The sequence below is a fragment of the Streptomyces sp. NBC_00388 genome (assembly GCF_036061255.1).
Classification (GTDB): domain Bacteria; phylum Actinomycetota; class Actinomycetes; order Streptomycetales; family Streptomycetaceae; genus Streptomyces.
The window spans coordinates 625,456-681,772 of record NZ_CP107948.1 but is presented as its reverse complement, the minus strand read 5'-3'; the positions used below and the strand labels follow the sequence as shown (position 1 = coordinate 681,772).

At 71.8% G+C, this 56,317-nt stretch carries 51 protein-coding genes and 2 pseudogenes (2 of these 53 running past the window's edge); 24 read left to right on the top strand and 29 right to left on the bottom strand.

All coding sequences use genetic code 11. From position 1 onward, the window contains the following. Positions 1–730, bottom strand: the 5' end (the start) of a protein-coding gene (locus tag OG917_RS03135; RefSeq protein ID WP_328315954.1) for a serine hydrolase. It extends 1,112 nt beyond the left edge of the window; the window shows 730 of its 1,842 coding nt (coding positions 1–730); the start codon lies at positions 728–730; its stop codon lies off the left edge, out of view. Between the two features lie 181 nt (positions 731–911). Here OG917_RS03135 and OG917_RS03130 point away from each other — a divergent pair, with 181 nt between their 5' ends. The 4 genes from OG917_RS03130 (at position 912) to OG917_RS03115 (ending at position 6,373) form a co-directional block, all read left to right on the top strand. Further along, positions 912–2,018 (top strand): NAD(P)H-dependent flavin oxidoreductase, encoded by a 1,107-nt coding sequence (locus tag OG917_RS03130; RefSeq protein ID WP_328315953.1) that lies wholly within the window; start codon positions 912–914, stop codon positions 2,016–2,018. Beyond that, a complete protein-coding gene (locus OG917_RS03125; protein WP_328315952.1) occupies positions 2,018–3,580 on the top strand; it encodes an acyl-CoA synthetase in 1,563 nt (520 codons plus the stop codon). Before OG917_RS03130 ends, OG917_RS03125 begins: the two co-directional genes overlap by 1 nt. A gap of 81 nt (positions 3,581–3,661) precedes the next feature. After that, entirely contained in the window at positions 3,662–4,759 is a 1,098-nt protein-coding gene (locus tag OG917_RS03120; protein WP_328315951.1) for a calcium:proton antiporter, read from the top strand. Between the two features lie 84 nt (positions 4,760–4,843). After that, positions 4,844–6,373, top strand: coding sequence for a fatty acyl-CoA synthetase (locus OG917_RS03115; protein ID WP_328315950.1), 1,530 nt, complete (start codon positions 4,844–4,846; stop codon positions 6,371–6,373). Here the strand turns inward: OG917_RS03115 and paaK are convergent. Next, positions 6,327–7,628 carry a phenylacetate--CoA ligase PaaK gene (gene paaK, locus OG917_RS03110; RefSeq protein WP_328315949.1) on the bottom strand — a complete coding sequence of 434 codons (1,302 nt, stop codon included), beginning with the start codon at positions 7,626–7,628 and terminating at the stop codon, positions 6,327–6,329. The genes OG917_RS03115 and paaK overlap by 47 nt on opposite strands. 184 nt (positions 7,629–7,812) lie before the next feature. Next, on the bottom strand, positions 7,813–8,466 hold the full coding sequence (locus tag OG917_RS03105; RefSeq protein ID WP_328315948.1) for a TetR/AcrR family transcriptional regulator: 654 nt from the start codon (positions 8,464–8,466) through the stop codon (positions 7,813–7,815). 224 nt (positions 8,467–8,690) lie between these two features. On the opposite strand from OG917_RS03105, the gene OG917_RS03100 reads away from it, so the two are divergent. Continuing rightward, positions 8,691–9,902, top strand: coding sequence for an NAD(P)/FAD-dependent oxidoreductase (locus tag OG917_RS03100; protein ID WP_328315947.1), 1,212 nt, complete (start codon positions 8,691–8,693; stop codon positions 9,900–9,902). 62 nt (positions 9,903–9,964) lie between these two features. Here the strand turns inward: OG917_RS03100 and OG917_RS03095 are convergent, their stop codons facing one another. After that, on the bottom strand, positions 9,965–11,269 hold the full coding sequence (locus OG917_RS03095; protein WP_328315946.1) for an MFS transporter: 1,305 nt from the start codon (positions 11,267–11,269) through the stop codon (positions 9,965–9,967). Positions 11,270–11,339: 70 nt separating this feature from the next. On the opposite strand from OG917_RS03095, the gene OG917_RS03090 reads away from it, so the two are divergent. Next, positions 11,340–12,380, top strand: coding sequence for a GlxA family transcriptional regulator (locus OG917_RS03090; RefSeq protein ID WP_328315945.1), 1,041 nt, complete (start codon positions 11,340–11,342; stop codon positions 12,378–12,380). Here OG917_RS03090 and OG917_RS03085 read toward each other — a convergent pair. Then, complete coding sequence (locus OG917_RS03085) at positions 12,341–13,963, bottom strand: acyl-CoA synthetase (RefSeq protein ID WP_328315944.1); 1,623 nt, start codon at positions 13,961–13,963, stop codon at positions 12,341–12,343. The two genes, OG917_RS03090 and OG917_RS03085, sit on opposite strands and share 40 nt — an antisense overlap. 206 nt (positions 13,964–14,169) lie before the next feature. Here OG917_RS03085 and OG917_RS03080 point away from each other — a divergent pair, with 206 nt between their 5' ends. From OG917_RS03080 to OG917_RS03055, 6 genes are all read left to right on the top strand, one after another. After that, positions 14,170–14,970, top strand: a complete 801-nt coding sequence (locus OG917_RS03080) for a crotonase/enoyl-CoA hydratase family protein (RefSeq protein ID WP_328315943.1) — start codon at positions 14,170–14,172, stop codon at positions 14,968–14,970. A gap of 109 nt (positions 14,971–15,079) precedes the next feature. Continuing rightward, entirely contained in the window at positions 15,080–16,048 is a 969-nt protein-coding gene (locus tag OG917_RS03075) for a Zn-ribbon domain-containing OB-fold protein (RefSeq protein ID WP_328315942.1), read from the top strand. Further along, the gene (locus tag OG917_RS03070; RefSeq protein ID WP_328315941.1) at positions 16,048–17,094 is read left to right on the top strand and encodes a thiolase domain-containing protein; all 1,047 of its coding nucleotides are present in this window, start codon (positions 16,048–16,050) and stop codon (positions 17,092–17,094) included. Before OG917_RS03075 ends, OG917_RS03070 begins: the two co-directional genes overlap by 1 nt. Next, positions 17,091–18,290: a thiolase domain-containing protein gene (locus tag OG917_RS03065; RefSeq protein WP_328315940.1), complete on the top strand. Its 1,200-nt coding sequence runs from the start codon at positions 17,091–17,093 to the stop codon at positions 18,288–18,290. The genes OG917_RS03070 and OG917_RS03065 overlap by 4 nt, the downstream gene beginning before the upstream one ends. 293 nt (positions 18,291–18,583) lie before the next feature. Further along, the gene (locus OG917_RS03060) at positions 18,584–19,084 is read left to right on the top strand and encodes a hypothetical protein (protein ID WP_328315939.1); all 501 of its coding nucleotides are present in this window, start codon (positions 18,584–18,586) and stop codon (positions 19,082–19,084) included. A 246-nt stretch (positions 19,085–19,330) separates the two neighbouring features. Then, positions 19,331–20,662 (top strand): N-acetylmuramoyl-L-alanine amidase, encoded by a 1,332-nt coding sequence (locus OG917_RS03055; protein ID WP_328315938.1) that lies wholly within the window; start codon positions 19,331–19,333, stop codon positions 20,660–20,662. Positions 20,663–20,764: 102 nt separating this feature from the next. Here OG917_RS03055 and OG917_RS03050 read toward each other — a convergent pair whose 3' ends face one another. Next, complete coding sequence (locus tag OG917_RS03050) at positions 20,765–21,904, bottom strand: aminoglycoside phosphotransferase family protein (protein ID WP_328315937.1); 1,140 nt, start codon at positions 21,902–21,904, stop codon at positions 20,765–20,767. 233 nt (positions 21,905–22,137) lie between these two features. On the opposite strand from OG917_RS03050, the gene OG917_RS03045 reads away from it, so the two are divergent. Further along, positions 22,138–23,646, top strand: coding sequence for a DNA-binding protein NsdB (locus OG917_RS03045; protein ID WP_328315936.1), 1,509 nt, complete (start codon positions 22,138–22,140; stop codon positions 23,644–23,646). Positions 23,647–23,707: 61 nt separating this feature from the next. Here the strand turns inward: OG917_RS03045 and OG917_RS03040 are convergent, their stop codons facing one another. Continuing rightward, a complete protein-coding gene (locus OG917_RS03040) occupies positions 23,708–25,159 on the bottom strand; it encodes a PP2C family protein-serine/threonine phosphatase (RefSeq protein WP_328315935.1) in 1,452 nt (483 codons plus the stop codon). A 542-nt stretch (positions 25,160–25,701) separates the two neighbouring features. Here OG917_RS03040 and OG917_RS03035 point away from each other — a divergent pair. Continuing rightward, positions 25,702–26,094: pseudogene (locus OG917_RS03035) on the top strand (hypothetical protein); the annotation flags it as partial. A 154-nt stretch (positions 26,095–26,248) separates the two neighbouring features. On the opposite strand, the gene OG917_RS03030 reads toward OG917_RS03035, so the two are convergent. From OG917_RS03030 to OG917_RS02980, 11 genes are all read right to left on the bottom strand, one after another. Further along, positions 26,249–27,289 carry an NAD(P)-dependent alcohol dehydrogenase gene (locus OG917_RS03030; protein ID WP_328315934.1) on the bottom strand — a complete coding sequence of 347 codons (1,041 nt, stop codon included), beginning with the start codon at positions 27,287–27,289 and terminating at the stop codon, positions 26,249–26,251. 57 nt (positions 27,290–27,346) lie between these two features. Further along, complete coding sequence (locus OG917_RS03025) at positions 27,347–28,114, bottom strand: SDR family NAD(P)-dependent oxidoreductase (protein ID WP_328315933.1); 768 nt, start codon at positions 28,112–28,114, stop codon at positions 27,347–27,349. Positions 28,115–28,153: 39 nt separating this feature from the next. Beyond that, on the bottom strand, positions 28,154–28,774 hold the full coding sequence (locus tag OG917_RS03020) for a TetR family transcriptional regulator (protein ID WP_328315932.1): 621 nt from the start codon (positions 28,772–28,774) through the stop codon (positions 28,154–28,156). 175 nt (positions 28,775–28,949) lie between these two features. Further along, positions 28,950–30,185: a chitinase gene (locus OG917_RS03015; protein ID WP_328315931.1), complete on the bottom strand. Its 1,236-nt coding sequence runs from the start codon at positions 30,183–30,185 to the stop codon at positions 28,950–28,952. A gap of 173 nt (positions 30,186–30,358) precedes the next feature. Beyond that, on the bottom strand, positions 30,359–31,444 hold the full coding sequence (locus OG917_RS03010) for a phosphatidylinositol-specific phospholipase C domain-containing protein (protein ID WP_328315930.1): 1,086 nt from the start codon (positions 31,442–31,444) through the stop codon (positions 30,359–30,361). 202 nt (positions 31,445–31,646) lie between these two features. Beyond that, complete coding sequence (locus OG917_RS03005) at positions 31,647–32,138, bottom strand: hypothetical protein (protein ID WP_328315929.1); 492 nt, start codon at positions 32,136–32,138, stop codon at positions 31,647–31,649. Positions 32,139–32,210: 72 nt separating this feature from the next. Then, positions 32,211–32,612, bottom strand: coding sequence for a nitroreductase family deazaflavin-dependent oxidoreductase (locus tag OG917_RS03000; RefSeq protein WP_328315928.1), 402 nt, complete (start codon positions 32,610–32,612; stop codon positions 32,211–32,213). Positions 32,613–32,682: 70 nt separating this feature from the next. Beyond that, positions 32,683–33,009 carry a hypothetical protein gene (locus OG917_RS02995; protein WP_328315927.1) on the bottom strand — a complete coding sequence of 109 codons (327 nt, stop codon included), beginning with the start codon at positions 33,007–33,009 and terminating at the stop codon, positions 32,683–32,685. Positions 33,010–33,107: 98 nt separating this feature from the next. Next, on the bottom strand, positions 33,108–34,163 hold the full coding sequence (locus OG917_RS02990; protein ID WP_328315926.1) for a glutathione S-transferase family protein: 1,056 nt from the start codon (positions 34,161–34,163) through the stop codon (positions 33,108–33,110). Between the two features lie 274 nt (positions 34,164–34,437). Then, positions 34,438–36,162, bottom strand: coding sequence for an adenine deaminase (locus OG917_RS02985; RefSeq protein WP_328315925.1), 1,725 nt, complete (start codon positions 36,160–36,162; stop codon positions 34,438–34,440). A gap of 68 nt (positions 36,163–36,230) precedes the next feature. Continuing rightward, positions 36,231–37,598 (bottom strand): NCS2 family permease, encoded by a 1,368-nt coding sequence (locus tag OG917_RS02980; RefSeq protein WP_328315924.1) that lies wholly within the window; start codon positions 37,596–37,598, stop codon positions 36,231–36,233. 253 nt (positions 37,599–37,851) lie between these two features. Here OG917_RS02980 and OG917_RS02975 point away from each other — a divergent pair, with 253 nt between their 5' ends. Beyond that, positions 37,852–38,850, top strand: a complete 999-nt coding sequence (locus OG917_RS02975; protein WP_328315923.1) for a LacI family DNA-binding transcriptional regulator — start codon at positions 37,852–37,854, stop codon at positions 38,848–38,850. On the opposite strand, the pseudogene OG917_RS02970 reads toward OG917_RS02975, so the two are convergent. Then, positions 38,851–39,438, bottom strand: a pseudogene (locus OG917_RS02970) (MFS transporter); the annotation flags it as partial. 274 nt (positions 39,439–39,712) lie between these two features. On the opposite strand from OG917_RS02970, the gene OG917_RS02965 reads away from it, so the two are divergent. The 4 genes from OG917_RS02965 to OG917_RS02950 all read left to right on the top strand — a co-directional run bounded on the left by OG917_RS02965 (position 39,713) and on the right by OG917_RS02950 (position 44,668). Beyond that, a complete protein-coding gene (locus OG917_RS02965) occupies positions 39,713–40,822 on the top strand; it encodes an LLM class flavin-dependent oxidoreductase (protein WP_328321627.1) in 1,110 nt (369 codons plus the stop codon). Continuing rightward, complete coding sequence (locus OG917_RS02960) at positions 40,819–41,541, top strand: FMN reductase (RefSeq protein ID WP_328315922.1); 723 nt, start codon at positions 40,819–40,821, stop codon at positions 41,539–41,541. The genes OG917_RS02965 and OG917_RS02960 overlap by 4 nt, the downstream gene beginning before the upstream one ends. Before the next feature lie 110 nt (positions 41,542–41,651). Further along, positions 41,652–42,530: an LLM class F420-dependent oxidoreductase gene (locus OG917_RS02955; protein WP_328315921.1), complete on the top strand. Its 879-nt coding sequence runs from the start codon at positions 41,652–41,654 to the stop codon at positions 42,528–42,530. Between the two features lie 296 nt (positions 42,531–42,826). Then, entirely contained in the window at positions 42,827–44,668 is a 1,842-nt protein-coding gene (locus OG917_RS02950) for a sialidase family protein (protein ID WP_328315920.1), read from the top strand. A gap of 69 nt (positions 44,669–44,737) precedes the next feature. Here the strand turns inward: OG917_RS02950 and OG917_RS02945 are convergent, their stop codons facing one another. After that, positions 44,738–45,484, bottom strand: coding sequence for a FadR/GntR family transcriptional regulator (locus tag OG917_RS02945; RefSeq protein ID WP_443058901.1), 747 nt, complete (start codon positions 45,482–45,484; stop codon positions 44,738–44,740). Positions 45,485–45,723: 239 nt separating this feature from the next. Between OG917_RS02945 and OG917_RS02940 the strand changes: the two genes are divergently transcribed. Continuing rightward, positions 45,724–46,194, top strand: a complete 471-nt coding sequence (locus tag OG917_RS02940) for a DUF5954 family protein (RefSeq protein ID WP_328315919.1) — start codon at positions 45,724–45,726, stop codon at positions 46,192–46,194. 16 nt (positions 46,195–46,210) lie between these two features. On the opposite strand, the gene OG917_RS02935 is transcribed toward OG917_RS02940, so the two are convergent. Further along, complete coding sequence (locus OG917_RS02935) at positions 46,211–46,876, bottom strand: transcriptional regulator (protein ID WP_328315918.1); 666 nt, start codon at positions 46,874–46,876, stop codon at positions 46,211–46,213. A 134-nt stretch (positions 46,877–47,010) separates the two neighbouring features. Between OG917_RS02935 and OG917_RS02930 the strand changes: the two genes are divergently transcribed. After that, on the top strand, positions 47,011–47,316 hold the full coding sequence (locus OG917_RS02930) for a hypothetical protein (protein ID WP_328315917.1): 306 nt from the start codon (positions 47,011–47,013) through the stop codon (positions 47,314–47,316). Positions 47,317–47,477: 161 nt separating this feature from the next. Here OG917_RS02930 and OG917_RS02925 read toward each other — a convergent pair whose 3' ends face one another. Both OG917_RS02925 and OG917_RS02920 read right to left on the bottom strand, forming a co-directional pair. Continuing rightward, positions 47,478–48,698 (bottom strand): cation:proton antiporter, encoded by a 1,221-nt coding sequence (locus tag OG917_RS02925; protein ID WP_443059053.1) that lies wholly within the window; start codon positions 48,696–48,698, stop codon positions 47,478–47,480. 15 nt (positions 48,699–48,713) lie between these two features. Continuing rightward, on the bottom strand, positions 48,714–49,196 hold the full coding sequence (locus tag OG917_RS02920; protein ID WP_328315915.1) for a cation:proton antiporter regulatory subunit: 483 nt from the start codon (positions 49,194–49,196) through the stop codon (positions 48,714–48,716). Between the two features lie 421 nt (positions 49,197–49,617). Between OG917_RS02920 and OG917_RS02915 the strand changes: the two genes are divergently transcribed. Next, positions 49,618–50,346, top strand: a complete 729-nt coding sequence (locus tag OG917_RS02915; RefSeq protein WP_328315914.1) for a ribonuclease H family protein — start codon at positions 49,618–49,620, stop codon at positions 50,344–50,346. 58 nt (positions 50,347–50,404) lie between these two features. On the opposite strand, the gene OG917_RS02910 is transcribed toward OG917_RS02915, so the two are convergent. Both OG917_RS02910 and OG917_RS02905 read right to left on the bottom strand, forming a co-directional pair. Continuing rightward, positions 50,405–51,238, bottom strand: coding sequence for a hypothetical protein (locus OG917_RS02910; RefSeq protein ID WP_443058900.1), 834 nt, complete (start codon positions 51,236–51,238; stop codon positions 50,405–50,407). A 113-nt stretch (positions 51,239–51,351) separates the two neighbouring features. Continuing rightward, positions 51,352–51,804, bottom strand: a complete 453-nt coding sequence (locus tag OG917_RS02905; protein WP_328315913.1) for a DUF5990 family protein — start codon at positions 51,802–51,804, stop codon at positions 51,352–51,354. Positions 51,805–51,959: 155 nt separating this feature from the next. On the opposite strand from OG917_RS02905, the gene OG917_RS02900 reads away from it, so the two are divergent. Beyond that, positions 51,960–52,772, top strand: a complete 813-nt coding sequence (locus OG917_RS02900) for an endonuclease I family protein (RefSeq protein ID WP_328315912.1) — start codon at positions 51,960–51,962, stop codon at positions 52,770–52,772. A 54-nt stretch (positions 52,773–52,826) separates the two neighbouring features. On the opposite strand, the gene OG917_RS02895 is transcribed toward OG917_RS02900, so the two are convergent. The 3 genes from OG917_RS02895 to OG917_RS02885 form a co-directional block, all read right to left on the bottom strand. Then, the gene (locus OG917_RS02895) at positions 52,827–53,075 is read right to left on the bottom strand and encodes a DUF6213 family protein (RefSeq protein WP_328315911.1); all 249 of its coding nucleotides are present in this window, start codon (positions 53,073–53,075) and stop codon (positions 52,827–52,829) included. A 199-nt stretch (positions 53,076–53,274) separates the two neighbouring features. Further along, positions 53,275–53,604, bottom strand: coding sequence for a hypothetical protein (locus tag OG917_RS02890; RefSeq protein WP_328315910.1), 330 nt, complete (start codon positions 53,602–53,604; stop codon positions 53,275–53,277). Between the two features lie 153 nt (positions 53,605–53,757). Continuing rightward, positions 53,758–54,543 carry an SAM-dependent methyltransferase gene (locus tag OG917_RS02885; RefSeq protein ID WP_328315909.1) on the bottom strand — a complete coding sequence of 262 codons (786 nt, stop codon included), beginning with the start codon at positions 54,541–54,543 and terminating at the stop codon, positions 53,758–53,760. Between the two features lie 362 nt (positions 54,544–54,905). Between OG917_RS02885 and OG917_RS02880 the strand changes: the two genes are divergently transcribed. Further along, on the top strand, positions 54,906–55,403 hold the full coding sequence (locus OG917_RS02880) for a peptidylprolyl isomerase (protein WP_328315908.1): 498 nt from the start codon (positions 54,906–54,908) through the stop codon (positions 55,401–55,403). Between the two features lie 114 nt (positions 55,404–55,517). Here OG917_RS02880 and OG917_RS02875 read toward each other — a convergent pair whose 3' ends face one another. Continuing rightward, positions 55,518–56,317, bottom strand: partial view of an acyl-CoA dehydrogenase family protein gene (locus tag OG917_RS02875; RefSeq protein ID WP_328315907.1) — the 3' portion only. The gene runs 235 nt beyond the window's last position; the window shows 800 of its 1,035 coding nt (coding positions 236–1,035); its start codon lies beyond the right edge, outside the window; the stop codon is at positions 55,518–55,520.

The following is a 56,317-nucleotide window of genomic DNA, read 5'->3' as shown; positions in this document are numbered from 1 at the left end:
AGAGATAAGCGGTGCCGGGGGCGTTGATGGGCGCCTCGTTCCACAGCATCCGCAGTCTCCCCTCCCGCGTCGGCTCCTTGTACAGCGCCAGCGTCGCGCGGAACCCGGAGGTGTGGGTGAGCAGTTGACGTACGGTCATGCCGGCCTTGCCGGCCGCGCCGAACTCGGGGAGGTACGAGGCGACCGTCGCTGTCAGCTCCAGCGCGCCCCGTTCGATCTGCTGCACCGCGACGAGGGACGTGAAGAGCTTGGAGACGGACGCCAGGTCGTAGAGGGTGTCAGGGGCCGCCGCGATCTGCTGGTCAGGGGGGAACTCCACACCGGTGTCCGACTTCTCGTCGTACGCCGAATAGCGCACCGCCTGGCCGATCGGCTCGTGCAGGGCCACCGTGCCGCCGCGCCCGGCGAGCAGGACGGCCCCCGCGTACCAGGGGTGGGTGGGGGAGGGGCCGAGGAACGCGCCGGCGTCGCGCACGAGCTGCCGCAGCGGTCCGGGGAGCAGCCCGGCCTGCTCGGCGGTGCCACGCCGGAGCGTCGTCCTCCTGGAGCCGGTGCCGGAGCCGGAGCCGGAGCCGGAGCGCGAGTCCGGGCGCGCCGTCGGTCCCGCGGCAGCGGCAGCGGCGGAGGCTCCCAGGGGGAGCGAGGCGAGGGCGAGTGCCCCTCCCAGGGCCAGCACTCCGCCGCCCAGCCGGCGCCTGCTGATGTCCCCGCCCGCAGCGTTGCCGCTCATCCAGCACTCCTTGAAAGTATCTTTCGGCACCTCGATCGACTGCGGAAACTTTCTGCCATCGGTGCGGGGGTGTCAACCCTCGTGCGGGCGGGCGTCGCGTGTCCTCCCGCCCGCCAAGGAATCTGACACTGCATCAGAAAATCTCTTCCCTCGGCCGCCCCGCTGGGGCATCCTGCGCCCCATGGAGACGGAGCTGAGCAAGAAACTGGGGATCGAGCACGCAATCTTCGGCTTCACGCCCTTTCCCGCCGTGGCCGCCGCCATCACCCGGGCCGGCGGACTCGGGGTACTCGGAGCGGTCCGCTACACCGCCCCCGGCGAACTGGCGCGTGACCTCGACTGGATGCAGGAGCACACCGGCGGACTGCCGTACGGCCTCGATGTCGTCATGCCCGCGAAGAGAGTGGAGGGGGTGACCGAGGCCGAGGTCGAGGCGATGATCCCGGAGGGGCACCGCCGTTTCGTGGCGGAGACCCTCGCGAAGCACGGCGTCCCCGGACTCCCCGAGGGCGAGGCCTCCGGCTGGCGGATCACCGGCTGGATGGAACAGGTCGCCCGCAACCAGCTCGATGTCGCGTTCGACTACCCGATCAAGCTGCTCGCCAACGCCCTCGGCTCCCCGCCCGCCGACGTCGTCGCCCGGGCCCACCGGCACGGCGTCCTGGTCGCCGCACTCGCGGGCAGCGCCAAGCACGCCCGGCACCACGCCGAGGCAGGCATCGACATCGTCGTCGCCCAGGGCTACGAGGCGGGCGGCCACACCGGGGACATCGCCTCCATGGTGCTCACCCCCGACGTCGTCGACGCCGTCTCCCCGTTGCCGGTGCTGGCCGCAGGGGGGATCGGCAGCGGCGAACAGATCGCCGCGGGATTCGCCCTCGGCGCCCAGGGGGTCTGGCTCGGCTCGCTCTGGCTCACCACCACCGAGGCCGAGATGCACTCCCGCGCACTGACCCGCAAGCTCATCGAAGCCGGCTCCGGCGACACCGTGCGCTCCCGTGCGCTGACCGGCAAGCCCGCCCGGCAGCTGCGTACCGAATGGACCGACGCCTGGGAGGACCCCGCGGGTCCCGGCACGCTCCCGATGCCGCTCCAGGGGCTGCTCGTCGCCGACGCCGTATCGCGGATCCAGAAGTACGAGGTCGGGCCGCTGCTCGGCACCCCGGTGGGCCAGATCGTCGGCCGGATGAACTCCGAACGCGGTGTGCGGGAGGTCTTCGACGAGCTGACCGGCGGCTTCGAGCGGGCCGTCGACCGGATCAACCGCATCGCAGGACGGAGCCACTGATGACAGCGACGGACAGCAAGCCCCCCAACGGCTTCTGGGCCCAGGCGGCCGCCGACCCCGGCCGCACGGTCGTGATCGCACCCGACGGAGAGGAGTGGACCGCGGGGCGGCTGCACACGGCCGTCAATCAGCTGGTGCACGGGCTGCGCGCCGCCGGTCTGGAGCGCGGGGACGCCTTCGCGGTCGTCCTGCCGAACGGAGTCGAGTTCCTCACCGCGTACCTCGCAGCATCGCAGGCCGGTCTCTATCTGGTCCCCGTCAACCACCACCTCGTCGGTCCGGAGATCGCCTGGATCGTCGCCGACTCGGGGGCCAGGGTCCTCGTCGCACACGAGCGGTTCGCCGAAGCGGCCACGGCGGCGGCGGACGAGGCCGGGCTCCCCGCCACCCACCGGTACGCCGTGGGCGCGATACCCGGCTTCCGTCCGTACGCCCAACTCCCCGGCGGACAGCCCGGATCCGTCCCGCGGGACCGCACCCTCGGCTGGGTCATGAACTACACCTCGGGCACCACAGGAAGGCCGCGTGGCATCCGCCGCCCGCTGCCGGGCAAGCTGCCGGAGGAGACCTACCTCGGCGGGTTCCTCGGGATCTTCGGGATCAGGCCCTTCGACGGCAACGTCCATCTCGTCTGCTCGCCGCTCTACCACACCGCCGTGCTCCAGTTCGCGGGTGCGGCCCTGCACATCGGCCACCCCCTGGTGCTGATGGACAAGTGGACACCCGAGGAGATGCTGCGCAGCATCGACGCGCACGGGTGCACGCACACCCATATGGTCCCCACCCAGTTCCACCGCCTCCTCGCCCTGCCCGACGCGGTCAAGGAGCGGTACGACGTGACATCGATGCGCCATGCCATCCACGGCGCCGCGCCCTGCCCCGACCACGTCAAGCGGGCGATGATCGAGTGGTGGGGGCAGTGCGTCGAGGAGTACTACGCGGCCAGCGAGGGCGGCGGCGCCTTCGCCACGGCGGAGGAGTGGCTGAAGAAGCCGGGCACCGTCGGCAGGGCCTGGCCCATCAGTGAGCTCGCGATCCACGACGACGAAGGCAACCGGCTGCCGCCCGGCGAACTCGGCACCGTCTACATGAAGATGTCCACCGGCGGCTTCAGCTACCACAAGGACGATGCCAAGACGGCGAAGAACCGCATCGGCGACTTCTTCACCGTCGGTGACCTGGGCCTGCTCGACGAGGACGGCTACCTCTTCCTCCGCGACCGCAAGATCGACATGATCATCTCCGGCGGGGTGAACGTCTATCCGGCCGAGATCGAGTCCGCGCTGCTCACCCACCCCGCGGTCGCCGACGCCGCCGTCTTCGGCATCCCGCACGCCGACTGGGGCGAAGAGGTCAAGGCCGTCGTCGAACCGGCCGGGGACGCCGATCCCGGTGACGCGCTCGCCGCCGGGATCCTCGCCCACTGCGCGACCCTGCTCGCCGGGTACAAACGCCCCCGGAGCGTCGACTTCATCGAGACGATGCCCCGCGACCCCAACGGCAAGCTCTACAAGAGGCGACTGCGCGAACCGTACTGGGAGGGGCGTGAGCGCGCCGTCTGACCCCCTGCCAGGGCCCGCCGGCAGGCCGGAGACGAGCGGGTTCACCGGGCAGCCGCTGATCATCTCTGTCAGCGTGGCCCCATGAGAGCGCCGAGCCGGGCCCTGGCGGCACAGTGGACCACCGCGGTCCCCGTGGTCGCCGTCGTGGCCCTGATCTTCAGCTGGGGCCGCGATCTGCCGGCGTTCGCAGTCGCCCTGGTGGCGCTCTGCCTGGCCGGAGCGGTACTGGCCGCCGTCCACCACGCCGAGGTGATCGCCCACCGGGTGGGGGAACCCTTCGGCTCGCTGGTGCTGGCGGTCGCCGTCACGGTCATCGAGGTGGCGCTCATCGTCACCCTGATGGCCGACGGCGGCACTAAGTACTCCTCGCTGGCCCGGGACACCGTCTTCGCGGCCGTGATGATCACCTGCAACGGGATCGTGGGACTCTCGCTGCTGGTCGGCGCGGTGCGCCGGGGCGTCGCCGTCTTCAACGCCGAGGGTTCGGGCACCGCCCTGTCCGCCGTGGCCGCGCTGGCGACCCTCACTCTGGTGCTGCCGACCTTCACCAGAGCGCCGGGGCCCGAGTTCAGCGGACCGCAGCTCGCCTTCGCCGCCATCGCCTCACTCTGTCTGTACGGCCTCTTCGTCGCCGTACAGACAGTGCGTCACCGGGACTACTTCCTGCCCGTCACGCAGGAGGGCGAGATCCAGGACGAGGAGGGCCACGCGCCGCCGCCCGGCAGACGGGCCGCCCTGCTGAGCCTGGGGCTGCTTCTCGTCGCCCTGATCGCGGTGGTGGGCAACGCCAAGGCCATCTCGCCGACCCTGGAGTCGGGGGTCGAGTCGGCAGGGCTGCCACACGCGGTCGTCGGGGTGGTGATCGCGCTGCTCGTGCTGCTGCCCGAGACGCTCGCCGCGGTGCGGGCCGCGCGCCGCGACCGCGTCCAGACGAGCCTCAACCTGGGACTCGGCTCGGCCATGGCGAGCATCGGACTGACGATCCCCGCCATCGCGCTGGCCTCCGTCTGGCTCACCGGGCCGCTGCTGCTCGGGCTCGGCGCCACCCATATGGTGCTGCTCGCGCTGACGCTGGTGGTCGGCGCCCTGACCATCGTCCCCGGCCGGGCGACGCTGATGCAGGGCGGTATCCACCTGGCGATCTTCGCCGCCTTCGTCTTCCTGGCCGTCAGCCCCTGAGGCCCGGCCGCCGGGCGTCCCGCCCGTGCCACCCGCCCGGCCGCCGCCCTTGACCAGGTCCCCGGTGCACCGCAGGATCGCGCCATGACACAGGATCACGCCCTCACAGGTGTACGCGACGGCACGGTCGACGGAGTCGTGCGCCGCAGCGCACGGCGGGTGCCTGAGCGCACCGCGGTCCGGTACGGCGACCGCGCCTGGAGCTACGCCGCGCTCGACGAAGCGGTCACCACCGCCGCCGCCGTCCTGATGGAGCACGGGCTGCGGCCCGGCGACCGGGTCGCCTCCTACGGCCACAACTCGGACGTCTACCTCATCGGCTTCCTCGCCTGTGCCAGGGCGGGGCTGATCCACGTCCCGGTGAACCAGAACCTCGCGGGTGACGAACTGGCCTATATCCTCGGCCAGTCGGGCAGCGCCCTGGTGCTCGCGGACCCCGGGCTCGCCGGCGCCGTCCCCGGCGGGTTCCCGGTGCGCCTGCTGCGCGGCGGTGACGACTCGCTGCTGACGGCGCTCGCCACCCCACGCCCCTTCGCCCCCGAGCGCCCGCCGGGCCCCGGCGACCTGGTCCAGCTGCTGTACACCTCGGGCACCACCGCGCTCGCCAAGGGCGCGATGATGACCCACCGGGCCCTGGTCCACGAGTACGTCAGTGCCATCACCGCGCTCGGCCTCCAGGAGACGGACCGGCCCCTGCACGCACTGCCGCTGTACCACTCGGCCCAGCTGCATGTCTTTCTGCTGCCGTACCTGGCGGTGGGCGCGGAGAACACCGTCCTGGACGCCCCGGACGCGGCCGAGGTGTTCGGGCTGGTCGAGTCGGGGCGCGCGGACACCCTCTTCGCGCCGCCCACCGTATGGATCGGCTTCGCGCGTCATCCCGGCTTCGCCACCCGTGACCTCAGTGGGCTCCGGAAGGCGTTCTACGGTGCGTCGATCATGCCGGTGCCCGTTCTCGAACGGCTCCGGGAGCGGCTGCCCGGCCTGGCGTTCCACAACTGCTTCGGCCAGAGCGAGATCGGCCCGCTCGCCATGGTCCTGGGGCCCGGCGAGCACGAGGGGCGGATGGACTCCTGCGGCAGGCCCGTCCGGTACGTGGAGGCCGCCGTGGTCGACGAGGCCGGCCAGGAGGTCCCCGACGGCACGGCGGGCGAGGTGGTCTACCGGTCGCCGCAGCTCTGCGAGGGCTACTGGGGCAAGCCGCAGGAGACGGCGGAAGCGTTCCGTGACGGCTGGTTCCACTCCGGCGACCTCGCGGTGCGTGACGCGCAGGGGTACTACACGGTGGTCGACCGGGTGAAGGACGTCATCAACTCGGGAGGGGTCCTGATCGCTTCCCGCCAGGTCGAGGACGCGCTCTACACCCATCCCGGGGTCGTGGAGGCGGCCGTCGTCGGGCTGCCCGACGACCGGTGGATCGAGGCGGTCACGGCGGTCGTCGTGGCGGGCGCGGAGGTGACCGAGGCCGGACTCCTCGCCCATGCCCGCGAACACCTTCCGGGCTTCAAGGTGCCGAAGCGGGTGCTGTTCGTGGAGTCGCTGCCACGCAACGCCAGCGGGAAGATCCTCAAGCGCGAGCTGCGGGACCGCTTCGCAGATCCACGATCCGCTTGAACTTGCCGACCGACCTCTCCAGCGTCCCGGGGTCGACGACCTCGACCCCGACCGAGATCCCGATGGAGTCCTTGACGCCCGCGGCGACCGTGCGGGCGGCGGCCTCCCGTACCCCGTGCGCGGCGTCCGGCCTTGCCTCCACCCGTACGGTCAGTGCGTCCATCCGGCCCTCCCGGGTGAGGTGCAGCTGGAAGTGCGGGGCGAGCCCGGGGACCCGCAGCACGATCTCCTCGACCTGGGTGGGGAAGAGGTTCACGCCGCGCACGATCAGCAGATCGTCGCTGCGACCTGTGATCCGCTCCATCCGCCGGAACACCCGGGCGGTGCCCGGCAGCAGCCGTGTCAGATCCCTGGTCCGGTAGCGGATCACCGGCATGGCCTCCTTGGTCAGCGAGGTGAAGACCAGCTCTCCCTCCTCGCCGTCCGGCAGGACCTCGCCGGTGAGCGGGTCGACCACTTCCGGGTAGAAGTGGTCCTCCCAGATGTGGAGGCCGTCCTTGGTCTCCACGCACTCCTGGGCGACGCCCGGGCCCATCACCTCGGAGAGCCCGTAGATGTCGACGGCGTCGATCGCGAAGCGCTCCTCGATCTCGCGCCGCATCTCCTCGGTCCACGGTTCGGCTCCGAACACACCGACCCGCAGTGACGTGGTCCTGGGGTCGACACCCCGGCGCTCGAACTCGTCGAGCAGGGTGAGCATGTAGGTCGGTGTCACCATGATGACGTCCGGGCGGAAGTCCTGGATCAGCTGCACCTGCCTGGCCGTCATCCCGCCGGACGCCGGGATCACCGTGCACCCGAGGCGCTCGGCCCCGTAATGAGCACCGAGGCCGCCGGTGAACAGCCCGTACCCGTAGGCCACATGAACCTTGTCGCCCGGCCTGCCGCCCGCCGCGCGCAGCGAACGCGCCACCACGTCGGCCCAGGTGGACAGGTCGCGATCGGTGTACCCGACGACCGTGGGGCGGCCCGTCGTACCACTGGACGCGTGGATGCGCCGTACGTCGGACTGCGGCACGGCGAACATCCCGAACGGGTACTGGTCGCGCAGGTCGGCTTTGCCCGTGAACGGGAAGCGGGCCAGGTCCGCAAGGGTGCGACAGTCCTCGGGGCGGAGCCCGGCCCGGTCGAAGGAGTCGCGGTAGAACGCCACGTTCTCGTACGCGTGCCGGAGCGTCGCGCGCAGCCGGTCGGTCTGCAGGGCTTCCAGCTCGTCGCGGCTGAGCCGTTCCGCCGCGTCCAGCAGAGCTGTCATGAGGTCACTCCCGTCCCGGCCGGCTGCCCGACCGATCATTCGGTCGACCTGTGTGCGCTCAGTAATTCAGGAGCGGGCCGGACCGTCAAGAGCCGTGCGCCGCGCAGCGGCAGCGGAACACGCCTCCGGGCCGGGTGCTGTGCGGTCGCCGTGAGGCGTGAGGGGGGAGGCCGAGCGCTCCCGGCTAGCCGTCCTGGGCCCCCGGCGCCGTGAGCGAGCGGGTGAGGTCCTCGATGAAGGCGTGGACATCGCCCAGTTGCCAGATCCCCCCGGCAGGCCGGTCGAGCAGCAGTCTGCCGTGCACCGACGACCACACCGAGACCGCGGCGGCCCCCGGGGACTGCGCCAGCCGCACCCCGGCGTCCGCCAGCCGTCCGACCGCCTTGCGCCAGCGGGCCGCGACCTCGGCCGGCCCTGCGTCCTGCGGGCCCGCGCCGTTGAACATCACCCGGAAGCTCGTCGGGTTCGCCTCGGCGAACCGGGCGTACGCGTGCGCGAGCGCGGCAAGCCGGGCCGCCGGGGGGTGCGCGGCAGCCGCGCAGTCCGCGTGGTCCAGATCCGCCAGCAGCACTCCGAAGAGATGGTCGAGCGCGGCCCTCACGAGCTCGTCCTTGCCCGTGAAGTGCCGGTAGATCGCGGGTGCGGTGATACCCGCCTCGCGTGCCACTTCCCGCAGCGACAGCGGCACAGGCCGCATCCGCTCCTGGTCGGCGATGAGCCGCAGCGTCGCCTCGATGATCTCCATGCGCAGCCGCTCGCCCTCGCCGCGTGCGTTGCGCGGCCGCTGTCCGGAGCTCGCCTGCGCCGCCGCCGGCCGCGGTTCGGGATGTCTGGACATGCGCCAAGCCTGACACAGCGGACGTCTCCGTACGGTGTCCCAACTCCCCCCACAGGTGTGCGGGGTGGGATTGGCCGGGTAGGTAAACGGGTGTAAATTCTCGGACGATCACTTCACCGTGGTGCCTGGCGGAACGCGGGCACCGTCACGATCGGAGCGGCCATGCGCACCACCACCGAAGAGGGCGGGCGCCACGGCGCCGCCGGGCACCCCGGGACCCTCGTATGAGCGGTCCGCGCCGGGTCGTGATAGTCGGCGCATCGGCCGCGGGTCTCGCCGCGGCGGAGGGGCTGCGCCGCTCCGGCTACGACGGGGGCCTCGTCCTCGTGGGCGAGGAGGAGCATCTCCCGTACGACCGCCCGCCGCTCTCCAAGCAGGTGCTCTCCGGCGAGTGGGCCGCCGACCGGGTCCTGCTGCGCAGCGCCGGGGCGCTGGCCGACCTGGAGATCGAGCTGCGCCCCGCCACCCGGGCGCGCGGCCTCGACGCCGCAGCCCGGCAGGTGCACACCGCGGGGGGCGGCGCCATCGGCTACGACGCGCTCGTCGTCGCCACCGGAGTCCGCCCCCGGGTGCTGCCGGGCACGGACGGCGTCGCGGGTGTCCATGTCCTGCGCACCCTGGAGGACGCGAGCGCCCTGCGCCAGTCGCTCGCCGCCCGCCCGCACCTGGTGATCGTCGGCGGCGGCTTCATCGGCGCCGAGGCGGCGGCCGTCGCCCGGTCGGCGGGCTGCGAGGTCACGCTGGTGACCGACCGTGCCGTGCCGCTCGCCGACGCGGTCGGGCACGCCATCGGGACGATGCTGACGGACCTGCACCGCGAGCACGGCGTACGGACCGTGACCGGGGCTCTCGTGGAGCGCATCGTCACCGACGGCGGGCGGGCGGCGGGCGTACGCCTCTCCGACGGCCGCACCCTCCCCGCCGACGCCGTACTCGTCGGGATCGGGGCGCGCCCCAACACCGAATGGCTCGCGGGGAGCGGGCTACGGCTCGGCGACGGTGTCGAGTGCGACGCCACGCTGCGTGCGGCCGAGCACATCTGGGCCGCCGGTGACGTGGCGTCCTGGCCCGACCCGGCGACCGGCGAGCGACTGCGGATCGAGCACCGCACCAACGCGTCCGAGCAGGGCCTCGCCGTCGCTCGCAACATCCTCGCCGGAGAGGCGGCCACCGCCTTCACCACCGTGCCCTATGTCTGGTCGGACCAGTACGACCTCAAGGTCCAGATCCATGGCGGGACCCGTGGAGCCGACCAGGTCCACATCGTCGAAGGCAGCCTCGCCGAGCGGAAGTTCACCGCTCTGCTCGCGCGCGGAGGGCAAGTCTGCGGTGCGGTCGGGGTCAACATGATCCGCCCCTTGCGCGCCCTGCGGCCCCTGGTCGCGGCCCGCACGCCATGGGCGGACGCGCTCGTTGCGCAGGGGGCCGGGGCCTGAGGGGCGTCCAGGGCTGCCCTTCGCGGCGCCGCAGTGACCTGCCGGCGGGACCCGCCGGCAGGTCACCGCAGCCCCGGCCCCGCCGCCGCGCCGCACCGGACGGCGGGCCGCGCGATGACCAGGGCGAGCAGGGAGCCCGCCCCGCAGACCGCGCCGGCGGCGGCCCACAGCGGGTCGTACGAGCCGAAGGTGTCCCTGGCCACTCCGCCGAGGAACGCGGCGGCGCCCGCACCCAGTTGGTGAGCTGCGGCCACCCAGCCGAAGACGATCGCACTGTCCGCGCCGTACAGCGCCCTGCAGAGGGCGAGTGTCGGCGGCACGGTGGCGACGTCGAGCAGCCCGAAGACGACGACGAAACCGACCATCGACGGCCGGACCGTGGCCGACATCAGCACCGGCAGGCAGAAGAGCGCGGCGCCGCGCAGTGCGTAGCAACAGGCGAGCAGTCTGCGCGGATCGAGGCGGTCCGTCAGCCAGCCGGAGAAGACGGTGCCGGCGACATTGAAGACCCCGACCAGGGCGAGCAGTGAGGAGGCGGCTGTCGCGGGCATCCCGTGGTCGTGGGCGGCCGGGGTGAAGTGGGTCCACATCACGCCGTTCGTCGAGGCACCGCAGATCGCGAAGGTGGCGGCGAGCAGCCAGAACGGCGCACCGCGCGCCGCCCTGCCCAGGACCCGCACCGTACGGGTGGCCGCGCCCGGCACGGGGCGCGGCCGCGGCGTGGGCCGCAGGGCGCCGTAAGCCCCTGCGCCCGCGTCGGCGGGGTGGTCGCGCAGCAGCAGTACCAGGGGCAGCGCGGCGAGCGCGGCAAGGGCCGGCAGGGCCGCTGCCGTCCGCCACCCGTGGCCGGCCACCACCCACGACTGGCCCGGGAGGAAGGCGAACTGCCCGAAGACCCCGGCTGCGGTCAGCACCCCGCTGACCAGCCCGCGGCGCCGGACGAACCACCGCTGGGTGACGGTCGCCGCGAAGGTCAGCGCCATCGCACCCGAGCCGAGTCCGATCAGCACGCCCCAGGTCAGTACGTACTGCCAGAGCGTGCTCATCATGGTGCTGAGCAGTGCGCCCGCTGCGACGGCGACCAGCGCCGTGCCCACGACGCGGCGCATCCCGAACCGGTCCATCAGTGCGGCCGAGAACGGGGCGACGATCCCGTACACGACCATGTTCACCGAGGCCGCGAGGCCGATCGACCCGTGCGACCAGCCGAACTCCCGGTGCAGTGGGCCGGTGAACAGCCCCGTCATTGTGGCGAACGCCCCCGCGGCCACGATCGCCAGGGCCGACACGGCCGCCACCGGCCAGGCGGGGTGGATCCGCCTGCGCCGCGGCGGGCCGTCCGTGTGCTGCGTCGCGATATCAGTCATGCACCGACTCTGTGCCGTCGGCAGGACCGCTGCCAGTGGCTGGAAAGACATGATGTGCAAGGATCTCGCCATGACTCTCTTCGGTGAAGCGGCAGGCCGCGGAGGGCGCCACCGGGTGGCCGTCCTCGTGCGCCACGGGCTCCTGCCCATGGAACTCGGCATCGTCCACCGGCTGTTCGGAGGCGCTCTCTCGGCGTCGGGCGAGCCGTTGTACACCGTCCTGACCTGCACGGTCGAGCCCGGTGAGATCCGGACCGAGGCCGATGTGAGCGTCAACGTCACCCTCGGCCCGGAGTTGCTCACCGAGGCGGACACCGTGGTCATCCCGGCGTCGGACGAGGACTACGCGCCGCGCGCCGCCCCGTATCTGCCGCCCGCACTCGCCGACGCCTTCGCGCGGGTCCGTCCCGGAGCCCGTCTCGCCTCCATCTGTACCGGTTCCTTCGTGCTGGCCGCTGCCGGCTTCCTGGACGGCAGGCGTGCCACCACCCACTGGCGCTCGGCCGCCGACCTCCAGCGGCTCCATCCCGCGGTGGACGTCGATCCCGGTGTCCTCTACACGGAAGACCGGGGTGTCCTCACCTCGGCCGGTGTGGCCTCCGGCATCGACCTGTGTCTGCACATGATCCGCAGCGACCACGGCGCCGCCGTCGCCAACGCGGTGGCGCGTGCCACGGTGGTCCCGCCCCACCGTGAGGGCGGGCAGGCGCAGTTCGTCCCGTGTCCGGTGCCGGATCCGGCGCCGCTCCCCACGGGCGCGGCCCGCGCCTGGGCGCTGGAGCACCTGGGGGAGCACATCACCCTGGATGCGCTGGCGGCGCGTGCCTCGATGAGCACCCGCACCTTCTCACGCCGCTTCTGCGCGGAGTCGGGCCTCACCCCCGTCCAGTGGCTCATCCAGCAACGCCTGCACCTGGCAAGGCAGTTGCTGGAGGAGACCGACCTGCCCGTCGACCGGGTGGCGGCGGATGCCGGATTCGGGACCGCAGCCTCCTTCCGCAGCCATCTGCACGAGGCGCTCGGGGTGTCCCCGAGCGCCTACCGTGCCACCTTCCGCGGGCCCGGCCGGGGTCAGCCGTCGGCGACCGCCACCCCGCGGGCCCAGCGGTAGTCGGCCTTGCCGCTCGGGGAGCGCTGGATCTCCGGCGCTATCACCAGCTGCCTGGGGACCTTGTACCCGGCGATCCTGCTGCGGCAGTGCGCCTGGATGTCGTCGAGGCTCGGTTCGCGCGCTCCCGCGCGTATCTGCACCACCGCCGCCACATGGTTGCCCCACCGGGCGTCCGGCACCCCGGCGACCAGGGCGTCGTACACATCGGGGTGGGACTTGAGCGCCTGCTCGACCTCTTCCGGATAGACCTTCTCACCGCCGGTGTTGATGCACTGCGAGCCGCGCCCGAGCACCGTGACGATGCCCTCCTCGTCGACGGTCGCCATGTCGCCGAGCAGCACCCACCGTTCCCCGCCGGCGCTGAAGAAGGTCTCGGCCGTCTTCTCCCGGTCGTTGTAGTAGCCGAGCGGGACATGTCCGCGCTGGGCGAGGCGGCCCACCTCGCCCACGGCCACCTGCCGGCAGGTGGCCGGATCGACCACGGCCGTACGGGAGTTCATCCGCAGCCTGAATCCCTTGTCGGGACCCGAGTCGGCGGTCGCCGTGCCGTTGAACCCGGACTCCGACGAGCCGAAGTTGTTCAGCAGCATCGCGGTCGGCACCAGTTCCTGGAACTGGGCACGGACCGTGTCCGACATGATGGCGCCCGAGCTGGAGACGCTGAACAGCGACGAGCAGTCCGTGCCGGCGAGCGGCCCGCCGAGCGCGTCGATCAGTGGTCGCAGCATCGCGTCGCCGACCAGCGAGACACTGGTGACCTTCTCCTTCTCGATCGTGCGCAGCACCTCTTCCGGCACGAACTTCCGGTGGATGACCACGCGCTGGCCGAAGTTGAAGGCGATGAACGCGGTCAGGGTGGACGTGCCGTGCATCAGCGGGGGAGTGGGGAAGAAGGTGATGCCGTCGCCGCCTGCCGCCACCCGCTCCGCCAGCTCCTCCGGTGCTCCGACCGGCTCGCCCGTCGGGGCGCCCCCGCCGAGGCCTGAGAAGAACAGGTCCTCCGCGCGCCACATCACTCCCTTGGGCATCCCCGTGGTGCCCCCGGTGTAGATGATGAACTGGTCGTCGCCGGACCGCGGTCCGAAGCCCCGCTCCGGTGACCCGGCCGCCTCCGCGCCGGTGTACGGGACCGGAGGGATCCCGGGCTCCGGTGCGCCGGCGGGTGGCTCCCCGACCCGTACCAGGTGGCGCAGTCTCCCGGCTTTCGGCAGCGCCGCCGCGACCCGCTCGGTGAACTCACCGTCGAAGACCAGCGCCGCCAGATCCGCGTCCCGGTAGAGGTAAGCCAACTCGTCTTCCACATAGCGGTAGTTGACATTGACCGGAACGATGCGAGCCTTGAGGCAGGCGAGCACGGTCTGCAGATACTCCACCCCGTTGTAGAGGTGCAGTCCCAGGTGCTCACCGGGGAGGATCCCGCTGTCGATCAGATGGTGGGCGATGCGGTTGGCCGCGGTGTCCAGCCCGGCGTACGTGAGCCTGCGCTCCGCGCCCGTTCCCGGGTGGTCGACGAACACGAGCGCTTCGCGGTCCGGAACCGCGTCGACCACGGACTCGAACAGGTCGGCAAGGTTGTACTCCACCACTACTCCTGACGCCGGCGTCCAGTGATCCGGCGTCATTACAGCGCCGCGCACGCGAAGTGGGAAGGGCGTCCGCGAATAAATCTGACTGCCTGTCAGAAAACTATTGAACTGCGACCCCGCCTCCTGCAACCTGTCTACGCGCCGCTCGCCGATCCGGCTCGAATCCTCAGAGGGCGCCCAGGTCTTGGTACGGGAGGACGGTCATGGGCGGTACGGAACACCTCACCGTGCGGCGCGAGGGCGCCACACTGATACTCACCCTGAACAGGCCGGAGGCGAAGAACGCGCTCTCGCTGCCGATGCTGGTCGGGCTCCACGACGGCTGGCTGGAGGCGGACGAGGACGACACGGTCCGCTCGGTGGTGCTCACCGGAGCAGGCGGTGCTTTCTGCGCCGGGATGGACCTCAAGGCTCTTGCGGGCAAGGGGATGGAGGGCGACCGGTACCGCGACCGGCTCAAGGCCGACCCCGACCTGCACTGGAAGGCGATGCTGCGCCACCACCGGCCCCGCAAGCCGGTGATCGCCGCGGTCGAGGGCTACTGCGTCGCCGGAGGCACCGAGATCCTTCAGGGCACCGACATCCGCGTCGGGGCCGAGAGTGCCACCTTCGGGCTCTTCGAGGTCAGACGCGGCCTGTTCCCGATCGGTGGCTCCACGGTGCGCCTTCAGCGCCAGATCCCCCGCACCCACGCACTGGAGATGCTGCTCACCGGACGCCCGTACACCGCGGCCGAAGCGGCGGCCGTCGGCCTCATCGGTCATGTGGTGCCCGACGGCACCGCGCTGGAGAAGGCGCTGGAGATCGCCGGGCAGATCAACGCCTGCGGGCCGCTCGCCGTCGAAGCCGTCAAGGCCTCGGTCTACGAGACGGCCGAGCTGACCGAGGCCGCGGGCCTTGAATCCGAACTGGCCCGCGGCTGGCCCGTCTTCGATACCGCGGACGCGAAGGAGGGCTCACGGGCCTTCGCCGAGAAGCGGCCGCCCGTCTACCGCAGGGCCTGACCGTGTGCCGAACGACCGGCCCGGCCCACGACACGCACCGCTCCCCCTTCCGACGTTCCGGCACCCGCCGGACGAGCCCCGCCCGCAGCGGAGAATCTGGAGCCCACCCATGACAGCCGCTCCCTCACCGGAGGTGCTCCGCGCCCCCCTCGTCGTCGAATTCCCCTTCACCCGCTCGCTCGGGCCCGTGCAGAGCGCATTCCTCACCGGACTGCGCGAGCGCACCGTACTGGGGGTGCGGACCGGCGACGGCACCGTTCTCGTCCCACCGGTCGAGTACGACCCGGTCACCGCCGATGAGATACGGGATCTGGTCGAGGTCGCCCCGGCCGGCACGGTGACCACCTGGGCCTGGAACCCGTCCCCGCGCCGCGGCCAGCCACTGGACACCCCGTTCGCCTGGGTGCTGGTGAAGCTCGACGGCGCCGACACCGCCCTGCTGCACGTCCTGGACGCCCCGGGGCCCGGCGCCGTGCACTCGGGGCAGCGCGTACGCATCCGCTGGGCCGCCGAGCGCGCCGGGGCCATCACGGACATCGCCTGCTTCGAACCGTACGAGAGCGAGGCCGCCGACGCGCGCGCCGCGGCGCCCGCGCACAGCGGACTCTTCGACGACGCCGTCACCGGCATCACCGCCCCCGCACGCCTCGACTACGTCTACAGCCCGGGCCGCGCGCAGAGCGACTACATCGCCGCGCTCGCCGACCGCAGGACCGTCGGCGAACGCTGCCCCTCCTGCGCCAAGGTGTACGTGCCTCCGCGCGGCGCCTGCCCCACGTGCGGGGTCGCGACGACCGACCGGGTCGAGGTCGGGCCGGCCGGCACCCTCACCACGTACTGCATCGTCAACATCAAGGCCCGCGGCCTCGACATCGAAGTGCCCTATGTCTACGGGCACATCGCCCTGGACGGGGCCGGCCTCGCGCTGCACGGCCGGATCGGCGGCATCCCGTACGACCAGGTGCGGATGGGGCTGCGCGTCGAACCGGTGTGGACCGAGGGCGCCCGTTTCCCCGACCACTACCGGCCCACCGGCGAGCCCGACGCCGACTACGACACCTACAAGGAGCTGATCTGATGCGGGACGTCGCCATCGTCGCCTTCGCGCAGAGCGACCACCTGCGGCGCACAGACGAGTTCTCCGAGGTCGAGATCGTGATGCCCGTCCTGCACCGAGTGCTCGCGCAGACCGGGCTCAGGACCAGCGACATCGGCTTCACCTGCTCCGGGTCGAGCGACTACCTCGCGGGCCGGGCCTTCTCCTTCACGATGACCCTGGACGGCGTCGGTGCCTGGCCCCCGATCTCCGAGTCCCATGTGGAGATGGACGGCGCCTGGGCGCTGTACGAGGCCTGGGTGAAGCTGCTGACCGGCGAGGCGGACACCGCCCTCGTCTACTCCTACGGCAAGTCCTCGCCGGGCTCCGTCAGGGACGTCCTGACCCGGCAGCTCGACCCCTACTACGTGGCTCCCCTCTGGCCCGACTCCGTCGCGCTCGCCGCACTCCAGGCGCAGGCACTGATCGACGCGGGCGAGACCGACGAGGCCGCGCTCGCCGGCGTCGCCGCCCGCAGCCGCGGGGACGCCGCGGACAACCCGCACGCCCAGCTGCCCGGTGTCAGGCCGCAGGGCGACTACCTGGTGCGACCGCTGCGCACCGGCGACTGCCCGCCCGTCGGGGACGGCGCCGCGGCCGTCGTCCTCGCGGCGGGCGACCGGGCCCGGGAGCTGTGCGAGCGCCCCGCCTGGATCCGTGGAATCGACCACCGCATCGAGGCGCACAGCCTCGGCGTGCGCGACCTCACCGACTCGCCGTCCGCACGGCTTGCCGCCGAGCGGGCCGGGGCCTTCGAGCGTCCGGTCGACACCGCCGAGCTGCACGCACCCTTCACCTCCCAGGAGGTTGTCCTGCGCAAGGCGCTCCGCCTCGGTGACGGCGTACGCATCAACCCGTCGGGCGGCGCGCTCGCCGCCAACCCCGTGATGGCGGCCGGGCTCATCCGGCTGGGCGAGGCCGCGGCGCGCATCCACCGAGGCGAGTCCGACCGTGCTCTCGCCCACGCGACCTCAGGCCCCTGCCTGCAACAGAACCTGGTCGCCGTCCTCGAAGGAGAGGCCCAGTGAGTACCCAGCCCGCGCGCAGCCGAGCCACGGCCGGCAAGGAACCCGTGGCCGTCGTCGGCGTCGGCCAGACCCACCACGTCGCCGCCCGGCACGACGTGTCCATCGCCGGGCTCGTGCGGGAGGCGGCCCAACGCGCCCTGAAGGACGCCGAACTGGCCTGGGCGGACATCGACGCCGTCGTCATCGGCAAGGCCCCGGACTTCTTCGAGGGGGTGATGATGCCGGAGCTCTACCTCGCCGACGCGCTGGGCGCCGTCGGCAAGCCCATGATGCGGGTGCACACCGCCGGTTCGGTGGGCGGATCGACCGCACTGGTCGCCGCCGGCCTGGTGGCCTCACGGGTGCACAGGACCGTGCTCACCCTCGCCTTCGAGAAGCAGTCCGAGTCGAATGCCATGTGGGGGCTCTCCCTGCCCGTGCCGTTCCAGCAGCCCCTGCTCGCCGGGGCGGGCGGGTTCTTCGCCCCGCATGTGCGCGCCTACATGCGCCGGGCAGGCGCGCCCGACACCGTCGGCTCGCTCGTCGCCTACAAGGACCGCCGCAACGCGCTGAAGAACCCCTACGCGCATCTGCACGAGAAGGACATCACGCTGGAGAAGGTCCAGGCGTCCCCCATGCTCTGGGACCCCATCCGCTACTCCGAGACGTGCCCTTCGTCGGACGGGGCGTGCGCGATGATCCTCACCGACCGTGCGGGGGCGGCCCGTTCACCCCGGCCGCCCGCCTGGATGCACGGCGGCGCGATGCGCAGCGAGCCCACCCTCTTCGCGGGGAAGGACTTCGTCTCCCCGCAGGCGGGCAAGGACTGCGCGGCCGACGTCTACCGGCAGGCGGGGATCACCGACCCGCGCCGGGAGATCGACGCCGTCGAGATGTACGTACCGTTCTCCTGGTACGAGCCGATGTGGCTGGAGAACCTGGGCTTCGCGGCCGAGGGCGAGGGCTGGAAGCTCACCGAGTCCGGCGCCACCGAGCTCGACGGCGACCTTCCGGTGAACCCCTCGGGCGGAGTGCTCTCCACCAACCCCATCGGCGCTTCCGGCATGATCCGTTTCGCCGAGGCGGCACTCCAGGTGCGCGGCGCGGCCGGGGAACACCAGGTGGACGGGGCCCGCAGAGCGCTCGGGCACGCCTACGGCGGCGGTTCGCAGTTCTTCTCCATGTGGCTGGTGGGTGCCGAACCGCCCACCGGCTGACCGCCCCGGACGGACCGGTGCGGGGGCAGCTTCGGCCCGTCCGTGGCCGCCCCGGTCGCGACGCCGGCCACGCACGGCGAACCGGAGGAGCGGGGACGTGGCCGGAGCACCCCCTCAGCAGCTCTGCGCGACGCCCCGCCGGCAATCGCCGCCCGCACGCCGGCTCGTACCGTGCCGTCCGACAGCATGTGTCACGCACGGTGCCCAACTGGCTACGCTACGCTGCCGGATGGCGGTCGCCGGTGCCCCGGGCCCGGCGTCGGAGGACCCCCGGGGGCACGTACCATGGCTGCATGTCCTTCCTCCGCCGCCGCAGCGCCGCCACTCCCGCGGGTCCGGACTTCGACGTCCTGGCCATGGACCCGGGTGACTGGCCCGGCAACCTCGGAGCCGGACTCCTCCCCGCGCCCGACGGCACCTGTCAGGGTGTGTTCCTGCGGTACGACCTCTTCGGCGGCCGCGGTCCAGCGATGGTCATCGGAAACCTCCCGGAGGGCTCGCCCGCCCGTGACGTCTCCGAGGGGCAGGTCCCCTTCGAGGTGGCCCAGCTGCTGGCTGCCCTGGAGAACGATGAGCCCGTCGAGGTCCTCGACGCCGAGGACATGCCCGTGATGCAGGGCGACAACCTCCTGATCGTGCGGCGCCTGAAGCTCTCGGAGAGCCGGATCTCCTGCGTGCAGTTCGACCGCAGCGACAAGGTCCTGGTCACCATCGCCAGCTGGGACCGCCCGATCACGGACGACCTGTACGCCTTGCTGAAGCCGCTGCCCGCCGAGATGTTCCAGCAGGGCTGAGGCCCGCGGCCCGGCCGGCCCGCCCCGTGCCACGGACCCCGTACGTAAAAGTCGGGTAACACGGCTCCGCCAGAGTCTGGTTGCCGCACCCCTTCGCGCAGGTCACCGGCCATGCCAGTGGTCTGGACAACTGTTTCAACAGCCGCCCTGTGCGGCGGTCTTGACGTGCCATCACCTCAGGTCAGAGAGTGCGCCCATACCGTTCGAGAGATCAACACGGCGCAACTCCCGGCAAGAAGGGCCGTCATGACGTCCAAGCAGAGGATCAGACTCGCGCTCGCGCTGACCACCGCGAGCACCTTCGGCCTCGCCCTGCTCAGTCCGGCGGCGCAGGCGTCCCCGCAGAACCTCCGGCCCGAGTGCCCCCGCACCCTCGACTGCGCGTGGGCCCCCGCCGCCTACCAGCAGACCGGTGATCCCGCCGACAAGGAGACGTACGGCAGCTACGACACCGCCGACCGCCCGCACACCACGAAGATCAAGTACATCGTCCTGCACGACACCGAGGAAACCTTCGACAAGACGCTGCAGATCTTCCAGGACCCGCACAACCAGACATCCGCGCACTATGTGGTCCGCTCCAGCGACGGCCATGTCGCACAGATGGTCAAGGACAAGGACATCGCCTGGCAGGCGGGCAACTGGTACATCAACCAGCAGTCCATCGGGATCGAACAGGAAGGCGTCGCGACCGAGGGCTCCCGGTGGTTCACGCCGGAGATGTACCGCTCGACGGCCGCGCTCGTGCGGTATCTCGCGGCCAAGTACGACATCCCGCTCGACCGTCAGCACATCATCGGCCACGACAACGTCCCGCCCACCAGCGCGTCGGGCACGGCGGCCATGCACTGGGACCCCGGGACGTACTGGGACTGGGACTACTTCATGAAGCTGGTGGGGCGTCCCACCGTGCCGACCGCCTCGTCGCACAGCCAACTCGTCACCGTCAGCCCGGTGTTCAAGCAGAACATCCAGTCGTTCCGTGACTGCGAGAAGAACACCGACCTCCCGGCGCAGGCATCGAGCGCGGTGCCGCTCCACACCGGTCCCTCAGCCGACTCGCCGCTCTTCTCGGACCCGGGACTGCACACCGACGGCAAGCCCGGCACCAACTGCGTCGCCGACTGGGGCAGCAAGATCAGCGCGTCGCAGCAGGCCGTGGTCGCCGGGCGCGCACCGGGCTGGACCGCGATCTGGTGGTACGGACAGAAGGCCTGGTTCCGGAGCCCGGCGCACACCAGGACCACCGTACCGACGTCCGGTTACGTGGTGAGGCCGAAGGACGGCAGGACGGACGTACCGGTCTACGGGGTGGCCTACCCGGAGAAGGGCGAGTACCCGGCGGACTTCACCGCTGCCCACCTGGGCACGCCCCTCCCGTACACGATCGGGCAGGGGCAGGCCTATCCCGGCGGCGGTGAGGCGCCCACGGGCTACTACTACTCCCCGACCATCGACGCGTCCTACCCCTACGACCACACGTACTTCCCCGGCGCCACCAAGTACGTGACCGTGCAGATCGGCCACCGGGTGGCCTTCGTCAAGGCGTCCGACGTCGATATCGTCCGTACGCACTGACCGCGACGGCAGCCGGAGGACAGCACGGCGCGCGCCCTGTGTGCCGACACCGGGCGCGCACCGTGCTCTCCCCTCCGGGACTCCGTCCTCAGGCCCCGCGGTTCAGCGGGTGCCCACAGCGGCGCGGACGGCGCGCCGGGCCAGGGCGCAGTCGTCGTGCAGCCGCCTGAGCAGCAGCCGCTGCTCCTCGCCGTGGGACAGCACCCCCGGCTGCGGCTGCTGGCCCGCACCGGTCGGCGCTGCCTCGCGGATGGTCCGCTGGACAGCCGTCTCGTAGGTGCGGATCTCGCGGGTCAGCACCAGCATGAGGTTGACCAGGAAGGCGTCCCTTGCGGCAGGGCCCGCCGCCTGCGCGAGCTGGCTGATCTGGCGCCGCGCCACCGGCGCCTCACCCAGTACGGACCAGAGCGTCGCGAGGTCGTACCCCGGCAGATACCAGCCTGCGTGCTCCCAGTCCACCAGTACCGGACCCGCCGGTGACAGCAGGATGTTGGAGAGCAGGGCGTCGCCGTGGCAGAACTGGCCCATGCCCTGCCGGCCACCGGAGTGCGCGAGGCCGTGCAGCAGCTTCTGGAGGTCGCCGAGATCCCGGTCGGTGAAGAGACCGAGCTCGTGGTACCTGGCGATCCGTGACGCGTAGTCGAGGGGCTGGCCGAACAGGCCGCCCGGCGGGCGCCAGGCGTTGACCCGGGTGACCGCACCGAGAACAGCCCGCAGATCGGCGCGCGGCGGGGTCTCCACGGGGTGGCGCTGAAGTGCCGCTGCCCGTCCGGCCATCCGTTCGATCACCAGGGTGCAGTTCTCCGGATCCGCGGCGATAAGACGCGGGACCCGGACCGGCGGGCGGTGCCGCACAAACGTGCGGTACGTCGCTATTTCGTGGCGGAAACTCTCCGCCCACGCGGGCGACTGGTCGATCAGGCACTTGGCAACTGCCGTCGCCCGCCCCGTCGTTCCCACGAGCAGGACCGAGCGGCCGCTCCGTCGCAGTAACTGCACCGGGTTGAACTCCGGGCAGATGCGGTGCACCGAGGCGATCGCCATCCGCAGCTGGGCACCCTGGGGACCGGACAAATCGATTCTCCCGCTGAGCGGTTGAGCGCCAGGCGCCGCCGCCCGCCGGACCCGCCCGGCGCCGAGCGCCGCAGCGGCGTGGGAGGGATCGAGGTACGGTCCGCCGCCGGCAGGGAGGGAACGGTGCGGCCGGGATGGGGCGGACACGGAGGACGATGCTGTGTACATGGGGGATACAGATCCCTTCGTGTGCCGACAGGTTGCCTGCGCTGCCCGCTCCGGTGACCGGTGCATACCCTGGGGAGTACGGCCCGGCCACCGGGTCGGGGTGGCGCGTTCCTACCTCACAACGGCGCGCGGGTGGCACACCATCTGGCGGACCCTGGCGAACCCTGGCGAATAGTCGCAAGGCATCTGACACGGGGTTACTGTCGAACCAGCCGAGAACCTGGGGGCTTGACGTGACCGGAGAACCCAACACCCGCCTGGCAGACCTGTTCGGCCTGGCCGGCTGGTCCAAGGGCGAACTCGCGAGACTCGTGAACCGGCAGGCGGCCGTCATGGGCCACCAGCAGCTGGCGACCGACACCTCGCGGGTGAGGCGCTGGATCGACATGGGTGAGAGCCCGCGCGACCCCGTGCCCAAAGTGCTGGCAGCTCTGTTCACCGAGCGGCTCGGCCGTGTCGTGACCATCGAGGACCTCGGGTTCGTACGCCCTGGGCGCGCTGGAAAACGGCAGGCCACCGGGAACGCGGAAGAGACAGCGAACCCGGACGGCCTCCCGTGGGCGCCAGAACGGACGGCAGCGGTCCTCACCGAATTCACGGGAATGGACCTCATGCTCAACCGACGCGGCTTGGTGGGCGCAGGCGCTGCGCTTGCCGCAGGCTCCGCACTCAGCAGCGCCATGCACGACTGGCTCCACACCGATCCGGCCCTCGCGTCGGACGCCCCGGACTCCGGGCGCCCCCTGCAGGCGGAGCCCGCCGCATTCGACCGCTACGAGGCGGCCCCCATCGGGTCGCAGGAGATCGAGGCGCTGGAGCACTCCGTCGAGATCTTCCGCGCCTGGGACGCCTCACGCGGGGGTGGGCTCCAACGCAAGGCAGTGGTAGGCCAGTTGAACGAGGTGGGAGGGATGCTCTCCTACCGCCATCCCGACACTCTCCAGCGCCGCCTGTGGGGTGTCGCCGCCAATCTCGCCGTACTCGCGGGCTGGATGTCCCACGACGTCGGCCTCGAACCCACGGCCCAGAAGTACTTCGTCATCGCCGCCCACGCGGCGCGCGAGGGCGGCGACCGTCCGCGCGCCGGCGAGGCGCTGTCGCGGGCCGCACGCCAGATGGTCCACCTGGGCCGCCCGGACGAGGCGCTGGACCTGATGAAGCTCGCGCAGACAGGGTCCGGGGACCGGAACCTGCCGCGCACCCGCGCCATGCTGCACACCATCGAGGCCTGGGCGCAGGCATCGCTGGGCCACGGCCAGGCCATGCGGCGCACGCTCGGCGAGGCCGAGGAGCTGTTCGTGTCGGACCGCAGCGACGGGCCGGCGCCGAGCTGGATGCAGATGTTCGACGAAGCGGATCTGCACGGGATGCAGGCGCTGGCCTACCGCACACTCGCGGACCATGAGCCGTCCGCGGCCATCACCGCCCAGCGCCACGCCAGGCGCGCGCTCGAACTGCGGATCAACGGGCGCCAGCGGTCGAAGATCTTCGACTACATCTCTCTGGCCTCCGCCTGCTTCATCGCGGACGACCCCGAACAGGCCGACCGTTACGCGCGGCTCGCGCTGGTGTCGATGGGGGAGACCTCGTCCCACCGCACCTGGGACCGGTTGCGTGAGATGTACCGGCTCACGGGGCAGTACGCACGCCACGGCAGCATCCAGCAGCTGCGGGAGGAGATCCAGCTCGCCATGCCCAAGCAGAAGACGCGGCACAACCCCAGCAGGAACGCCCAGGCGTAACGGCCGGGCAAGGAGGGGGCGGGAGCGGAGCGGCTGCCGGGCGGGGCGGCGGGCGGTGGCGCTAGCGTGACCCGACGCGGGCGATGAGCACACAGGCGTCTTCCTGACGCTCCGTGTGGCCGTACTGCTCGACGACCAGCCGCATGCAGTCCTGTGCGGTACCGGCTTCGCCGAATCGCGATGCCAGGGCGAGCAGCCCGTCCTCGCCGGATGCATCCGCCGCACCGTGCGCGGTCAGTCCACCGGTGTGGAGGACCAGTACGTCTCCGGTCTGCAGCTGCACCCGGGCCTGTCCGTACGCGGCACCCGGCATGGCCCCGAGCAGCACTCCGTCCGGCGGCGTGAGGCCGCGCCCCGTTCCCCCGCGGAAGAGCAGGGGGGCGGGGTGGCCCGACTGTGCCCAGGTCAGTGTCCCGGCGACCGGGTCGTAACGGCAGCACACCGCGCTGCCCAGGGCGGGCTGCGCGGAGGTCTCCAGAAGTTCGTTGAGGTGTCCCATGAGAGCGCCCGGGGCGATCCCGGCCACGGCCATCCCGCGCAGCGCGCCCAGCAGCATCGCCATCGAGGAGGTGGCACCCACGCCGTGACCTGTGAGGTCTCCCACCGTGAGAAGCGACTGGCCGTCGGGGAGCGCCATCGCGTCGTACCAGTCGCCGCCGATGCGGGACGGTGCGGCGGACGGCAGATAGTGCGCCGCCAGGTCGAGAGAGGCGGGGCCGCCCTGCGGAAGCCGTACCGGACCGCGCCAGGGCGGCAGTACGGCCTCTTGTAACTCCACGGCGACCTGCCGCTCCGTCCGGGCGATCTGCTCCTGCCGCTGGAGCGAGTCCTGCGACTCGCGGACCGTGCGCTCGCTGCGCCGCAGATCGCTCACGTCGCGCAGTACGGCCCACATGGAGGCCGTGCAGCCGTCGCTGTCGAGGACGGGCTCACCCATCATGTGCAGGGCGCGCACGGTCGCGTCCGGCCGCCGGATCCGGAACTCCCCGTCGATCGGCTTTCCGTCGACCAGACAGTCGGTGACCATCGCGGTGAGCCCCGGCTGGTCGTCGGGCAGCACCACGGACGGGAGTTCGTCCAGGGAGAGTGGTCCGCTCTGCGGGGGGCGGCCGAAGATCTCGTAGAGCTCCCCGGACCAGCTCACCTCGTCGGTGAGGAGGTTCCAGTCGGCGCTGCCCACGCGGCTGAGCAGCGATGCGGAGGCCTTGCCGGTGCCGGGGCGGGCGTGAGCGCCGTGCCCGGTGGGACCGGCTGCGAGCGGCGCGGCCGCGGGGGCCGGCAGCCCTTCCTTCAGCTGTCCCAGATGTGTGCCCAGGTCGTCGAGGTGGTGGACGGCCAGATCGCACAGGGCGCGCTGCCAGCGGGCCTGCATATCGTCGTCGTCCGCGCCGGTGTCACGCCGCACGGCGTCCATGTCCCCGCGCAGCAGGCGGGTCCGGGTGATGAGCGCGTCGACCGTGCCCCGCTCGGGTGGCTGGGGGACGGGACGGTCCGCGAACACATGGGACGGCATGACGTACTCCGATACGGGCGCGGCGCGGCCAGGGCTGCGAAATGGACCGTTACGACTGTTGCACAGGGAGCGAGGGCCCGTAAGGGAATTGGCAACACTCGATGCGGTGGTGCTTATGGCATATGCCATAGGCCGACAGGGTGCCACAGCTCACACCGCTTGTCCCGGGAAAGCCGGGAACACCGAGGCTTCGTTCACCGTTCACCTATATGTGGGTACGGAGCGCCCGGCCGTGTCGCTTTCCGTCCCGCACACCGACCGCCCCGGCTGGCCTCCCCCGACCAGTCGGGGCACTTCTGTCTCCGCTCCGCCGGCTCAGCCCGGCCGGGACTTTTCGGCCATGGTCATCGGCGAATATGCCAGAGATATGGCCAGAACCGCATGGTGACAATGCGCCCGGAGCGAAGATACTCGTTGACTGGAACGTTGAATTTTGTTCGATTCGACGGTGTTCCACCGGTGAAAGGCGTCCGCACACTCCGGCCCGGGAACAACAGGTCCGGGAGGGGGCGCCGGCTGCGAACTGCCCTGGGGGAGTGGCTGTGCACGACGAATTCCTGTGCCATGTCACCGCGTACGGAGTCTGCGGTGGGCGTCGCGTGGGGGTGCCGCTCGGCACCTATCGCGCCCCCACCCTTCCGCTGGCCATGTGGTGGCTGCGGGACCGGGCGACCTGGATCTCGGAACGGCTGGACCCCAGCCCCGGCAGTGATTGCTTCCCGGTCAGGGCGCTCTTCGAGCTGCCGGCCGACGCCCCCGATGTGCCGGGCGCGTTCCGCGCCTGGCGGGACGGCGGTCCGCAACAGGAGAAGGCCGCGGAAGTGCTGGCCAGCGGCGGTCTCCTGCGATTCGCGATCAATGACGACACGACCGAGTACGAACTCCTCGCCGAATCGGTCGACGCTCTGCGCATGCAGCGGGCCGTTCCCGCGCTCGACCCCGCGGCGGCGGAATCCGTACCGGAACACCGCGGCCCCCTGCCGGCGCATACGCACGGAAGGGGGCGTGGTGAGTCCGGCTCCGCGCAGTTGTCGGGGCTGCCGTCAGGGGCCGCGCTGCTGGCCACTCTGAACAGCTCGACCGTGGTGTTCAGCTCTGCGGCAGGATGACCGCGCGTCCGTTGATCTTCCCGGCGTGCAGCCTCTCGTAGGCGAGCGGTGCCTCGTCGATCGCGTACGTCTCCACGTGGACGTCCACCGCCCCGGCGCGGGCCAGGTCGAGCACCTCGGTGAGCTCCGCACGCGAACCCCAGTACGGCGCCGCCACCGACACCTCGAAAGGGAGTGCGCCGAAGCCGACGGGCAGCGTGCCGCCGCCGATCCCCACAAGTGCGACGTCGGCCTCGACACCGGCCACCGCGCCGGCCAGCGCCACGGTGGGCGGGGCGCCCACGAAGTCGAAGACCGCCTGGGCGCCGAGCCCGCCGGTCAGCGCGCGGACCTTTCCGGCTGCCCGCTCGTCGGAGAGCACCGTTTCCTGGGCGCCTACCGCCTTCGCCAGAGCGAGCTTGTCCTCCGTGACGTCGAGCGCGATGACCCGCGCCGCGGACATCGCCCGCAGGAGCTGGATGGCCACGTGTCCCAGCCCGCCGGTCCCGATGACCACCGCGGTGGAGCCGGGTGTGAGCTTCGGCAGTGAGCGCTTGATCGCGTGGTACGGGGTGAGACCGGCATCGGTGAGCGGCACCGCCCCGACCGGGTCGAGGTCGCCGAGCGGCACGAGGTGGCGCGGGCTGTCCACGATCATGTACTCGGCCATCGCTCCGGGCGCGCCCAGGCCGGGCGGGTGGATGCCGAGTCCGGCAGCGCGCAGGCAGTAGTTCTCCTTGCCCTCGGCGCACTTGATGCAGGCGCCGCAGCCCCACGGCCCGTAGACCGCGACGGATTCGCCCTCGGTGAGGCCGGTGACTCCGGCACCCAGCGCGGCGACCGTGCCGGCTCCCTCGTGCCCGAGGGTGAGCGGGAGTTCGTACGGCAGGCTCTCCGCGGGGCGGCTCATCACCGCGATGTCAGAGTGGCAGACACCCGCCGCCGTGACCTTCAACAGGACCTGGCCCGGGCCCGGTTCGGGTTCGGGGAGGGTGACGACCTCGGGTGCGGCGCCGGCGGTGCGGTACTGGACAGCTTTCATGGTGTGCTCCTCGGCTGAGCGGGACGGTCCCCGATCCCGGCCCGCCGTGGTGATCGGTCAGCGTGCGGCGTAGCCGCCGTCGACGAGGTGGTAGCTGCCGTGGATGAACGAGGCGCGCTCCGAGAGGAGGAACGCGGTCAGCTCGGCCACCTCACCGGCTGTTCCCAGGCGCCCCGCCGGGTGCAGCGAGACGAGCTGCTCGCGCATCGGGTTGTCGGTGTCGCGCAGCAGCGGGGTGTCGATGAAGCCCGGTCCCACGGCGTTGATCCGGATGTCCTGTGCGGCGTATTCCAGGGCCGCGGTCTTGGTGAGCCCGACGACGCCGTGCTTGGCGGCGACATAGGCGGGGGAGCCGGCGAAACCGTTGGTGCCGAGGATGGAGGCCATGTTGACGATCGCGCCGCCGCCCGCAGCGAGGATCGCGGGCAGCTCGTACTTGAGTGAGTAGAAGACGCCGCTCAGATTGGTGTCGATCACGCGCTGCCAGGCGCTCACCTCGTACTCACCGGTCGGCAGGCTGGGGCCGCCGATTCCGGCGTTGTTCACCGCGAGGTGCAGGGCGCCGAAGGTGTCGGTGGCGTGCCGTACGGCACGCTCCACCGACGCCGGGTCGGTGACGTCCACGGTGACGGCGGTCGCGCGGGCCCCGGTGGCCTCCAGCCCGGCGGCGGCCTTGCGCGCGCCTTCCTCGTTGTAGTCGGCTATGACGACCGCGGCGCCGCCGCGAGCGAGCCGCTCGGCGACGGCCAGACCGATGCCGGATGCCCCGCCGGTGACCAGTGCGGCCCGGCCGGCGAACTCAGCTGTGGGGGTGGTGTTGCTCATGGTGCCTGTGTTCCTTTCGTACGGTGCGCCGCAGAGGTGTCACGACTGCGGCAGTTCGCCGGTGAGTGCGGCGAACGCGGCCTGGACGATGCCGGGAAGCGCGTCCTCGCGGGAGCCGCGGACCCAGGCGGACTGGGCTGCCACGAGAGCTCCCGCACCCGCGCCCACCAGAACGGCGGGGCGCAGGTCGTGGGCGTCGTCGACGTCCATCCGGGCGGCCAGGATCCGGATCGAGTCCGCCTGCGCCTCCACCCGGATGTGCTGGAAGGCCGCGTACAGCGTCGGTTCCCCGTCTGCGATCCGCATGAGTGCGAAGATCTGCGGGCGCCGGTGCCAGGCCGGGTGCGCGTCGTCGGTGAGCCAGTCGGCCACCGCGTTGCGGTAGGCGACGAGGGGCGTCTCGTCGGCCGGCCGGGCGCGCAGGGCCGCGTTGATCCGGTCGCCGTCGGCCCGGACGGAGTCCAGGACCGCGTCCTCCTTGCTGGAGAAATAGCGGCTGAACGTCCGGCGGGCCACGTCGGCCCGGTCGGCGATGTCCTCGACGGTCACGGCCTTGAGCCCGCGGTCGCACACGAGGGCGCAGGCGGCTTCCGCAAGCGCTTCGCGGGTCCTGCGGCTCTTGCGGACGCGCCGGTCCCCGGGCCTTCCCTCATCGTTCATACATTCACCGTACACCTGAAAATGTCCCACTGGGACATGAGGCCCAGTGGGACATCTCCGGCCGCTCCGGTATGCGTGCTCAGGCGCTCAGGCGCTCAGGCGCTCAGGCGCTCAGGCGCTCAGGCGCTTGCGGTGCCGGCTTGCCGGGCAGGCCGGGTGTCGCCGCAGGGCTCGTTCAGCAGGCTCCCTTGTCGCGCCAGACGCCCCAGTCGCCCGTGGTCCCGGGCTCCTCGTTCTGGGTCCACCACTGGGCCTGCCAGGTGTGTCCGCTGTGGGAGACCGTGGCCCCGCCGGTGTAGGTCGCGGTGCTGCTCCAGGCCGTCGCGGTGCAGGTGCCCGCCGGCGGCGTCGGGGAGGTCGGCGGTGTCGTCGGGGGGGTGGTGGGCGGCGTCGCCCCCGCGAACGTCACCGCGTACTTGGCGAACTCCCAGTCCGACTGCGGAACGCTGCTGCAGGTCCCGGACGTGGTGCCGTTGTCCGGCGGGCTGCACTGGCGGTCACGGTTGAGCGACCAGAAGGTGAAGCGGTCCATGTGGTGACTGGTGGCGTAGTCCAGGACGGTCTGGAAGTCGGCCTGCCTGAAGTATTCGCCGGTGTCGCTGCGGCCGTTCATGCCCGAGAAGCCCTCGTGGGCGTAGGCGGTCGCAGCGTCCCAGCCGAAGGTCGACTGCAGGATGGTGTTGAAGTTGGTCAGTGCGCTCGTCTGGGCCGCGGCGCCGCTGAAGCCGCCGTCGAAGGGCATGATCGAGAAGTTGTTGGGCGTGAAGCCCTGCGACTTGGCCTCGTTCAGCATCTGCTTGCCGAACCAGCCGGTTCCGTCGGCCGTGCCCGCGGTGGTGACCGACACGTACAGGCCCGGGTTGTTCTGCTGGAGGATCTTCGCCGCGCCGATCTCGTGCGCGACGGCCGCCGTGTTCTCGTACTCCGGCTCCTCCAGGTCGAAGTCGATGGCCTTCAGCTGGTACTTGGTGATCACCTGCTGGTAGGCAGCGGCCGTCGAGGCCGAGTCGGAGCAGGCCTGGCCGAGCTTGGTCCCGCCGTACCCGCCGATGGAGACGGATACGTCGCCGCCCTTGGCGCGGATCGAGCTGATGACGGAGGAGACCGCGGTGTCGGACGAGACGGCCGATGTGCCGCCCCATGTCGGGCTGCAGCCACCACCGTTGGGGGCCAGGATGAAGGCGAGCTGGAAGGCCTTCAGTCCGGTGGCGTCCATGATGGCCCCGGCGTCGGGCGGGTTGTTGTCGGTCGGCATGAGATACGGGGCCGCCGCGTACCAGCGGTTGCTGAGCGCGGTGGTGCCCGCGGTCGCTCCGGCCGCCTGTCCGGTGGTGAGTACGGCCAGCCCGGTGGCGGCCAGCGCGGCGGTCGCCGCGCCGCACAGCAGGGCGCGGATACGAATACGTTTCATCTGGCGGACTCCTGAAGGGTGGAGGAGTCGTCAGAATCGGCGGCTGCCGGATCCGCGTCAACGGCTTGGCCTAGACCATTGCCAATCCTTGGGGATTGGGTCGCGGGAGCCGGGCGGGCCGCGGGGCCCACGTGCCCCTCGGTCCGCGCCCCCGCCGGGGCGCGGACCGGTCGTCAGCCGCGCGGCAGCGCGGTCGCCTGCACCCCGGGCAGCCCGGTCCAGTCATTGGAGACGACGCTCGCGTGCGCCGCCGCGAGTCGGGCGACCCGCGCCTGCGCGTCGGACGCGGACGGATTCTTGTCGTCCAGGGCCGGGGCCACGTTCTGGGCGTCGGTCATCACCAGCATGTAGTGGTGCGTGTCGTACCAGGAGGTGTCGATGGTGCCGCCGGTATAGGCGGCGGCGTCACCGTCGAAGAAGACGAACCAGGGCCGGATCGAGGTGTCCGTGTACCGGGTCCTGGGGTCGCCCGCCTGGGCGGTGTGCACGGCCGGGAAGATCTGGGCCTGGTCGGTGTGGCCCGCCGCGTGCAGGTCGCGGAGGTGGCCGGCGTACTCCCGGTCGGTCCACAGCGAGTCGGTCGGGTTGCTCTCCTCGACCGTGCCGGGAATGATCTCCAGCAGCACCTTCCCGGCGAGTTGGGCGCGTGTGGGCCAGTTGCCCGCCGAGGCGGCCTCGTCCAGTGTGGCGTACTGGCCGCCTCCCGGCTTGGCCAGCAGATCGGCCGGACGGAATACGGTGGAGCCCAGATGGGCGGCGACGGCCTGGTCCAACTGGGCCGGGCCCAGGCCGAGGTTGGACTGGAAGCCCGCTTTCATCTCCAGCTTGATCACCAGTGGCGCGTGCCCGGGGTGGGCCCCGAGCCAGACGCGTACGTCGTCCAGGCAGGTCTCCAGATCCTTGTTGGCGCCCCCGGTGTAGAGCTGGCCCGGGGTGTCGGCGCTCACGCAGTTGTTGCTGTTCCCCAGGGGGTTGGAGTGGCTGACCTTCCACTCCTTGGTGACGATGTCGTCCCAGACGTCCAGCTCGATCATCGAGGTGCCGGTGTCCAGGGACTGGGCGAGATAGGGAAAGGCGGCGGGGTCATAGGTGTTGTGGAGGCCCGACGTGGTGGCCCCCGAGAGGGGCAGTGAGCCGGCGCCGGCGGCGGACGCGCCGGCGGTCGGGCCCGCAGCGGCGAGGGCGAGGCCGGCCGCCGCGGCACCGATGAGTATCGCGCGCAGCCGGAGTGGGACGCGTCTGAACCGTTGGCCTGACATGTTTCCTCCTGTGGGGGGGGTGTGACTCTCCGTCAGGACTGTCGCACTCCTGGGTGAATCGACGGAGACATGCCAAGCAACATAGGGGAATCGCCCCGCGACGAGGGCGAGACGGGACAACTCCCTTGCGGAGAAGCCGGGCTGCCGGGATTCCGGAACACGCCCGTACGCGCGCCGGCCCGGTCGCCCGGCCCGGCGGGTGTCAGACGGAGGGCAGTTCTTCACCGCACCGGGAGCAGAACCGTGCGCCTGGCTCCTGCGCGAGACGCCCGCAGCCGGGGCAGACCAGGTCGAGCAGGCACGCCGCCTCGCCCCCGGCCTGCTCCACGGGGGCCGCGCCGACGGTGAGTCCGGGGCGGCGCCGGTGCACGGTGAGGTAGCAGAGTCCGTCCGGGCCCGCGGTGAGCGAGCGGCGGGCGCCGTGCGGCAGCCAGACGACCGCGCCGGGCGCCAGCGCCTGCGGCCCTTCGGTCGTCTCCAGCCGCCCGCTGCCGCCGACCACGCACACGAGCACATCGAGGTCCGGCTCCACATGCCCGGCGACCCCGGCGTCCGGCGCCAGCCGGATCACGTTGGAGTCCAGCTGGCGCCCCGGCTCGGCCAGCCGCCACAGTGCTCCGCGGTCCTCGTCGGCGGCAGCACGGACCAGCCGGGCCGTGTCGGTGACGACACCGGGGACGGGGGTGCGGGACAACGGATCCTCCTGCGGCGGGCGTACGGCGGGCGAGGGGGAGATCGTACGCCCGCCCGGGCCGGTCCGCCGCGGTCAGGACCGGGTGAGCACCACCACGGGGATCTCCCGGTCGGTCTTGGTCTGGTACTCGTCGTAGGCGGGCCATACGGCCGCCATCGTCCGCCACATCTCCGGCTTCTCCCCGGGTTGCGCCGTCCGCGCGTGCGCGGTGAAGCGGTCGCCCTTCACCTGGACCTGCACCTGGGGGTCGGCCTGGAGGTTCAGGTACCAGGCGGGGGGTTCGTCGGACCCGCCCTTGGAGGCGACGACCAGCAGATCGTCGCCGTACGGCTGGTAGATCAGCGGGGTGCTGCGCTGCTGACCGCTCTTGCGCCCGGTGGTGGTGAGGATCAGGGTCGTCGTCCCCTGCCACTCGTGTCCCTCGGCTCCGTCGGTGGCGACGTAACGCTCGACGTGCTCCTTGCCGAACAGCATCTCTGACTCCTCTGTCGTCGGAATCCTCAGGTGTCCCCGTGTTCCCAACCTACGCCGGGATGCGAACGGTTCAGCCGCCGGCGCCCAGCCGTGCGGGCACTGCGCCCGGTGCGTCCAGCTGGTGTGCCGTGTCCTGGTGCAGCAGCCCGATCAGCCGGTCCGCCTCGGCGCGTGTCAGATGGAGGAGCATCGCGTCCTCGGGGTGCGCGGGACCGGGCGGGGCGATCACCAGCCGCGCGGTGCTCGCACCGGCCGAATCGGTGGTGAACGACGGCGGGAACGCCTGGCGCCAGTCGACGAGCGCGTCCCTGAGCCGGCCGTGCGGAGAGCTGAGATCGCGCGCGACCCAGCCTGTCGTCACCTGGGCGAGATGATCCAGTTTCTGAGAGTTCGTCACCGCTCCATACTGGCCGCACGGCCCGTGGCGCGCTCGCTGGATACGCGCGGAGGGGTGACACCCGGACGGCCGGCCGAGCGGTCGCCGCCGGGCCCCGTTCAGTCCTGCGGCGGGCGCCCGGCGGCCGGAACCTGCTCGGCCGGGAGGACCGGATCCGGGGGCGTCCCGTCCCCGAACGGGCGGCCGCCCAGCTCCTCCCGGTGGTGCGGGGTGAGCCAGCCCGCCAGGTCGGGCCCCAGCGGCACGATGCCCGTCGGATTGATACCGGTGTGCACCGTGTAGTAGTGCCGCTTGATGTGGTCGAAATCGACCGTGTCGCCGAAGCCGGGGGTCTGGTAGAGGTCCCGGGTGTACGCCCAGAGCACCGGGTCCTCGGTCAGCTTCGACCGGTTGCACTTGAAGTGGCCGTGGTAGACGGCGTCGAACCGCACCAGGGTGGTGAAGAGCCTGATGTCCGCCTCGGTCAGCGTGTCCCCCACCAGGTAGCGCTGTTCGGCCAGCCGCCCTGACACCAGCTCCAGACGCCGGAACACATCGCGGTACGCGTCCTCGTACTCGCTCTGTCCTGACGCGAAGCCGGCCCGGTACACCCCGTTGTTGACGTCCCGGTAGATCCCCTCCATGACCTCGTCGATCTCGTCGCGCAGGCGCTCCGGGTAGAGATCGGGCGCCCCGGGCCTGTGCAGCGCGGTCCACTCGGTGGCGAGGTCCAGCGTGATCTGCTGGAAGTCGTTGGTGACCAGCTGACCGCTGGGCACGTCCACGAGGGCGGGGACGCTCACGCCGCCCGGGTAGCCCGACTCCCGCGCGTCGTAGGCCTCGCTGAGGAAGCGGATGCCGAGGACCGGGTCCCGGTCTCCGGGGTCGAGGGTGAAGCGCCAGCTGCGGTCGTCCTGGACCGGGTCGGTGATGCCCAGCGAGAGCGCGTCCTCCAGGCCGAGCAGCCGCCGTGACACCAGTGCGCGGCTCGCCCACGGGCAGGCCCTGCTGACCACCAGCCGGTACCGTCCGGCCTCGGCCGGCCAGCCGTCCCGGCCGTCGGCCGTGACACGGTCGGCGAAGTGGCTCCTCGACCGCTTGAACGGTTTCCTGCCGTACCCGGAATTGCCGCCGTCCCCATCGCCGTCGCCGTCGCCGTCGCCGGAGTGATTCATCACCGTGGTCCTTCCCGTCGGCCTGCTCTTCTCTGGGACAGCGACTGAGGCGCGAGGCCGGCCGGAAGGGCTTCATGCAGCTCAGCGCCGGTTCTGTCGAAGCTAGCAGGCGCGACGGGCGCAGTGGTATAGGCGGTTCAGGTGAAGCCGGGCGTGAGCTGCCTCTGACGGAGCCGCCCCCGGGCCCGGGACGACTCCAGGGAGAAAGCCACCACGCCGAACGCCCCCGCACGGGCGGGGCCGCGGAGCCGCCGGCAGCCCCGCGGTCCCCGGATCAGGCGGAAGGAGGCAGTGTCGCCCCCACCGGCTCCCTGCGGACCACGTCCACCAGTGACAGATCCGTGATCTTGAGGCTGGGCGAGACCGCGAGGGTCAGGGTCGACACGCTCATGAACGGGTTGAGGTGGTCCCAGCCCCACTCCGTCAGCGCGGTACGCACCGCTCCCGACTGCGCGGCGATCTCCTCGGCCGGGGCCGGGGACATCACGCCGGCCACCGGCAGCGGCAGCCTGGCCGCCACGGTGTCGCCGTGCACGACGGCGACGCCGCCGCCATCGGCCAGCACCGCGTCCGCGGCCGTCGCCATCGCGGTCCTGGACGTCCCCACGGTCACCAGATTGTGACTGTCGTGGGCGTACGTCGTCGCGACCGCGCCCGCCGAGAGCTCGCGGCCCAGCAGGGGCGCGAAGACCGTGCCGGGGCGGCCGTAGCGGTTGCGCACTCGCACGAGGGTCACCCGGCCCTCCCACTGCACCTCGCCGTCCCGGACGGGCAGTTCGGTCTCGGCGGCCTCGGTGTAGGTGTCGCGCGCGTTGACCCGCATCGCCCGGAAGCGGTGGACGCCGTCGGGCAGCTCGACCCGCCAGCGGAAACCGTCCGGGGTCTGCGGCTCGACGTCGATCGTGCCGGACAGCGCACCGGCGACCGGCTCCGCCGGGTATGCCGGACGCCCGTCCCGGGCCACGGTGCGGCCGCCCGCGATGACCAGCGCCGGGTCGAAGGCTGCCAGCTCGCCGCGGAGCAGGACCAGGTCCGCCCGCTTGCCCGGGGCCACCAGCCCGCGGTCATGGAGCCGCAGCCGCTGTGCAGGGTTCCACGTCAGGGCGCGCAGCACGTCGGCCGCGGGCAGCCCGGCCCGGACCGCGACGCGCGCGATGTGGTCGAGGTGGCCGGTGGACAGGATGTGGTCGGCGGCCAGGTCGTCGGTGACCAGGCACAGCGGCGGCAGCTGCGGCAGGGCGAGCAGCGCCTCGACGACCTCCGGGAGCAGGCACTTCTCCTGGAGCATCATCAGCATGCCCATCCGGGCCTTCTCCAGGACGACCTCGGTGCGGTTCTTCGTGTGGTCGGAGTCGACGCCGGTCGCCATGTACGCGCTGAGTTCGGCGCCGCTGAGGTTGGGGCAGTGCCCGTCGAGGATGACCCCGCGCTCGCGGGCCGCGCCCACGATGCCCCGCATCCTGGGCTCGTCGGCCACGACCGCCCGGTAGTCCATGACCTCGCCCAGCGCGATGACACCCGGCCACTGGAGCATCTCGTCGATGTCGTCGGCTGACAGACTGGCGCCGGCGTGCTCAAGGCCCTGGAGCGCGGGCACACAGGACGGCACACCCCAGAGCTGGGTCTGCGGCGTCCCCTGCCCGGCCTCGGTCATCCAGCGCATCGCCTCGGCGCCCGCGACGTTGACGATCTCGTGCGGGTCGGCCAGGACCGTCGTCGTCCCGCGTGCGAGCGTCAGCCCGGCGAAGGTCTGCGGAGTCAGGAACGAGCTCTCGATGTGCATGTGCGCGTCGACGAAGCCGGGCACGATCAGCATCCCGCCGGCGTCCACGTGCTCCCGCGCGTCGCCGGGCGAGCCGGGCGGCACCACGCCGCTGATGCGGTCGCCGCGCAGCAGGACGTCGGCGGCGAACTCCTCCCCCGTGAAGGTGGACACCACCCGGCCGCCGCTGATGCGGACGTCGTGCGGTTCCGGCAGGTGCTGCTGGTCAGTGGTCATGCGGCAGTTGCTCCTCAGCGAGCCGTCGAGTCCTGGATGCCTCTCCCCGTACTTCGGGGGCGGCAGGCTCAGGGGACGAGTGTGTAGAAGTAGTAGCCGAGCGGGATCATCACGATCCACAGCCCGAGCGGGATCTCCCGGAAGCGGCCCGCGGCGGCCTTCACCAGGACGTGCGCGGCGAGGCCGACGGCGATTCCGGTGCCGAAGTTGCCGAAGAAGATGGTCGTCGCGACGACCAGGGCGGCAGGGATCGCGTCCGTCGGGTCCCGGAAGTCGACGTTGCGCAGCGCGCCGAGCATGCTCAGACCGATGTACATCAGGACGGGCGCGGTCGCGGCCGAGGGGATCAGCGTGGCGAACGGCGTGACGAGCAGCAGCGCCGCGAAACCGAGCGCGGCGTAGACGGACGTGAGCCCCGTACGTCCGCCGCTGTCCGCGCCCGCGGACGACTCCAGGTACGCGGTCATGCTCGGCGCGCCGAGCCCGGCGCCGCCGATCACCGCCGCCGAGTCGACGTAGAACGGCCTGCGGATGCCCGGCACGTTGCCGTCCTTGTCGGTCAGGCCGGCCCGTCCCGCCACGGCGATCAGCGTGCCCGTCATGGAGAAGAACTCCGAGACGAAGAAGGCGAAGATGTACGGGAAGTACGCGGGCTTCAGCGCCCCCAGGATGTCGATGTGGAAGACCACGGGGCCCGGGCTGTCGGGCGCCCCGAAGAAGTGGCCCGGCAGTTCGGTCACACCGCACGGGATACCCGCCAGGGTCACCACGGCGATGGTGATCAGGAACGCGCCGGGGACCTTCCGGGTCACCAGGGCCGTCAGCAGCACGAGACCGCCGAGCGCCAGCAGGGCCGCGGGCTGCGAGAGGTCACCGAGGCTCAGCGAGTTGCCGGCCGGCTTCGCGATCACCAGCCCGCTGTCCCGGAAGCCCAGCAGCGCGATGAAGAGCCCGAGACCGCCGCTGATCGCGTACTTGAGGTTCAGCGGCATCAGCCGAGTGATGAGATCGCGGATGCCCAGCGCGGTGAGCACCAGGAAAGCGACGCCGGACCAGAAGACCATGCCCAGCGCGGAATCCCAGGGGACCCCGTCCTGGCCGACGATCGTGACAGCGAGCAGCGCCACCCCGCCGAGGCCGGGCGCGAGCACGAACGGCAGGTTCGCGAACAGGCCCATCGCCAGTGTGGCCAGCACGATCGCGATGATCACGGCAGTGGTGACCGGTCCGAGCGGCAGGCCCGCCTTCGCCAGTTGGCCGGGCACGACCACCACGGCGTAGGCGGCCGCGACGAACATGGAAAGGCCCGCGACGGCCTCGGTACGCGGTGTGCTGCCGCGCTCGCGGATGCGGAACAGCCGTTCCAGCGGCGAGGAGCGTGGCCCGGAGGCCGGCTCTGGCGCGTCCTGGACGTCGGGCGCGTCGGGTCGGTGCATGAGTACCTCGGCAGGATGAGGGGGCGAGGCCGGTGTTCCGGGTCTCTGGCGCGGCTGCGGTGCGACTCTGCCGCGCCACGCCGCCCGGGGTTCTGCAACCGGTCTCTGTAACCGGTTGCAGAGACCGGTTGCGGATAGGATGGCACGACCCGGCCGCCACGTGAACCCCGTGATCGGTCACACTGCGGTCACACGGTCCGTACGGGGCAGCCGACAGGCGCCACCCGCGCGGCGGACGGAGGGGGATCCGACGATGGCGACGCTGGCCGATGTGGCCCGCGCGGCGGGCGTGTCCAAGGCGACGGCCTCCCGGGCGCTGATGCGGCCCGAGATGGTCGCGGACGCCACCCTCCAGCGGGTGCGTACCGCCGCCGAACGTCTCGGCTTCCACCCGAACCCGGCTGCCCGCGCTCTGACCACCGGGCGGACCGGCATGATCGGGCTGATCGTGCCGACCCTGGCCAACCCCTTCTTCGCGCCGCTGGTCCTGGGCGCCCAGCAGGCCGCCGAGGAGACCGACAGCCACCTGCTGCTCACGGTGTCGGAGTACAGCGCCGAACGTGAGGCCGCCCTCGCCGACCGGATCTCCGGGCAGGTGGACGGGCTGATCATGGTGGCGCCCGTCGGTCCGGACGCCGCACTGCGCGAGCAGGCCGCCCGTCGCCCCCTCGTCCTGGTCGACCGCCGCTCGGGCCGGCTGCCCGCCGTCGTCCTCGACACCGCGTCCGGCACCTCCGCCCTGGTGAGGCATCTGCTCGACCTCGGGCACCGCGACATCGCGTACGTATCGGGTCCTGCCGGTTCCTGGGCCGACACGCGCCGCCGCGCCGCCATGGCGGAACAGGCGGCGACCGCCGGGGCCCGGCTGCGGGTGCTCGGGCCGCTGCCGCCGACCTTCGACGCGGGGATCGGCGCCGCCGCCGAGCTGCCGTCCGGGGCCACCGCGGTGATCGCGTACAACAGCTACCTGGTGCTCGGACTGCTGCACGGGTTGAGGGCGGCAGGAATCCGGGTCCCGGAGGACGTGAGCCTGGCCGCGGCCGACGACCTCACGGCGCTCGGAGCCACGTCCCCTGCCGTCACCGCGCTGGGTGTCCCGGTCGGTGAGGCGGGAGGGCTCGCGGTGACCCGGCTCCTGGAGGTCTGTGCGGGCAGCCGCAGGACCGTCGTGACCGAGCTGCCGACCGTGCTCCACCGGCGGGCGTCCACGGCGGCACCGGGACGCCCGGCCGGCGTGCGGCACCAGGACTGATCACGGTCCGCTGCCGGCCGGCGTGATCGTGCGCATCCGTCCGAACACGTGGACGCACCCGGCCGGTGCCAGGTCGGGGAGCAGCATGCAGCCGATCGAGTACGTGCCCTTGGCGCTGTGGATCGCGCCCATGACCAGGGGCGGAACGAAGCCGCCGAGGCCGCCCGTCGCCCCGACGATGCCCGTCACGCTGCCCACCCGGGGCTGCGGGGTGACCTGGGAGACCAGGGCGAAGACGCTGCTGCTCGCTGTGCCGAGGCCCGCAGCCATGACGAGGAAGCAGCTGGTGCCGGTGGGATCGAGCGGGGGGTCGAAGGCCTGGACGATCGCCGTCGGTGTGACCGGGGCCAGTGCCCCCGCTGTGACGACGGCAGGGTGGACCCGGTCGGCGAGGCGTCCGCCGACAGGCCGGAGGATGACGGTGACCAGCGCGAAACCGGCGGCCTTCGTCCCCGCATCGGTCGGGGACAGGTGGTACCAGGTCTTCGGACACGTGGGCAGGTAGACCCCGAACGCCACGATGCCGCCGAACCCGATCGCGTAGAGCGCCGACAGCTCCCAGGTGACCCGCAGCCGTCCGGCGCCTCCGGCTTCCTCGGTGCGGCTTCCCCCGAGGCTGGCGGGGCCCGTGGGGTGGCGCCACCCGGCGGCACCCGGATGGAGCCGTACGGCGGGACGCGGATCATCCGGAGGTGGCAGCTGAAGCGGGGGGCGGATGCGTGCCGGGCCCCGGCACGGCGTGGCCGGAATAGGGACGGGGGCACTGCCGTTGTACGATTCAGTTCAACATTCAACTACTGGTCCGGCCGGTGCCCGGCGCACCCGCAGCCCGGACCGGCCAGAGCTTCGAGAGGTGAGCGCGATGCAGTTCGGGATCTTCACCGTCGGCGACGTCACGACCGACCCGGCCACGGGGAAGGCGCCGTCCGAGCACGAGCGGATCAAGGCGATGGTCGCCATCGCGCTCAAGGCCGAGGAGGTCGGCCTGGACGTCTTCGCGACCGGCGAGCACCACAACCCGCCGTTCGTGCCGTCGTCCCCCACCACGCTGCTCGGTCATATCGCGGCCCGTACCGAGCGCCTCATCCTGTCCACCTCCACCACCCTCATCACGACGAACGACCCGGTGAAGATCGCCGAGGACTACGCGATGCTCCAGCACCTGGCCGACGGCCGCGTCGACCTGATGATGGGGCGCGGGAACACCGGACCTGTCTACCCGTGGTTCGGCAAGGACATCCGGCAGGGGATCCCGCTCGCCGTGGAGAACTACGCGCTGCTCCACGAACTGTGGCGCAAGGACGTCGTGGACTGGGAGGGCAACTTCCGTACCCCGCTGCAGAGCTTCACCGCCACGCCCCGCCCCCTCGACGGTGTGCCGCCGTTCGTCTGGCACGGCTCGATCCGCAGCCCCGAGATCGCCGAGCAGGCGGCGTACTACGGCGACGGATTCTTCGCCAACAACATCTTCTGGCCGAAGGACCACTTCAAACGACTGATCGCGCTCTACCGCGAGCGGTTCGCCTTCTACGGGCACGGAACCCCGGAGCAGGCCACGGTGGGCCTCGGCGGGCAGGTGTTCATGCGGAAGAACTCCCAGGACGCCGTACGAGAATTCCGGCCGTACTTCGACAACGCGCCGGTGTACGGGCACGGGCCCTCGCTGGAGGAGTTCACCGAACAGACACCGCTGACCGTGGGCAGCCCGCAGGAGGTCATCGAGAAGACCCTGGCCTTCCGGGATTCCTTCGGTGACTACCAGCGCCAGCTGTTCCTGATGGACCACGCGGGGCTCCCGCTGAAGACCGTCCTGGAGCAGCTCGACATCCTCGGCACGGAGGTCGTGCCGGTGCTGCGCGAGGAGTTCGCCAAGGGACGGCCGGCCGGGGTGCCGGACGGCCCCACCCATGCCGCGCTCGTGGCCGGACGTGACCGCGGTCTGCGGGCCGGGACCGGGGAGGTGTCCGTATGACCGCGCTGAAACTGGTGGCCGTCTCGGCCGGTCTCGGCCGGCCGTCGTCGACCAGGCTGCTGGCCGACCGGCTGGCCGGGGCCACAGCCGGCGAGATCAAGGGCCGGGAGGTCGAGGTCCGGGTTGTCGAATTGCGCGACCTGGCGACCGCGATCGCGGGCCATCTGGTGGCCGGCTTCCCGAATCCGGCGCTGCGCGACGCCATCGACGCGGTGGCCGGAGCCGACGGCCTGATCGCCGTGACACCGGTGTTCACCGCCTCGTACAGCGGTCTGTTCAAGTCGTTCTTCGACCTGATCGACAACACGGCGCTGGCCGGCACTCCGGTGCTCGTCGCGGCGACCGGCGGCACCGCACGCCACTCGCTCGTCCTGGAGCACGCGATGCGCCCGCTCTTCGCCTATCTGCGAGCGCTGGTCGTCCCCACCGCCGTCTACGCCGCGTCCGAGGACTGGGGGTCGGACGGTGACGCGGGAACCGCGAGCCTTCCGGACCGCATCGGACGGGCAGGCCGTGAGCTCGCGGCGCTGATGGCGGGCCGGTCCGCGGTGGACCGGCCCGCCGGCGCCGGGACGGACGGCGCGGACGGGGACCGGGACCGGGCCGGCGGGAAGAGCCCGGACGGGGACGGCGCGCACGGGAGCGGAGTCCCCGGTGATGACGACTTCGCGAACGTGGTGCCCTTCGCGCAGCAGCTGGCCGGGCTCCGCGCCCGCTGACCGGCGCCGACCGACACGCGCCCCGGTGGGTGTCCGGGGGCTGCTGGGCCGATCGGGGGAGAACGCCCGGGGCCGGAATAGACGTCCGCACGGCGGAGGTTGGAGCCCCCATGACCTCCGAAGAACACGCGCGATTCGGCAGCATCGGCATCTGGAGCTCCGCTCTGCACCCCGCGGAGCCAGGCCTGCGCAGTCAGGTGGCCGAAGCCGTGGCCGAGCTGGACGAACTCGGCTACGGCACGGTCTGGATCGGCGGCAGCCCGTCCATGGATGACGTGGTGCCGCTCGTCGACGCCACGCGGCGCATCACCGTCGCGACCGGCATCCTCAGTATCTGGGAGCACAGCGCGGCCGAGGTCGCGGAGCAGGCCGCGCGCGTCGAGAAGCGCCACCCCGGCCGATTCGTGCTCGGCATCGGCGTCAGCCATGGCGCGCTCGCCCCGCAGTACGCCCGCCCGTACTCGGAGATGGTCGCCTATCTCGACGGGCTGGACTCGGCCCCCGACCCGGTACCGGCCCGGGGGCGGGTACTTGCCGCGCTCGGACCGAAGATGCTGGAACTGTCGGCTGCCCGGGCCGCCGGCGCCCACCCCTATCTGGTCACAGCGGAGCACACGGCGCAGGCCCGTGCCACGCTCGGCCCCGACGCCCTGCTCGCGCCCGAGCTGAAGGTCGTACTCGACACCGATATCGACCGGGCGCGCACCGTGGCGAGGGAGACGCTCGCGATGTACCTGCAGCTGCCCAACTACACGCGGAACCTGCTGCGGCTCGGGTTCGAGGAGGCCGATGTGGCCGACGGCGGCAGCAACCGCCTGCTGGACGCGCTGTTCTCCCTGGGCGATCCGGAGACGGCGCGCACCCGGGTGGACGCCTACCGGGCCGCGGGCGCGGACCATGTGGCGCTCCAGGTGCTCACGGGGGACAGGCGCCGGGATCTGCCGCGCGCCGAGTGGCGCGAGCTGGCGTCCGCCTTCTCGCTGAGCTGACCCCCGGCCGCGCCGAATCCTCGCGGCCTGAACCTGCCCTGCGCGTTCGGGCCCCGCCGGCATCCCCGGGGGGCCCGGCGCCGGACGAGCGACCCGACCACTCTTCGACGGCCTCGCGGCCAGGTCCGCGGGGCCGTCGCCGTCGTTCCGGGGAACTCGACACCGGCCGACGTCTATTGACGGCCCGTCCGCCCGCTCCTAAAGTCTCCAACCGTCCGATGCATGACGTCTGATGTCATGCATCGCGTTTCTTCTCCCCACCGAACTCCCTACCGCACCAAGGAGCTTTCGAGCAGATGGCACTGATGTGGAGAACACCAGCGTTCCTGCGGCGGCCGGCCGTCGCCCTGCTGGGCTTGGTCGCGCTCGCTGCCGCCACGGTGGTGACGACGGGCCCCGCCGCCGGGGCGGCGGCCGGCAGTCAGTCGGCCGTGGTCAGCCAGGACTGCACCAGCAGCAGGATCCGTGTGTCGCTGCTCAACCCCACCACGGCGGCGACCACCTTCACGGTGACCTGGCCGGGCAGCGGCAGCTGGACCCGTGCGGTGGCGGCCGGTGACCGTACCGACCTGTACTTCTCCAAGCCCAGCGGTACGGAGTACTCCTTCCGCACCACCACCCCGCAGGGGCTGGACAGCGCCACATCGGGAACCCTGGAGTGCGGCAGGTCGGTGGCCGCGCAGCTGAGCATGGAGTGCGGCGCCGACGGCCCACCGACCGCGGCCCACCGGCTGGGCCTCACCCTGGTCAACCGGTCCGACACGTCCAGGACCTTCACCGTGGAGTGGGCCGGGCGAGCCGGCTCCCCATGGACCCGGACCCTGGCGGCCCACAGCTCGGACGACACGCTGTCCTGGACGGTGGCCGACGGAGCCGCCTACCGCGTCCGGACGACTGCCACCGGCTTCGACCGTACCGAGAGCGGCGCCGCGCGCTGCGGGACGGCCGGGGGCACGCCCGGTATGAACACCCGGACCCTCTTCGCCGCGCGGACCGCCACCGGCGCCGGAACCCCGATCGCCGGCCTCAACCGGGCGAAGGCGGACGGCAGCGGCTACGAGACCTACACAGGGACCGCCGTATCGGTCCGCATCCCCGCGATGGCCGTCACCGACGACGGCACCGTCATCGCCATGGCCGACGCCCGCGTCGACAGCGCGGGCGACCTGGGCGGAGCCAAGAACAACATTCAGGTGGCGATGCGCCGCAGCACCGACGGCGGCGCCACCTGGAGCGGCGCCACCACGGTCGCGCACGCGGCCACGACCAGTGAGGGATACGGCGACAGCAGCCTCGTGGTGGACCGTTCGGCGGGCCCGGACGGCACGGTCTACGCGTTCGTCAACTACTCGCCCGCGCCCGGCGTCAGCTATGCGGGCTCGGCGGCCGGTTCGAACTCGGCGACCGACGCCACCGCCATGCACATCCGCGTGATCTCCTCCACGGACGACGGAGCCACCTGGAGCGCACCGGTGGACCTGAATCCTCAGGTCAAGAGCGTCAAGTGGGCCGGTGTGTTCGCCTCTTCGGGCCACGGCATCCAGCTCTCCGACGGCCGTCTCGTCCAGCCCATCGTCTACAAGGAGGCAGGGGTGGACCACGCGGGCAACATCTACTCCGACGACCACGGCGCCAGCTGGCACGCGGGCGCCCCGGCCGCGACCGGCGTCAACGAGAACAAGGCCGTCCAGCGGGCCAGTGGCACGGTGGTGCAGAATCTGCGGTCGGACAACGGGGGCAACCGCTGGTACGCCACCTCCGCGGACACCGCCACCGGCAGGAACGTCGCGGGCGCCTACGGTGCGGCCTGGGACTCCGGTCTGATCGACCCCGGTTGCAACGGCGACGAGATCTCCTACCTCGGGCCCGCCGACGTCGGCGCCGGCGGATACCCCGCCCTGACCCCAGTCGCGGTACAGAGCAACAACGCCTCGTCCGGCCGGAGTGAGCTGACCGTACGGGTGAGCGAGGACGACGGGGTGACCTGGCCGCACCAGGTGCTGATCAAGTCGGGCACGGCCGGGTACTCGACCACCGCGGTCCTCGGTGACGGGGCGATCGGGGACCTCTTCGAGATCGGGAACACCGGCGGCGTCGTCCTCAGCAGCTTCACCCCCGGCTGGGCCCGGCAGTCCTGACCCCGGCCGCAGAACGGGCCCGCCCCTCGCCGTGGTGGGGGAGCGGGCCCGGGGTGCTGGAGGGGCGGGTCAGCCGGAGGCCGGAGCCGCCGCCCGCGCCAGCTGGACCCGTCGCCGGACCGGCGCGTAGTGCTCGGCGATGGCGAGGGTGAAGGCGTCGACGTCGCCGGCGCGGGCGGCATCCACGATGCCGCGGTGGTTGGCCACGGTCTCGGCCTCGTCCTTGCTGGTGAACTCACCGAGATGCGGTACGACGATCGTGAACACGTCCCAGAACGCGAGGGACAACTGCCCGATCAGTTCGTTGCCGAGCGGTTCGACCAGCAGTGCGTGGAAGGCGCGGTCGGCCTCCACGAACCCCGTTCCGTCGCCGTTCCCCGAGCGCTCCATGTCGTCCACGATGCGGTAGAGAGTGCGGAGATGGGTGCTGTCCAGGGTGGTGAGGATGCGTTCCGCCATGCCGCGCTCGAAGAGTTCGCGCACGTCCACCAGATCCGACATGACCTTGAAGTCGTCGTCACGGCTGAGCAGTCCGCGGAAGGTGAGCCCCTCCACCAGTGCGGACAGGCTGAGCCTGCCGACGTAGGTGCCGTGGCCGTGCCGCACCTCGACGATGTCGAGAGCGTCGAGTGTCTTGACCGCCTCGCGCACGCTCGACCGGCTCGCGCCGAGTGTGGCGCTCAGCTCGCTCTCGGTGGGCAGTGGGTCCCCCGGGCGGAGTTGGTTCTCCAGGATGTACCGCTTGATCCCCTCGCTGACCTCCTGTCTCAGCAGTGAACGCCCCTGACGTCCTTGCAGGATGTGTCGGCTCTCCACCCCTTGACCCCTCTCCTCGTCCCGGCTGGCGTCCCAGGTTACCAGCCATCAGACATCAGACATCGGACGAGTGGGGGTCGGTGTCGTGGTCGCAGCGCTCTGCCGGAAGGGGGGCGAGCTTCCAGGCTCCCGCCCCGGGGTCCGCAGGGGCCGCCCCGCCCCGGGTCCTGCCCTGACGCCGCGTCCCCGACACCGCGCCGTGGCTTACGGCGGCCCGTACGGGGCAGGATGATGACCCCATGAGCGATCACGACGAGACCGCGGGCAGCCGGAGCGCTTTCGACGAGGAGGCACGCCAGGTACTCGCGACGGGCGCGCGCGAGGAGCGGCTGCGCCGTCGCTACCCGATCGAATCGACATCCTTCGAGCGGACCCGGATGGCGCCGTACACCGCGTACGCGGCGATGGTGCTGGAAGGGGCGGGGTGGCGGCAGATGTTCCCCGCCCAGCCCAGCGAGGACGAGGCGCGGCTCGATCTGGCCGCCGTCCTGCGCAGTACCACCGAGCACCCGCAGGTGGAGGCGGTCCGCTACGCGCAGGCGGCCGACGCCGTGGAGAACGGCGCTGACCAGGTCGTCCTCGGTGAGCGCGTCTACCGGATCGTGCGTGTCGAGCAGACTGTCGTCATGACGGAGTACGGACCCGAACCGCCGCAGGGGACGGATTCGCCCTTCCCCGAGGAGTTCGACGACCGGGAATCCGAGCACTGACCGGTCGCGGCGGTCGTCACGCCTTCCCGGCGAGGGTGTTCCAGAACATCGACTCGTAACGCTGCAGCAGCCGTCCGTGCCTGCGGGCGGCTGCCGTGTCGAGGCCGCGGTCCAGCCCTGCCTGGACCGCTGCGAGCGCCTGCGCCTCGGCGCCGGGCGCAGGCCCGGCGAAGAAGTCGAAGAACCCGCAGGCCTCGTCGCCGAGGCCGTAGTGCGCCCGGAGCCCCTCCGCGAGCGCGGCGCAGTAGCCGCCCCAGGCGGCGAAGTTCGCGGTGAGGGCCAGGGCCGCCTCCGCCGGCGCCCCGGTGAGGGCCAGCCTGGCCACGTAGGAGGGATAGGCCTGGCAGCCGGCCATCGGTTCGTGGGCCGCCACGGCCGCGCTGTCGAGTCCGCACGCCGTGATGAGGGATCCGAGCCGCTCGGCCGCCGTGTTCTCCCCGTCCGCGAGGCCGGCGAAGAGTACGGCACAGGCGTCCTCCCCGCGAGCGGCCGACCGCTCGGCCAGATGCGCGAAGGAGCTCAGGTCACTCGCGATGATGTGCCGCTGTTCCAGCGCGAGCACCGCCAGTGCGCCGAGGTCCGCCGTGCCCGCCGCGAAGAGCGGGACGAGGCGGTTGTCCGCGGCCCGGGGTGCGAGTTCGGCCGTGATGCTGCTGAGGACGCCGTGTGCGGTGCGGTCCATCCCCGTCTCCCTCCGTAGGGGCCTGCGGTACGCGCCCAGAGTGTGTGCGGTACCTGTCGTGCACACCCCGGGTGGCGGTGCCATACTCGGACATGTTCACTCGAACGGCTGTCCCTGTCCGGAAGGACGACGCCATGACCTGGGCATCGTGGACCACCAGCGGCATCTTCGCGGGACCGGGCGGAGTCCGTACGGAAGAGATCGGTGTGCTGACCGGTGACCTGACGGTGCATACGACGTGGTGGGAGGACCAGGTGTCCTTCGCCGTGCAGTACAGCGGGTCGTCGGACTGGTTCACCCTGGTCGGCAGCCCCGTGCCCTGCGGCTCGGAGCGAGCGAGCCGCGAGCTCCACCAGATCGTGGTCGAAGCGGTCCGGACCGGCGGCGGGGTCACGGCAGAGACCGTCCAGTACAACGCTGGGCCCTGGGCCCAGCAGTAGAAGCAGGCCCGTTCCCGTCTCCCCGTCCCTCGCCGCCCTGGCGCCGGGTGCGGGGCGCTGTCACTGCTGGGCGCGCCGCGGTCGCAGTGGTGCACCGGGCCGTCCGTGCGACGCGGCCCGTCCGCGTGCGGCCGGAACACGCTCCGTGCTGCCCCGGGGTGTCAGCCGCGGGAGCCCGCGGCGCCGGCCGCGTCCGCCGCGTCCACCGGCCGAGGGGCCGCGGCCGGAGTTGCATCCGCTGTCCGGCGGCGGATCCGGCGTGCCAGGGGCTCGGTCCAGCGGGCGGTCAGCGGACCCAGGATCACCAGGATCAGGACATACGCCGTGGCCAGCGGGCCGATCCGTGGTTCCACACCGACTGCGAGGCCGGCGATCACGATGGAGAACTCGCCGCGGGCCACCAGCGTGCCCCCGGCCCGCCAGCGCCCTGCGGACCTGATCCCGGCGCGGCGGGCCGCGTACCAGCCCGTGGCGATCTTCGTGAGTACGGTCACGACCGCGAGCAGCAGTGCGGGGACGAGGACGGGCGGGATGTCGGCCGGGTTGGTGCTCAGCCCGAAGAAGACGAAGAAGACAGCGGCGAAGAGGTCCCGCAGCGGAGTCAGCAGATTGTGCGCGCCTTCCGCCACCTCACCGGAGAGCGCGATACCGACGAGGAACGCACCGACCGCAGCGGATACCTGCAGCTGCTGCGCGATCCCCGCGACGAAGAGTGTCAGCCCGAGGACCACGAGCAGCAGCATCTCGGGGTTGTCGGATGAGACCGCCCGGCTGATCAGCCGGCCGTGGCGCAGCGCCACATAGAGGACGGCGCCGACGGTGCCCAGGGAGATCAGCAGGGTGAGGCTGCCGCCGGCCAGGCTCAGTCCGGCGAGCAGCGCGGTGAGCAGCGGCAGATAGACGGCCATCGCCAGGTCCTCGATGACCAGCACGCCGAGAATGACGGGTGTCTCCCGGTTGCCGAGGCGGCCGAGATCGCCGAGTACCTTGGCGATCACACCCGATGAGGAGATCCAGGTGACGCCGGCCAGGGCGACGGCGGCGACCGGACCCCAGCCGAGGATGAGCGCTGCCGCGGCGCCCGGAGTCGCGTTGAGTACGAAGTCGACGATCCCGGAGGGGTACTGCGTCCTGAGGTTCGTGACCAGTTCGGACGCGCTGTACTCAAGCCCGAGCAGAAGCAGCAGCAGGATGACGCCGATCTCGGCGCCGGTGGCGGTGAACTCCTCACTGGCGTCCAGCGGTACGAGGCCGCCATGGCCGAAGGCGAGCCCGGCCAGCAGGTAGAGGGGGATGGGCGAGAACCCGATGCGGCCGGCGAAGCGGCCCAGAAGTCCCAGGGCGAGGATGACCGCCCCGAGTTCGATGAGCAGTGCGGACATGTCGTGCACAGGCTTCTATCCTCCGGTGATCAGTTCCGCGACGGCGTCCACGCCTTCGCGGGTGCCGACGACAACGAGGATGTCGCCACTGGCGAAGCGGAAATCCGGGGTGGGTGAGGGGAAGGCGGTGGTGCGCCGCAGCACGGCGACGATGGAGGCGCCGGTCCGGGTGCGCGCCTGGGTGGCGCCGAGGACGCGCCCCGCGTACGGGGACCTCTTGGTGATCGCGATGCATTCGCTCACCAGGTCGATCTCCAGGTGCTCGTGCAGCTGGGCCACCGGCGGGGTGAGGAGCCTGGACAGCGCGGCTGCTTCGTGCGTGGCCAGCGGCGTCGAGCTGCGGCAGCTGTCGTCGTCCTCTGGATCGTGGAAGGCGAGGATGCGCCGGCCGTCCTGATGCGCCACCACCGAGATGTGCTGACCGGTTTCGGTGTTGAGGTCGTACCTGGTTCCGACTCCGGGAAGGCCGGTCTTCCGGATGCGGGCGGCGGGTTCCATAGAAGGCTCCATACGGACGTTCAGGGGCGGTGTGCGGAGACGGTTGCCCGGACGACCCCGGCGGCAGAGCCCGGCGTGGCCGGTCTCAGGGGGTCGGACACGGACCCGGGACGCTGCCGCGCGCGAGGGCGGCGTGCGAGTGCCGTCCCATGAGGTGCTCCCCGTCGGGCCGGCGGGGTGTGCCGCCGGCGGTGCCGTGCGATGCGGACGAGCCGTGATCCGGTCGGGTGGGCAGCCGGTGGCTCTGCTCTTACTCTAGCGCAGGTCAAGTAATGGTAAACAGTCGGGCTTTTCTGCTCTCTTTGAGGGGATTTGTCCTCGGTGAGTCGAGTGCCGGATACGGGGCCGGCCTCTCCTGCGCCCCTCGCCGGGACCGGCAGCCCGGGCGAGGGCACGGTCCCGGCGCCGCCGCGTTGCTGGCATGATCGGGGGCATGGCTGAACGCGTTATCGCCGCGTGTGACGGGGCGTCGAAAGGAAATCCGGGGCCCGCAGCATGGGCCTGGGTCATTGCCGACAGTGCGGGAGCGCCGGTCCGCTGGGAGGCGGGACCGCTGGGCACGGCCACGAACAACGTGGCCGAACTGACCGCCCTGGAGAGCCTGCTGGCCGCGGTGGACCCGGGCGTCGAGATGGAGATCCGGATGGACTCCCAGTACGCGATGAAGGCGGTCACGACCTGGCTGCCCGGCTGGAAGCGCAAGGGCTGGAAGACATCGTCGGGCAAGCCGGTCGCGAACCGGGAACTCGTGGTGCGCATCGACGAGCTGCTCACCGGCCGCACCGTCGAGTTCCGTTACGTCCCCGCGCACCAGGTCGGCGGCGATCCGCTCAACGACTTCGCCGACCGGGCCGCCAGCCAGGCGGCGATCGTGCAGCAGGCGGCCGGCAGCGCGCTCGGCTCCCCGCAGCCGCCCGCCGCACCCGACAGCGTCCGTACCGGCGGCGCCCCCCGGCGTTCCTCCGGGGGATCCGCGAAGACCGGGGTCGCGGCGAAGCGCACGCCGGCACGCACACTGAACGCGAAGTTCCCCGGCCGCTGCCGGTGCGGCCGCTCCTACGCGACGGGCGAGCCCATCGCCAAGAACGCGGACGGCTGGGGCCACCCCGACTGCCGCACGGCGGAAACACCCCAGGGGTCGGGCCGGTAACGCCCCGGCCGGCCGTCGGCGCGGATCTGCCTCCTCCGTCTCCCCCTTCCCGCCCGGATCAGCCGGCGGGGGAGTAGGAGTAGACGGTCGTGGACACCACGCAGGCGCCCGGCTGGACCACCTCGGCCCGCAGCGCCGCCGTCCCGGGGTCGTAGTCGACACCCTCGGACTCGAAGGTGCCGGAACAGATGCTGCGCCGGGGGAGCTGGAGCAGCGTCGTCACCCGTCCGGTGACCGCGCTCCCGTCGAGGGCGTGCTCCAGATCGACCTGGAGCAGGTCCTTGGCCTCGTCGTCCGAGACACACACGAGCCGGGTGTCCGAGACGAAGTCGCAGCCCTGGATGTCGCTCACCGTGCGGTCCAGCGAGATCTGTCCGGCCTGCGCGAGCACTCCGCCCGTGGGCGGGGTGGACGGATTGAGAAGTGGGGCAGGGAAGACCTGGAGGCGGTCCTGGTCCCCCCACTCCCCGGAGACCATCCACCGCGTGTCCGGGGAGACCGCGGCGAAGGAGTTGTTGAGCTTCTCGCCCGGGTCGAGCCGGTGGACGTACTCGTACCGCTTCCCGCCCGGGGTCGTCACCGTGTACATCTTGGACGTCGCGTCGTCACCGCCCTGGTAGGCGTCGAAGACATCGCCGTCCGCGATGTCCGGGTCGCCGACGTGGTTCCAGCCCTTGACGCGGAGGGCGAGCGGCACCGACGCGAGCCCGCGGAAGAGCAGAGAGCCGTCCGCCCGGCTCGCGATGCCCTCGCCGCCGGTCAGGGACCCGGTGGAGGAGGTGCCCGACGCGGTCCATCCGCCCGGGGACGCGCTCGCACTCGGCAGGAAGGCGGCGGAGAGCGCCAGGGCGCCTGTCAGGACAGCGGCAACGCGGAGCGTCTTGAGGGGCACTGATTCTCCGTCGGGTCGGCAGCGGGAGGCGAAGCGTAGTGCGGATGGCTGTCCATCCGCACCTCCGCTGCGCCGCAGGTGTCCGCCGGGTGGCCGGAATGTGCCGGGTGCCGTCAGTCGGCGGGCCCCGCCTCCCAGGTGACCAGCGGTGGCCGCACCGCTCCGCAGAGCGGCTGCCCCGCGGCGTCGGTGAGCCGCAGTCTGGCGGTGAGCCGGCCCGACCGTACGGCCGCTTCGAGGACTTCGGGACCGACGGCGTCCAGCATGAGTTTGGCCCGGCGGAACATGGTGGCCGTGCCGTCCGGACCCGCAGTGGTCCAGGACAGATAGACGAAGCGCCCGCCGAAGCGGTCCTGGATGTACGGACCGGAGACGAGAGGGCCGTCCGCTCCCGGGGCGGTCGTGCACTCCAGCGTCCACCGCGCCGACGGCAGATCCCCGGCGTGCGCCCCGGCCACCTCCCCGGGCCGGTCCTTGGCCTGCACGCCGACATGGATGTCGACGGCGTCGGCGAAGGCGGGACTGGTGCGGCCGGGGAGGCCGGAGGCTTCGATACGGATCTGCATACGCCCATTGTCCCGGGTCGGGGCGTGCGGCAGATCGGCACACGCTCGTTCCGTGTTCTTCACCCGCCGGACCGGCGGCCATGGCAGTGTCCTGTGATCCGTACATGACACCAATCACGTGCCACGGCACGGCAGTTGGAGAGGACACCCCCCACATGTCCCGTCTTACAGCGACGAGATGGATGACCGCCGCGGCCCTCGCGGTGGCCGCCGCGCTGAGCGCGGCGCCCCCCGCCCCCGCGGCTGCCCACCCGGCCCCCGGCCCGGCGGCAGCCCGGGTCCTGGACGACGCGTACTACGCGGACGCCGAGGGCAAGTCCGGAGCGGCTCTCAAGAGTGCGCTCCACACGATCATCAGCAAGCAGTCGACGGTCACCTACGCCCAGGTCTGGGACGCGCTGACGGTGACCGATCAGGACCCGGCCAACTCCTCCGACGTGATCGAGCTCTACACCGGGAAGTCCGTACCCAAGTCCAGCAGCGGCGGCGATGTGGGGGACTGGAACCGCGAACACGTGTGGGCCAAGTCGCACGGTGACTTCGGCACGGCCACCGGCCCCGGCACCGACCTGCACCATCTGCGGCCGTCGGACGTCTCCGTGAACGGCATACGCGGGAACAAGGACTTCGACAACGGCGGCACGGCGGTCTCCGGGGCACCGGGCAACTACACCGACGGGGACTCCTTCGAGCCGCGTGACGCGGTCAAGGGGGACGTCGCCCGCATGGTCCTCTACATGGCCGTGCGGTACGACGGCGGGGACGGGTTCCCCGACCTCGAACCGAACGACAAGGTCGACAACGGATCCGCCCCGGCCATCGGCCGGATCAGCGTGCTCAAGCAGTGGAGCGACGAGGATCCGCCCGACGCCTTCGAGGAGCACCGCAACGACGTGATCTACAGCGACTACCAGCACAACCGCAACCCGTTCATCGACCACCCCGAGTGGGTCGACTCGATCTGGTGACGGGAGCCGCGCGGGGGCGGCCCGGCCCGCCCCCGCCGGACCGCCTCCGGACGATCAGCCGGTCTCCTCGCCTTCCGCCTTCGAGGTGTGGGCGATGCACTCGACATCGATCTGGTCCGCGAGCTTCGCCAGCTCGATGGTGAGAGCGGCCACGGTGTCCTCGTCGGCGTTGGACGCGTCGTCGCGCACCGCCTGGAGCCAGCCCGCGCCGAGCGTCCGCAGCATGTGGCTCACATCGGCGGCTGCGACATGCAGCACCCCCTGCTCGTCGGGGACCAGGGCCAGCATGACGTCACGGTTCAAATCTCTCGGCCTCCAGTGTCTGCGGAATGCTCCGCGCTGCGACTCTAATGACACCTGAAGCCCCCGCGCGGGACATGACGTCCACGCCACCGGCGACCGGGCGACGCACCAGGTATCTGTGTCGTCGTCTCGTGTTCCCGCTTCCGGCCGGTGCCACTCCGCCCGCGCGGCACGCGCAGGGGCGAGCACCCGCCGGGGCTCACCGCCGTTCGGCGCGGCGGCGCCGGATGACGGCGATGTCGACGGCCGACACGGCGGTGAACAGGGCACAGACGCCGGCGAGAACCACCAGAACGGCCGTATCCGGTGAGCCCGCGGGGCCGGTGGAGACCGCCCACAGGGCAAGGAGCGCGGCCCCGGCGGCGAACAGCGGCAGGGCGACAGCGGACAGCACCAGCCTGGCACCGAGGGCGCTGTGGGCGGTCAGCGGTTCGGTCCCGGTCCTGGTCCGCCTGTGACCGGGGAACACCGAGTGGGGGTGTGGGACGGGTCCGCCACCACGCGGGCCCACCACGGCACGGTGGGACATGAGGAATCCCCTTCCCGGCTGCGGCCGCCGGGGACGCGGGCGGCCGCGCACCTGAATCGCACGGATCCTGCACCACCCAGTGTGCTCCGCCCGCGCCGCTGCCGGCCCGGAGCCCGGCGGGACAGCCCCGGCCGCCCGCGGGACAGCCCTTACCTAGCGGATGCGCCCCACCCCGGCGTAGATCCCGCTGCCCTCGGGCTCCGGGGCGTCCGTGTCCTTGAACCACTCGGGCGCGGTCACCAGACCGGGCTCGACGAGATCGAGCCCGTCGAAGAAGCGTCCGACCCCGGCGCGGGTGCGGAAGCCGAGCTGGATACCGCCCTTCGCGTACTGCGCCGTGACCATGGCCACCAGCTCGGGGTACAGGTCCGACGCGGCATGGGACATCACCAGGCAGCTGCCCGGCGCCAGCGTCTCCACCAGCGTGCCGACGATGCCGTACGGGTCCTGGCTGTCGGGGACGAAGTGCATCAGCGCGATGAGCGAGAGCGCGATCGGCCGGTCGAAGTCCAGGAACTTCCTGGCGTGGTCGATGATCGCCCGTGGCTCGCGCACATCTGCCTGGATGTAGTCGGTCTCACCCTCCGCACTGCTGACGAGCAGGGCTTCCGCGTGCCGCAGGACGATGGGGTCGTAGTCCGTATAGACGATCCGCGCCGACGGCACGGTCCGCTGGACGATCTGGTGCAGGTTCGGCTGCGTGGGAATGCCGGTGCCTATGTCCAGGAACTGGTCGATGCCGCTGCTCGCGAGCCAGGCGGCGGCACGGTTCATGAAGGCCCTGTTCTGCCGGGCGGCGTCCTTCGCCTCGCCCGGAAGGCTCTCGCCGACCTCCTGGTCGACGGGGTAGTTGTCCTTGCCGCCCAGCAGCCAGTCGTAGACCCGCGCGGGGTGCGGCTTGCTCGTGTCGATCCGGGGGGCGGGTGCGGCTGCCGTCATGGCGGGCTCCGTTGCGCGAGGAGTGGACGGGGCGGGCCGCTGGACGAGGCCCGGTACGGGTGACTGCCGTGCTGTCCGCATCCCACCGCACCACGGCCGACCAGCGCCTTGTCGGCGCAGTCTGCCACAGCAACTCGGCACGCAGCACATGGCGTTGACCGGTCTCCTCCGCGGCCTGCCGGTGACCGGGCGGCGGGACCTGGACGGGGCCGCGCCCGGAGCTCCGCAGGCCGCCGCGGGCCGTGTCGTCAGGCCGCCGGGGGCCGGCGGATCCCTGTGAGCCTGCCGTGGCCGGAGCGGGCACCGGCGGGCCGCGGGACCTGTGGCCTGGGGCTCAGGAGTGGACGTGACAGGATGGCTCCATGCCTAACAACGTTTTCTTCGACATCACCATTCAGGGCGAGGACGCCGGAAGGATCGTCTTCGAGCTCTTCGACAGCGTCGTTCCCAAGACCACGCAGAACTTCCGCGAGCTCGCCACCGGCGAGAAGGGCTTCGGCTACGCGGGCTCGGGCTTCCACCGTGTCATCCCGGAGTTCATGCTCCAGGGCGGTGACTTCACCCGCGGCGACGGCACCGGCGGCAAGAGCATCTACGGCGAGAAGTTCGCCGACGAGAACTTCACGCTGAAGCACGAGCGGCCGTACCTGCTGTCGATGGCCAACGCCGGCCCGAACACCAACGGCTCCCAGTTCTTCATCACCACGGTGAAGACCCCGTGGCTGGACGGCAAGCACGTCGTCTTCGGCGAGGTCGTCGAGGGCCAGGAGCTCGTGAAGAAGATCGAGTCGCTCGGCTCCCGCTCCGGCGGCACCAGCGCGAAGATCGTCATCGCTGCTTCCGGAGTCGTCGAGAAGTAACCCCGGACCCTTCCGGGCACCGCCCGGGCCTTCAGGGTCGTCTCCGCGGCCGCCGCTCCGGCGAGCGGCCGCGGAACCCCTGGGCCCGGCCCGCGGGGGCCGCGCCCAGGGGGTTCAGCTGCCAGGCGCGGCCAGGACCCGGGCCCGGCAGTCGGACGGGGAGCCCCAGGCCGAGCGCAAGGCGCGGGCCTTGCGGATCCACAGCGACAGGTCGTACTCGGCGGTGTAGCCGATGGCGCCGTGCAGCTGCAGTGCGGTACGGGCCGCCGCGTACGCCGCCTCTCCCGCAGCCACCTTCGCGGCAGCCACCTCGGCCCCGGCGTCCGGCGACCTTCCGGCCAGGGCCACCGCCGCGCCGTGGAGCAGCGGCCTCGCGAACTCCAGCCCGGTCAGCGCGTCGGCGAGCCGGTGCTTCACCGCCTGGAAGGCGCCGATCGTGGTGGAGAACTGCGTGCGCTGCTTCGCATAGGCGACGGTCCGCTCGACCAGCGCCGCCCCGACTCCCAGCGCCTGCGCCGCAGTGGCGAAGGCCGCCCAGTCGGCGGCCGTACGGGCCGCTTCGCCGACCTCGGGGCCCGAGGCCAGCGGGACCCCGCCGGCGATGTGCGGGACCGCGAGACGCCGGGCCGGATCGAGTGAGGGCTGGACGGCGCCGTGTCCGGACGCCGTGTGCAGCTCGGCCCGGTCCTGTCCCGTTCCCCCCGGGCCCGGCACCACGAAGGTCACATCGGCGGTGTCCATGTCCAGGGCGTACGGGCCGCCGGCCGGCAGGGCAAGCGACACCATGGCCCGGCCCGATGCGATCCGCGGCAGCCAGCGGTCGGCGGCGGCCGTCCCGGCGCACTGTGCCGGACCGCCGAGCAGGACTCCCGCCGCCACGGTCTCCACCAGCGGCCCCGGCACCGCGTGCCGCC

Bases quoted from the DNA above. Each gene is read 5' to 3' on its own strand.
- OG917_RS03000 (WP_328315928.1), bottom strand. From the start codon at position 32,612: ATGCTGTTCGGCAAGGAGCACGTCGAGCGTTACGTCGCCACCGACGGA.
- paaK (WP_328315949.1), bottom strand. From the start codon at position 7,628: ATGACAGCTCTGCTGGACGCGGCGGAACGGCTCAGCCGCGACGAGCTG.
- OG917_RS02920 (WP_328315915.1), bottom strand. From the start codon at position 49,196: ATGGAACCCGCCGCCCGCATCCGGAAGACCGGCCTTCCCGGAGTCGGA.
- OG917_RS03020 (WP_328315932.1), bottom strand. From the start codon at position 28,774: ATGAACGATGAGGGAAGGCCCGGGGACCGGCGCGTCCGCAAGAGCCGC.
- OG917_RS02940 (WP_328315919.1), top strand. From the start codon at position 45,724: ATGAGCGATCACGACGAGACCGCGGGCAGCCGGAGCGCTTTCGACGAG.
- OG917_RS03015 (WP_328315931.1), bottom strand. From the start codon at position 30,185: ATGAAACGTATTCGTATCCGCGCCCTGCTGTGCGGCGCGGCGACCGCC.
- OG917_RS03125 (WP_328315952.1), top strand. From the start codon at position 2,018: ATGACAGCGACGGACAGCAAGCCCCCCAACGGCTTCTGGGCCCAGGCG.
- OG917_RS02980 (WP_328315924.1), bottom strand. From the start codon at position 37,598: ATGCACCGACCCGACGCGCCCGACGTCCAGGACGCGCCAGAGCCGGCC.
- OG917_RS03075 (WP_328315942.1), top strand. From the start codon at position 15,080: ATGACAGCCGCTCCCTCACCGGAGGTGCTCCGCGCCCCCCTCGTCGTC.
- OG917_RS02885 (WP_328315909.1), bottom strand. From the start codon at position 54,543: ATGACGGCAGCCGCACCCGCCCCCCGGATCGACACGAGCAAGCCGCAC.
- OG917_RS03120 (WP_328315951.1), top strand. From the start codon at position 3,662: ATGAGAGCGCCGAGCCGGGCCCTGGCGGCACAGTGGACCACCGCGGTC.
- OG917_RS03095 (WP_328315946.1), bottom strand. From the start codon at position 11,269: ATGACTGATATCGCGACGCAGCACACGGACGGCCCGCCGCGGCGCAGG.
- OG917_RS03070 (WP_328315941.1), top strand. From the start codon at position 16,048: ATGCGGGACGTCGCCATCGTCGCCTTCGCGCAGAGCGACCACCTGCGG.
- OG917_RS03080 (WP_328315943.1), top strand. From the start codon at position 14,170: ATGGGCGGTACGGAACACCTCACCGTGCGGCGCGAGGGCGCCACACTG.
- OG917_RS03105 (WP_328315948.1), bottom strand. From the start codon at position 8,466: ATGTCCAGACATCCCGAACCGCGGCCGGCGGCGGCGCAGGCGAGCTCC.
- OG917_RS02965 (WP_328321627.1), top strand. From the start codon at position 39,713: ATGCAGTTCGGGATCTTCACCGTCGGCGACGTCACGACCGACCCGGCC.
- OG917_RS02960 (WP_328315922.1), top strand. From the start codon at position 40,819: ATGACCGCGCTGAAACTGGTGGCCGTCTCGGCCGGTCTCGGCCGGCCG.
- OG917_RS02955 (WP_328315921.1), top strand. From the start codon at position 41,652: ATGACCTCCGAAGAACACGCGCGATTCGGCAGCATCGGCATCTGGAGC.
- OG917_RS02915 (WP_328315914.1), top strand. From the start codon at position 49,618: ATGATCGGGGGCATGGCTGAACGCGTTATCGCCGCGTGTGACGGGGCG.
- OG917_RS02900 (WP_328315912.1), top strand. From the start codon at position 51,960: ATGTCCCGTCTTACAGCGACGAGATGGATGACCGCCGCGGCCCTCGCG.
- OG917_RS02950 (WP_328315920.1), top strand. From the start codon at position 42,827: ATGGCACTGATGTGGAGAACACCAGCGTTCCTGCGGCGGCCGGCCGTC.
- OG917_RS02985 (WP_328315925.1), bottom strand. From the start codon at position 36,162: ATGACCACTGACCAGCAGCACCTGCCGGAACCGCACGACGTCCGCATC.
- OG917_RS03090 (WP_328315945.1), top strand. From the start codon at position 11,340: ATGACTCTCTTCGGTGAAGCGGCAGGCCGCGGAGGGCGCCACCGGGTG.
- OG917_RS03060 (WP_328315939.1), top strand. From the start codon at position 18,584: ATGTCCTTCCTCCGCCGCCGCAGCGCCGCCACTCCCGCGGGTCCGGAC.
- OG917_RS03100 (WP_328315947.1), top strand. From the start codon at position 8,691: ATGAGCGGTCCGCGCCGGGTCGTGATAGTCGGCGCATCGGCCGCGGGT.
- OG917_RS03025 (WP_328315933.1), bottom strand. From the start codon at position 28,114: ATGAGCAACACCACCCCCACAGCTGAGTTCGCCGGCCGGGCCGCACTG.
- OG917_RS03010 (WP_328315930.1), bottom strand. From the start codon at position 31,444: ATGTCAGGCCAACGGTTCAGACGCGTCCCACTCCGGCTGCGCGCGATA.
- OG917_RS03030 (WP_328315934.1), bottom strand. From the start codon at position 27,289: ATGAAAGCTGTCCAGTACCGCACCGCCGGCGCCGCACCCGAGGTCGTC.
- OG917_RS03130 (WP_328315953.1), top strand. From the start codon at position 912: ATGGAGACGGAGCTGAGCAAGAAACTGGGGATCGAGCACGCAATCTTC.
- OG917_RS03115 (WP_328315950.1), top strand. From the start codon at position 4,844: ATGACACAGGATCACGCCCTCACAGGTGTACGCGACGGCACGGTCGAC.
- OG917_RS02880 (WP_328315908.1), top strand. From the start codon at position 54,906: ATGCCTAACAACGTTTTCTTCGACATCACCATTCAGGGCGAGGACGCC.
- OG917_RS02905 (WP_328315913.1), bottom strand. From the start codon at position 51,804: ATGCAGATCCGTATCGAAGCCTCCGGCCTCCCCGGCCGCACCAGTCCC.
- OG917_RS03050 (WP_328315937.1), bottom strand. From the start codon at position 21,904: ATGTACACAGCATCGTCCTCCGTGTCCGCCCCATCCCGGCCGCACCGT.
- OG917_RS02990 (WP_328315926.1), bottom strand. From the start codon at position 34,163: ATGAATCACTCCGGCGACGGCGACGGCGACGGCGATGGGGACGGCGGC.
- OG917_RS02890 (WP_328315910.1), bottom strand. From the start codon at position 53,604: ATGTCCCACCGTGCCGTGGTGGGCCCGCGTGGTGGCGGACCCGTCCCA.
- OG917_RS03040 (WP_328315935.1), bottom strand. From the start codon at position 25,159: ATGCCGTCCCATGTGTTCGCGGACCGTCCCGTCCCCCAGCCACCCGAG.
- OG917_RS02925 (WP_443059053.1), bottom strand. From the start codon at position 48,698: ATGTCCGCACTGCTCATCGAACTCGGGGCGGTCATCCTCGCCCTGGGA.
- OG917_RS03055 (WP_328315938.1), top strand. From the start codon at position 19,331: ATGACGTCCAAGCAGAGGATCAGACTCGCGCTCGCGCTGACCACCGCG.
- OG917_RS02935 (WP_328315918.1), bottom strand. From the start codon at position 46,876: ATGGACCGCACCGCACACGGCGTCCTCAGCAGCATCACGGCCGAACTC.
- OG917_RS02930 (WP_328315917.1), top strand. From the start codon at position 47,011: ATGACCTGGGCATCGTGGACCACCAGCGGCATCTTCGCGGGACCGGGC.
- OG917_RS02975 (WP_328315923.1), top strand. From the start codon at position 37,852: ATGGCGACGCTGGCCGATGTGGCCCGCGCGGCGGGCGTGTCCAAGGCG.